The 57671-nt window shown below is 66.5% G+C and carries 54 protein-coding genes (2 of these 54 running past the window's edge); 37 read left to right on the forward strand and 17 right to left on the reverse strand.

Annotated elements, in window-relative coordinates; translation table 11 throughout:
- A protein-coding gene (locus C454_RS18605; RefSeq protein WP_049905297.1) for a hypothetical protein crosses the window boundary here: on the reverse strand, window positions 1-1124 show its start. Its footprint begins 1636 nt before the window's first position; the window shows 1124 of its 2760 coding nt (coding positions 1-1124); the start codon lies at window positions 1122-1124; its stop codon lies beyond the left edge, outside the window.
- Between the two features lie 456 nt (window positions 1125-1580).
- Entirely contained in the window at window positions 1581-3101 is a 1521-nt protein-coding gene (locus C454_RS18610) for a lipopolysaccharide biosynthesis protein (RefSeq protein ID WP_004978016.1), read from the reverse strand.
- 450 nt (window positions 3102-3551) lie between these two features.
- On the opposite strand from C454_RS18610, the gene C454_RS18615 reads away from it, so the two are divergent.
- A complete protein-coding gene (locus C454_RS18615) occupies window positions 3552-3878 on the forward strand; it encodes a NifU family protein (protein WP_004978017.1) in 327 nt (108 codons plus the stop codon).
- A 204-nt stretch (window positions 3879-4082) separates the two neighbouring features.
- On the opposite strand, the gene C454_RS18620 is transcribed toward C454_RS18615, so the two are convergent.
- Window positions 4083-5885 (reverse strand): hypothetical protein, encoded by a 1803-nt coding sequence (locus C454_RS18620; protein WP_004978018.1) that lies wholly within the window; start codon window positions 5883-5885, stop codon window positions 4083-4085.
- A gap of 302 nt (window positions 5886-6187) precedes the next feature.
- Here C454_RS18620 and C454_RS18625 point away from each other — a divergent pair, with 302 nt between their 5' ends.
- A complete protein-coding gene (locus C454_RS18625) occupies window positions 6188-8038 on the forward strand; it encodes an asparagine synthase-related protein (protein WP_004978019.1) in 1851 nt (616 codons plus the stop codon).
- A gap of 356 nt (window positions 8039-8394) precedes the next feature.
- Here C454_RS18625 and C454_RS18630 read toward each other — a convergent pair whose 3' ends face one another.
- Window positions 8395-9453, reverse strand: coding sequence for a glycosyltransferase family 4 protein (locus tag C454_RS18630; RefSeq protein ID WP_004978020.1), 1059 nt, complete (start codon window positions 9451-9453; stop codon window positions 8395-8397).
- Between the two features lie 226 nt (window positions 9454-9679).
- Complete coding sequence (locus C454_RS18635) at window positions 9680-10759, reverse strand: DUF354 domain-containing protein (protein WP_004978021.1); 1080 nt, start codon at window positions 10757-10759, stop codon at window positions 9680-9682.
- A gap of 365 nt (window positions 10760-11124) precedes the next feature.
- Here C454_RS18635 and C454_RS18640 point away from each other — a divergent pair, with 365 nt between their 5' ends.
- The 10 genes from C454_RS18640 to C454_RS18685 all read left to right on the forward strand — a co-directional run bounded on the left by C454_RS18640 (window position 11125) and on the right by C454_RS18685 (window position 21966).
- A complete protein-coding gene (locus C454_RS18640) occupies window positions 11125-11712 on the forward strand; it encodes a metal-dependent hydrolase (protein ID WP_004978022.1) in 588 nt (195 codons plus the stop codon).
- A gap of 182 nt (window positions 11713-11894) precedes the next feature.
- Window positions 11895-12470: an N-acetyltransferase gene (locus C454_RS18645; RefSeq protein WP_004978023.1), complete on the forward strand. Its 576-nt coding sequence runs from the start codon at window positions 11895-11897 to the stop codon at window positions 12468-12470.
- Complete coding sequence (locus C454_RS18650) at window positions 12467-13570, forward strand: DegT/DnrJ/EryC1/StrS family aminotransferase (protein WP_004978024.1); 1104 nt, start codon at window positions 12467-12469, stop codon at window positions 13568-13570. Before C454_RS18645 ends, C454_RS18650 begins: the two co-directional genes overlap by 4 nt.
- Window positions 13567-14607 carry a Gfo/Idh/MocA family protein gene (locus C454_RS18655; RefSeq protein WP_239639956.1) on the forward strand — a complete coding sequence of 347 codons (1041 nt, stop codon included), beginning with the start codon at window positions 13567-13569 and terminating at the stop codon, window positions 14605-14607. The genes C454_RS18650 and C454_RS18655 overlap by 4 nt, the downstream gene beginning before the upstream one ends.
- Window positions 14604-16031 (forward strand): nucleotide sugar dehydrogenase, encoded by a 1428-nt coding sequence (locus C454_RS18660; RefSeq protein ID WP_004978042.1) that lies wholly within the window; start codon window positions 14604-14606, stop codon window positions 16029-16031. The genes C454_RS18655 and C454_RS18660 overlap by 4 nt, the downstream gene beginning before the upstream one ends.
- On the forward strand, window positions 16028-17113 hold the full coding sequence (wecB, locus tag C454_RS18665) for a non-hydrolyzing UDP-N-acetylglucosamine 2-epimerase (RefSeq protein WP_004978045.1): 1086 nt from the start codon (window positions 16028-16030) through the stop codon (window positions 17111-17113). The genes C454_RS18660 and wecB overlap by 4 nt, the downstream gene beginning before the upstream one ends.
- Window positions 17106-18101 (forward strand): polysaccharide deacetylase family protein, encoded by a 996-nt coding sequence (locus C454_RS18670; RefSeq protein WP_049905299.1) that lies wholly within the window; start codon window positions 17106-17108, stop codon window positions 18099-18101. The genes wecB and C454_RS18670 overlap by 8 nt, the downstream gene beginning before the upstream one ends.
- A gap of 96 nt (window positions 18102-18197) precedes the next feature.
- A complete protein-coding gene (locus tag C454_RS18675) occupies window positions 18198-19520 on the forward strand; it encodes a hypothetical protein (RefSeq protein WP_004978049.1) in 1323 nt (440 codons plus the stop codon).
- Between the two features lie 267 nt (window positions 19521-19787).
- On the forward strand, window positions 19788-20876 hold the full coding sequence (locus C454_RS18680; RefSeq protein WP_004978054.1) for a lipid II:glycine glycyltransferase FemX: 1089 nt from the start codon (window positions 19788-19790) through the stop codon (window positions 20874-20876).
- A gap of 52 nt (window positions 20877-20928) precedes the next feature.
- Window positions 20929-21966: a lipid II:glycine glycyltransferase FemX gene (locus C454_RS18685; protein ID WP_004978056.1), complete on the forward strand. Its 1038-nt coding sequence runs from the start codon at window positions 20929-20931 to the stop codon at window positions 21964-21966.
- 57 nt (window positions 21967-22023) lie between these two features.
- On the opposite strand, the gene C454_RS18690 is transcribed toward C454_RS18685, so the two are convergent.
- Window positions 22024-22320, reverse strand: coding sequence for a winged helix-turn-helix domain-containing protein (locus tag C454_RS18690; protein WP_049905314.1), 297 nt, complete (start codon window positions 22318-22320; stop codon window positions 22024-22026).
- A 469-nt stretch (window positions 22321-22789) separates the two neighbouring features.
- On the opposite strand from C454_RS18690, the gene C454_RS18695 reads away from it, so the two are divergent.
- Both C454_RS18695 and surE read left to right on the forward strand, forming a co-directional pair.
- Window positions 22790-23722, forward strand: coding sequence for a DUF6544 family protein (locus C454_RS18695; protein WP_004978061.1), 933 nt, complete (start codon window positions 22790-22792; stop codon window positions 23720-23722).
- A 30-nt stretch (window positions 23723-23752) separates the two neighbouring features.
- Window positions 23753-24628, forward strand: a complete 876-nt coding sequence (gene surE / locus C454_RS18700; protein WP_004978064.1) for a 5'/3'-nucleotidase SurE — start codon at window positions 23753-23755, stop codon at window positions 24626-24628.
- Window positions 24629-24658: 30 nt separating this feature from the next.
- On the opposite strand, the gene C454_RS18705 is transcribed toward surE, so the two are convergent.
- Window positions 24659-25063 carry a CBS domain-containing protein gene (locus tag C454_RS18705; protein ID WP_042665409.1) on the reverse strand — a complete coding sequence of 135 codons (405 nt, stop codon included), beginning with the start codon at window positions 25061-25063 and terminating at the stop codon, window positions 24659-24661.
- 189 nt (window positions 25064-25252) lie between these two features.
- Between C454_RS18705 and msrA the strand changes: the two genes are divergently transcribed.
- The 3 genes from msrA to C454_RS18720 all read left to right on the forward strand — a co-directional run bounded on the left by msrA (window position 25253) and on the right by C454_RS18720 (window position 27913).
- The gene (gene msrA / locus C454_RS18710; protein ID WP_004978068.1) at window positions 25253-25786 is read left to right on the forward strand and encodes a peptide-methionine (S)-S-oxide reductase MsrA; all 534 of its coding nucleotides are present in this window, start codon (window positions 25253-25255) and stop codon (window positions 25784-25786) included.
- Window positions 25787-26523: 737 nt separating this feature from the next.
- Window positions 26524-27348 carry a ParA family protein gene (locus tag C454_RS18715; protein ID WP_004978071.1) on the forward strand — a complete coding sequence of 275 codons (825 nt, stop codon included), beginning with the start codon at window positions 26524-26526 and terminating at the stop codon, window positions 27346-27348.
- A complete protein-coding gene (locus C454_RS18720) occupies window positions 27341-27913 on the forward strand; it encodes a hypothetical protein (RefSeq protein ID WP_004978074.1) in 573 nt (190 codons plus the stop codon). The genes C454_RS18715 and C454_RS18720 overlap by 8 nt, the downstream gene beginning before the upstream one ends.
- 533 nt (window positions 27914-28446) lie before the next feature.
- Here C454_RS18720 and C454_RS18725 read toward each other — a convergent pair.
- Window positions 28447-29697 carry an orc1/cdc6 family replication initiation protein gene (locus C454_RS18725; protein WP_004978076.1) on the reverse strand — a complete coding sequence of 417 codons (1251 nt, stop codon included), beginning with the start codon at window positions 29695-29697 and terminating at the stop codon, window positions 28447-28449.
- Window positions 29698-30389: 692 nt separating this feature from the next.
- Here C454_RS18725 and C454_RS20475 point away from each other — a divergent pair.
- Together C454_RS20475 and eif1A are read left to right on the forward strand one after the other, a co-directional pair.
- Window positions 30390-30704 carry a hypothetical protein gene (locus tag C454_RS20475; RefSeq protein WP_147299501.1) on the forward strand — a complete coding sequence of 105 codons (315 nt, stop codon included), beginning with the start codon at window positions 30390-30392 and terminating at the stop codon, window positions 30702-30704.
- 147 nt (window positions 30705-30851) lie between these two features.
- Window positions 30852-31136, forward strand: a complete 285-nt coding sequence (gene eif1A, locus C454_RS18730; RefSeq protein WP_013035036.1) for a translation initiation factor eIF-1A — start codon at window positions 30852-30854, stop codon at window positions 31134-31136.
- Window positions 31137-31354: 218 nt separating this feature from the next.
- Here the strand turns inward: eif1A and C454_RS18735 are convergent, their stop codons facing one another.
- The 6 genes from C454_RS18735 to C454_RS18760 form a co-directional block, all read right to left on the reverse strand.
- Window positions 31355-31831, reverse strand: a complete 477-nt coding sequence (locus C454_RS18735; protein WP_004978079.1) for a YbaK/EbsC family protein — start codon at window positions 31829-31831, stop codon at window positions 31355-31357.
- A 112-nt stretch (window positions 31832-31943) separates the two neighbouring features.
- On the reverse strand, window positions 31944-33059 hold the full coding sequence (locus C454_RS18740) for an aminotransferase class V-fold PLP-dependent enzyme (protein ID WP_004978080.1): 1116 nt from the start codon (window positions 33057-33059) through the stop codon (window positions 31944-31946).
- A gap of 16 nt (window positions 33060-33075) precedes the next feature.
- Window positions 33076-34413: a M20 family metallopeptidase gene (locus tag C454_RS18745; protein ID WP_004978084.1), complete on the reverse strand. Its 1338-nt coding sequence runs from the start codon at window positions 34411-34413 to the stop codon at window positions 33076-33078.
- A 138-nt stretch (window positions 34414-34551) separates the two neighbouring features.
- On the reverse strand, window positions 34552-35034 hold the full coding sequence (locus C454_RS18750; protein WP_004978086.1) for a type IV pilin: 483 nt from the start codon (window positions 35032-35034) through the stop codon (window positions 34552-34554).
- A gap of 237 nt (window positions 35035-35271) precedes the next feature.
- Window positions 35272-35709 carry a type IV pilin gene (locus C454_RS18755; RefSeq protein WP_004978088.1) on the reverse strand — a complete coding sequence of 146 codons (438 nt, stop codon included), beginning with the start codon at window positions 35707-35709 and terminating at the stop codon, window positions 35272-35274.
- Between the two features lie 424 nt (window positions 35710-36133).
- A complete protein-coding gene (locus C454_RS18760) occupies window positions 36134-36502 on the reverse strand; it encodes a hypothetical protein (protein ID WP_049905315.1) in 369 nt (122 codons plus the stop codon).
- A 356-nt stretch (window positions 36503-36858) separates the two neighbouring features.
- Between C454_RS18760 and C454_RS18765 the strand changes: the two genes are divergently transcribed.
- The gene (locus C454_RS18765; RefSeq protein ID WP_004978093.1) at window positions 36859-37275 is read left to right on the forward strand and encodes a VOC family protein; all 417 of its coding nucleotides are present in this window, start codon (window positions 36859-36861) and stop codon (window positions 37273-37275) included.
- Between the two features lie 76 nt (window positions 37276-37351).
- Here C454_RS18765 and C454_RS18770 read toward each other — a convergent pair whose 3' ends face one another.
- On the reverse strand, window positions 37352-39007 hold the full coding sequence (locus tag C454_RS18770; RefSeq protein ID WP_004978094.1) for a PAS domain-containing protein: 1656 nt from the start codon (window positions 39005-39007) through the stop codon (window positions 37352-37354).
- A gap of 198 nt (window positions 39008-39205) precedes the next feature.
- Here C454_RS18770 and C454_RS18775 point away from each other — a divergent pair, with 198 nt between their 5' ends.
- From C454_RS18775 to C454_RS18795, 5 genes are all read left to right on the forward strand, one after another.
- A complete protein-coding gene (locus C454_RS18775) occupies window positions 39206-40270 on the forward strand; it encodes a DUF7350 domain-containing protein (protein WP_004978096.1) in 1065 nt (354 codons plus the stop codon).
- Window positions 40271-40414: 144 nt separating this feature from the next.
- Window positions 40415-40672, forward strand: a complete 258-nt coding sequence (locus tag C454_RS18780; protein WP_004978098.1) for a hypothetical protein — start codon at window positions 40415-40417, stop codon at window positions 40670-40672.
- Complete coding sequence (locus C454_RS18785) at window positions 40669-42078, forward strand: hypothetical protein (RefSeq protein WP_004978099.1); 1410 nt, start codon at window positions 40669-40671, stop codon at window positions 42076-42078. The genes C454_RS18780 and C454_RS18785 overlap by 4 nt, the downstream gene beginning before the upstream one ends.
- A 95-nt stretch (window positions 42079-42173) precedes the next feature.
- Entirely contained in the window at window positions 42174-44831 is a 2658-nt protein-coding gene (locus C454_RS18790) for a heavy metal translocating P-type ATPase (RefSeq protein WP_004978101.1), read from the forward strand.
- 165 nt (window positions 44832-44996) lie between these two features.
- Window positions 44997-45452, forward strand: a complete 456-nt coding sequence (locus tag C454_RS18795) for a high-potential iron-sulfur protein (protein WP_004978103.1) — start codon at window positions 44997-44999, stop codon at window positions 45450-45452.
- A 21-nt stretch (window positions 45453-45473) separates the two neighbouring features.
- On the opposite strand, the gene C454_RS18800 is transcribed toward C454_RS18795, so the two are convergent.
- Window positions 45474-45932, reverse strand: a complete 459-nt coding sequence (locus C454_RS18800) for a hypothetical protein (RefSeq protein WP_004978105.1) — start codon at window positions 45930-45932, stop codon at window positions 45474-45476.
- Window positions 45933-45970: 38 nt separating this feature from the next.
- Window positions 45971-46543, reverse strand: a complete 573-nt coding sequence (locus tag C454_RS18805; protein ID WP_004978107.1) for a hypothetical protein — start codon at window positions 46541-46543, stop codon at window positions 45971-45973.
- Window positions 46544-46652: 109 nt separating this feature from the next.
- On the opposite strand from C454_RS18805, the gene C454_RS18810 reads away from it, so the two are divergent.
- The 12 genes from C454_RS18810 to C454_RS18865 all read left to right on the forward strand — a co-directional run.
- Window positions 46653-47264 (forward strand): hypothetical protein, encoded by a 612-nt coding sequence (locus C454_RS18810; protein ID WP_004978110.1) that lies wholly within the window; start codon window positions 46653-46655, stop codon window positions 47262-47264.
- Between the two features lies 1 nt (window position 47265).
- Window positions 47266-48624: a hypothetical protein gene (locus C454_RS18815; protein ID WP_004978111.1), complete on the forward strand. Its 1359-nt coding sequence runs from the start codon at window positions 47266-47268 to the stop codon at window positions 48622-48624.
- A 352-nt stretch (window positions 48625-48976) separates the two neighbouring features.
- Window positions 48977-49405, forward strand: coding sequence for a CopG family ribbon-helix-helix protein (locus C454_RS18820; protein ID WP_004978112.1), 429 nt, complete (start codon window positions 48977-48979; stop codon window positions 49403-49405).
- A gap of 216 nt (window positions 49406-49621) precedes the next feature.
- Window positions 49622-51049 carry an FAD-dependent oxidoreductase gene (locus C454_RS18825; protein WP_004978115.1) on the forward strand — a complete coding sequence of 476 codons (1428 nt, stop codon included), beginning with the start codon at window positions 49622-49624 and terminating at the stop codon, window positions 51047-51049.
- Window positions 51050-51226: 177 nt separating this feature from the next.
- Window positions 51227-52144 carry a DMT family transporter gene (locus C454_RS18830; protein ID WP_049905316.1) on the forward strand — a complete coding sequence of 306 codons (918 nt, stop codon included), beginning with the start codon at window positions 51227-51229 and terminating at the stop codon, window positions 52142-52144.
- Between the two features lie 73 nt (window positions 52145-52217).
- A complete protein-coding gene (locus C454_RS18835) occupies window positions 52218-52811 on the forward strand; it encodes a TetR/AcrR family transcriptional regulator (protein WP_004978118.1) in 594 nt (197 codons plus the stop codon).
- A gap of 149 nt (window positions 52812-52960) precedes the next feature.
- Window positions 52961-53167 (forward strand): cold-shock protein, encoded by a 207-nt coding sequence (locus tag C454_RS18840; protein ID WP_004978121.1) that lies wholly within the window; start codon window positions 52961-52963, stop codon window positions 53165-53167.
- A 258-nt stretch (window positions 53168-53425) separates the two neighbouring features.
- A complete protein-coding gene (locus C454_RS18845) occupies window positions 53426-54103 on the forward strand; it encodes a DUF2306 domain-containing protein (protein WP_004978122.1) in 678 nt (225 codons plus the stop codon).
- Window positions 54104-54265: 162 nt separating this feature from the next.
- Window positions 54266-55408 (forward strand): metal ABC transporter substrate-binding protein, encoded by a 1143-nt coding sequence (locus tag C454_RS18850; protein WP_004978125.1) that lies wholly within the window; start codon window positions 54266-54268, stop codon window positions 55406-55408.
- Window positions 55405-56223 carry a metal ABC transporter ATP-binding protein gene (locus C454_RS18855; RefSeq protein ID WP_004978126.1) on the forward strand — a complete coding sequence of 273 codons (819 nt, stop codon included), beginning with the start codon at window positions 55405-55407 and terminating at the stop codon, window positions 56221-56223. Before C454_RS18850 ends, C454_RS18855 begins: the two co-directional genes overlap by 4 nt.
- On the forward strand, window positions 56220-57206 hold the full coding sequence (locus C454_RS18860) for a metal ABC transporter permease (RefSeq protein WP_004978128.1): 987 nt from the start codon (window positions 56220-56222) through the stop codon (window positions 57204-57206). Before C454_RS18855 ends, C454_RS18860 begins: the two co-directional genes overlap by 4 nt.
- Before the next feature lie 267 nt (window positions 57207-57473).
- A protein-coding gene (locus tag C454_RS18865) for a methyl-accepting chemotaxis protein (protein WP_004978129.1) crosses the window boundary here: on the forward strand, window positions 57474-57671 show its 5' portion. 867 nt of this gene lie beyond the right edge of the window; only the first 198 of its 1065 coding nucleotides appear in the window; the start codon lies at window positions 57474-57476; its stop codon lies beyond the right edge, outside the window.

Consider the following 57671-nt stretch of genomic DNA (forward strand, 5'->3'; position numbering starts at 1 on the left):
ATGCGGCAGTTACGCAGGGTGAAGCCGCCGTGGCCGGCCCACGTCGGCGACGAGACGATACCGCGCGAGGTGGGACAGGACTTGAAGATGAAGTCACAGTCCTCGATGAGGACGCCGGCGTAGCCGTTGCCGGTGGAGTCGATGCGGAGGCCCTCGGGGCTGTCGAGGCTGTCGCCGTCGCGGGCGTGCTCGTTGAGGTTGTCCGCGTCCATGATGACCGTCGCACCCTTGATCCACGAGGTCTTCTCGGGGTGGTCGCCCGCGGAGATGCGCATGTTGGTGTTGTCGTTGTTCTTGAATAGGCCGCCCTCGACGCGGAGGACACCGCGGGTGTGGGTCGCGCGGAACGACGACGACCCGCGCTGTTCGATGTGGCAGTCGACGAGGCGAATCTCGCCGACGGAACCGCCCTGCACGCGGATACCCGCGACGCCGTCGGGGTAGCCGGGGAGTTCGGCACCCTCGCGCATGTAGACGCGGCGGGCGACGTTGACGCCGTCGACGGAGGAACAGTCGTACGCGAGGAGCTGGCGGCGAGCGTTGTTGTCGGTGGGGGTGCGGCCGAGCCACTCGACGTCCTCGATGAGGCCGCCGTCGTCGTTTATCATCCAGATGTCAGCCGTGGTGGTGTCGTCGTCGGTCTGCTGGATGGAGAAGTTCTTCAGGACGTGGTGGTCCCCGCTCGTGATTTCGAGGAACCGGTACTTCTCGCCGTTGTTGCCCGACGGGAAGACGAACTGCACGTCCTTGTGGGAACTGCCGGTGCCGACCATCCCGAAGCGGGAGACGTCGTCGTTCCAGTACTGCGTCTCGGTGGCGAGATACTCACCCGGAGGGAATTCGATGAGCGTCCCGCTCCCGTACGCGGCGTCGAGTTGGTCGTCTATCGGTTCGTTTCCGTTGGGGTCCATTCCAAGGTCGTCCACCGCGTTGACGACGCGGTCCCATTGGATACCGAAGCGCTCCTCTGGTCCAGACGCAGCCGACGCGACGCCGGCAGAGAGGGCAGTCGATGCGGCCATCGCACCGAGTTTGAGGTAGTTCCGCCTGTTGAGTTGCGATTCGAGGATGGAGTCTGAATCCGCCGCAGATTCGTCGTCATCTCCATCGGTTAGTCGTACCATACCCGAGGAAAGCCCTCGTTAAGGTGATAATCATTATTGCGAGGTATAATCGGGTTGGCTACGATTACTTGCGGGATTGATTCGGATGGAGGCCAGTTAGTTACCAGTTGCATTCCAAAGACACACCTTATATTCTTGCGAAAAAATATCAACTAGATATGTATATTCGACCAGGTCGGCAGTCAAAAACGACCACTTAATCGGTACTATACGGGTCAAATCGGCATCCGGTGTCGAATCGGAATCGGACCGTGAAACGTCTCTCCTCGTCAGATAATCAATCTATGAACTGGTAATTACGCTCCCACCGAATCTTGCGAGGGCGTTCGTTTCACCGCACCCACATATTCTGACGGGGTTCTGATAGTTTTGATTCACGGTCGAGGTTCAGCTAGCAATGAGAGTCAGTCGAATCGACCACTCGCCGGGTTCCGGTGGGGCGGCCGAACGCCCGCCTCACTTCGACATCACCGAGACGAGTTCGCGGAGGTTCTGTTTGACCCGCCAGTCGAAGAGCGTCATGAGCGACGCCGCGCTGACGGCGTAGGCGACGACGCCGATGGCGACGAGGAGCGCGAACTCGACGAGGGGCGACCCGACGCGGTTCTGCGCCGCGAGGACCGCCAGCGCCATCGCGCCGCTGGCAGCGACGGGGTACGAGAGTTCCCGGAGGAACCGTCGGTACGTCGTGCCGAGCGTTCGTTTCATCTCGCGCGCGTAGAGCGGGACCATCGGGAACGCGAGGATGCCCGTGACCGCGAGGGCGGTCCCTTCGATGCCGTAAGCGCTCGTCGCGGGGACGATGGCTATCGCGAGCAGGGCGACGCGGAGGAAGCCGAGTTTGGTCTGGACGTCGGGGCGGCCGACGGCGCGCCAGACGGGGTTGAACGTCGCGAAGAGCGTCCGAAAGAGCCCGTAGGCGACGAGAATCTGCATGGCGAGCACCATCGGGAGCCAGTCCTCACCGAGGAACGCCCCGACGAAGGCGGGCGCGACGAGGTAGATGCCGACCGACATCGGCAGCGCGACGAAGGCGGTGAGCCGGAAGGTGCTGAAGAACGCCTCGCGGAGGGCGCGTTGGTCCTCCTGAAGCTTCGAGTAGGTCGAGAACATCACGCTGGAGACGACGACGGCGATTTCGGTCGCCGGCGCGTTGGAGATGCGGTAGGCGAGCTGGTAGTAGCCGAGCGAGGTCGCCGTCAGGAGCCAGCCGACGACCGCGTCGTCGCCCTGTCCGTAGAGGAACTCGACGATGGACGACCCCGTGACCCACTTCCCGTAGCCGATGAGTTCGGCGGCGTACGCGCGGTTCAGCGCGGGGCGCGGGCGGTACGGGTGCAGGAAGTAGGTCGCGACCGACCGGACGCTGGCGTCGGCGAGGTAGCCGAAGATGAGCGCCCAGACCGTCGGGCTGACCGCGGCGTAGCCGAGCGCGACAACGACGTAGGCCGTCGTGCCGCTGACCCGGTAGGCGAACTCCTTGTGGAACGCGAGGTCCTTCTTGAAGTAGACCATCGCGGGGTTCCGCAGCGCGAGGAAAATCGGGACCAGGGCGATGGCGCGGATGAGGTCCCGCGCGGCGGGCTCGCCGAACAGCGAGGCGAGCGACGGGGCGGCGAGGTAGAGAATCGAACTCATCAGCAGGCCGCGGAGGAGTTCGAGCGTGAACGTCGTGTTCAGGTACTCGTCCACGTCGTCGTCGACGCGCTGGATGAGCGCGGCGTCGATGCCGAGGTTCGTCAGACTCAGAAGCGCCGAGATGGTGAGGAGCGCGATTCCCATCAGCCCGATCGCCTCCGGGCCGAGCAGTCGCGCGAGGACGATGAACATGACGACCTTCAGCACCCGGTCGAGGACGTTCATCGCCGAGACCCACATCCCGCTTTTCACCGTCCGCTCCGTGAGGTCGCTGTCGTCGTCGCCGGGGACGAACCGGCGGCGAATCGTCCGGACGACCGAGCGAATCTTATCTCTCATCGAACGCACCTCGCGGGTCGCCGCTTCGGCGAGGACCCGGCGTATTCACGAACGGTAACACTCGGCTACACATCGGCTCAGGAGCCGATTAATTATTGACTCGCTACTGGATTCCGGCGGGGTCGCGGTTCCCGCAGGCGCGAGAATTAGGCGCCGTTTGACGGGGGAGGAAACGAGCGGTCGGGCGGTGGGGGGCGACGAGCGGCGAGACCGAGTCGGCGGCTCGAAGCCGTGCGGTGACATTCAGCACACACCGATGAGCGCGAGGAATATGCGTGCCGGCTCGGAAGTTGAAAATCGCGGTGTTTTAGGGTGCTCGAAAAGTGATAAGAATCCGAGTTCAGAAAGTTCGTGTGGCCTAAAACTACCACACAAGCCCTGAATCCCTCGTATTTAGGCACCCCTAATAACCCAGATTTATTACAAATGGGGCCGTATCGACGAACGCCTATGAGCGCGCAATCACTCGAACGGCAGACACGGAACTACCTGAGCAACAACGTCCCGCAGATTCAGGAACACGGCGGGCACTTCGAAATCGAGGACGTGAACGACGAGACCGGGGAGGTCACCATCGCCATCGGCGGCGCGTGCTCCGGATGCGGCATCGCGCCGATGACGATGAAGGCCATCAAGAGACGCATCGCCGACGAGGTCGACGACGTGTCCTCGGTGACCGTGCGGCGGGCGGGCGGCCCGCGGGCCGCCGTGATGCCGTCGAAGACGGACGAGATGGACCAGATGGAAGAGTACGAGGACTACAGCCCGCCGTTCTGAGCCGGTGGGCCGTCGACTTCCCTCACCGTTTTTCTGACCCGCCGCTCGGCGGTGGCCGCGACGCGACCGCGACGCACTCGGATCCGAGAGATGCGTCTCCGGTTCGAAGCGGAGGAACCGAGGGAGAGAAATAGCGGCAGCACCGGCAAATCGACGGTCCCAGAACCGGTGTCGTCGTGAAACGAAAAATCGGACTCCGTGCCGCTACCCGGACACGTAGTAGAGGTCGGCCGAGCCGTTCGACATGACGCGGTTCACGTTGGGCTGATTCTGAACGGCTGTGAGATTCGCCGCGGAGTACCGGAGTTCGCGGTACGCGACCACCTCGCGGTCGTAGTCGGTCTTCGAGACCATCAGATACCGCGGCCCGTCGTAGTAGCTCGGCAGGTCGGTGAGCGCCTCGTCGGGCGTCGTGAAACCGAGCGCCGGCGTGGTTCGCTCGGGAAGCGCCTCGGCGAAGCGGTCGGGGTTCCCGCGGATACCCACGTAGCGGATGTCCTCGTCGGACATCTCGAAGGCGGTGTCGTACGCCCCCATCTGCTGGGCGGGGACGTGGTTCGAGGGGAGGTAGATGTACGGCGACGGGAACATCACCATGAGCGTGAGCCCGATGACGAGCGCCGTCGCGACGGGCGCACCCGCCTTGACCGCCGTCCCGTACTTCGACCAGTAGCTCGTCCCCGCGAGCCACTCGAACGCGTAGAACAGCCCGACGCTCCCGACGATGGTCGCGATAATCATCGCGAAGCCGACGTGGCGGAAGAAGAAATTCGTCTCCGAGATGACGCCGAGGAGGTGCGCGAAGAAGTACGGCACCAACACGACGAGGCTGAACGTCAGCGTCCGCAGGACCGACCGGCCCTGACCCGACAGCTTCGGGAGCCGCCCGAACAGGACGCCGAGGAAGACGCCGAAGGTAATCAGGGCGTACACCGCGTTCACGAGGAACAGCTTCACGAACACGTCGAAGATGCCGCCGCCGACGGCGGTCACGGAGCCGGTGCGCTGGGAGATTGCCGTTCCGGCCTCGGAGCTTCCCGAGAGAATCCCGAGCACGCCCTCGACGAACAGGCCGCCCGTCGAGAAGCCGACCGTGTACTGGGTCAGCCAGTAGACGAACGCCGCGGCGAAGACGAGCGTCAGACCGTAGACCGGTCGCTGCTCGGCCACGGCGTCCGGGGTCCGCCAGCGCTGGACGAGTTGGATGGCCGCGGCGACGGCGAACAACACGAGGTAGTTGACGGCGACCTGCAGGTGGTACGACACCAGCGCGACCGTCCCGATGGCGAACAGGACGGAGACGGGCGTGACGTGGCCGCGCCACCGGCCCTCGACGGCGTCGGTGCCGGAGAACTGGTGTTTGAAGAAGAGGTACAGAAGCACCAGTCCGAGGAACGACGCCAGCGAGTAGGGGAAGAACATGAGCTTGAACCCGTTGAGGTTCACCGGCAGGAACAACAGCGCCGAGAACACCGCGATGAGGACCGCCCGGCGGTCGGGGACGACGAGCGAGACGATGAGCGGGACGAACACGAGGTAGACGACCGAGACGAAAAACACCACGAGCATCATCGCGGTGGTGATTTCGACGCCGAGGGCGGCGCTGAACATCCCAGCGGAGACGTGACCGCTCGGGTAGACGATTTCGAGCGGCGTCAGCGTCTCCGAGACGAGCGACTTCGCCCAGCCGAGGTGCGTCAACGAGTCGTTGAACCCGTAGAAGTAGTACTCCCGGACGAGCGGAAGCGCTGAGACCGCGGCTATCGCGAGGGCCGCCAGCCCCACCCCACCGACCGCGAACCGACTGTTCGGGGCGCGAACGACCACGACCAACGCGGTCAGCACCGCCACCGCCACGCCGACCCAGAAGACCACCGGAGTCGACTGGTAAATCGAGACCTCGTACGCGCGCGCCGGCGACGCGCGAGCGACGAGGATACCGACGGCTATCGCGAGAAATCCGACGAGGAGGAGTGTTCTCGTGAGCCGCGAATCACGTTGCTTCATCCCGTGAGAGAAGGCGAGTAGCGTAGTTTGTTATTGAGAATGTAATCGGTGTCTGCGGACGGTATGGGCGTTCTTCCCCGCGTCTCGCGCGGTCAGCAACCGAAGCGTCGGGCGTCGAGGGGGCCGTCCGAGACAGAGACCCGTTCGAGCCTCGGTTCCGGTCGGTTCGACGGCGCTCGACGCCGCCGCGCGACGTATAGGCGCGTGATAACAAAACCCGACGCACGCGGATATCGGGCAACGATGTCACTCACAGTAGTCACGCCACAGACCGCCGAGCGAACCGGACGCGAGGGTCTTCGATGACCGGCTTCGTCGGCGGCGCGCTCGACGCGGCGACGCTCGACGCCTGCGCGGCCGAACTCCACCACGAAGACTGGTACGAGTCGGCGACGCGGTCGACCGGCCGCTTCGGCGTCTCGGTCCTCCACCACGGCGCGAGAGACCCCAAGGGCTGTACCGTCTGGGAGGACGGCTCGCGCGTGGGAGCCATATACGGCGCGGTGACGAACCTCGACGAACTCGCCCTCGACGCCGACGGGCTGTTCGACCGACTGTTCGAGGACCCGCACGCGCTCCTCCCCGAGCTCGACGGCTCGTTCCTCGTCGTCGGCGTCGACGGCGACGACGAGCGCGTCGTGCTCGCCAGCGACAAACTCGGGACGCGACAGTGCTTCTACGTCGCGGGCGAGCCGTTCGCCTTCGGGACGGAAGTCGGGGCGCTGACGACCCTCTTGGACGACCCGCAGGTCGACGAGCGCGCCATCAGCGACCTCCTCATGATCGGGCACGTCTGGGGCGACAAGACGCTCGTGCGGGGCGTGAAGTTCCTCCCCTCGGGGTCCGTCCTCGACTACCGGGCCGACACGGGCCCCGAAATCGAGTCGTACTGGCACCACACGTTCGAACAGAGCCCCGACGACTCCTACCTCGACGACCTCACCGCGGCCTATCAGGACGTCATCGCCGACATGGCCGACACGATAGACGGCGACATCGGCCTGTGGCTCTCCGGCGGCCTCGACAGCCGCTCGATGGCGGGCGAACTCAGCCGCTACCACGACCTCACGACCTACACCTACGACTCGAACCCCGCGAACGGGAGCAACCTCGAACTCGCCGCGAAGGTCTCGGAGGTGCTCGGCCTCGAAAACAGGCGCGTGCCCGTCGAGTCGAACGCGCTCGTCGACTCGCTCGACAAGTCGGTCCAGCTGACGAGCGGGATGGTCGGCCTCTCGACGTTCGTCAACCTCGCGAACGTGTTCAACATCGAGGACATGCCCGACGTGCTCATCGAGGGCTGCGGACAGGGCGGAATGATGGGCGACGGCATCGGCCGGGCCGCCGTCGAGGGAAGCAAATCCCCCGAAGCGGCGCTCTACCGCGCGAAACACCGCATCGACGTGGACGACGCCCGCCGGCTCCTGCGGACCGAGTTCGACCCGATGACGACCTACCGCGAAGAGGTGCGCAAGAGCGACCAGCCGGACCTCTACAGCACCGCGATGGACTGCTACTACCGCAACTACTTCCCGCGGTGCGACTTCGCCAGCAACCCCATCGCCGAGAGCCAGGCCGGCACGCGGGTCCCGTTCAGCGACACCGAGTTCCTCCGAGCCGTGACGCGGATGCCGCTGTCGCACCGCGTCGGCTCGATTCCGTTCACCAACGGGAAGATTCCCGCCGGGACGGCCTACCCGAAGGTCGAACTGGTCCGCCGCCTCGACGGCCGGCTCGCGGACATCCCCTACGAGCGGACGAAGGTCCCGCCGGCGCGCCCGATGTGGCAACACGCCGCCGGCTTCGTCGTCGGCACCTCCGTCGACCGCATCCGCGAGCGACTCGTCGGCGACGTGCACACCTACGGCGGCCGCTCGACCATCGGCGACTGGTACCGGACGAACCGCGCGCTCCGCGAGCGCATCGACGACCTGCTCGACTCCGCCTGCGAGCGCCCGTACTTCGACGCCGACGAGATTCGACGCCTCCAGCGCGAGGAACTCACGGGCGAGGCCGAACACATGAGCGCCATCTCCGGCATCATCACCGGCGAACTCTGGGTTCGCAAGTACATCGACCGCAAGGGCCGCGGCGTCGGAGAAGGTGCCGCGAGCGCGACGGAAGCCGAAGACGCGCCGCAGCCGGCCGACTGAGGCCGGGCGGGCCTCTCAGAACTCTTTTTAGTCTGTCTTCGGTCGTGAAGAAAGATGATCCGTGTCTGTCGACGGCATCAACGCCCTCGGACGTAGGCAGTAGACGCCGACGCCGAAAGCGAGATGAGGCTTGCCCCAAGAGAAACAGTTGCTCATCGGGTAAACTCCCGAGGGGAACTCCTGACATCTGAGCGACGGTTTCAGCAGAAACCTTGTTGACTGAAGCCATCAGTCGCCGAACTCCTCGCGTGCGCCGTCAGCCGCGTGTCGCGGAGCCCGCGTGTCGTCCACGAACCGAGCCCGGAGAGAACTATCTACGGCGGGAAACGGTACCGACGCAAAAACAGACTCCGACGCTACGCCGCCTCGGCGTACATCGCCACCAACTCGTCCGCGTTCGACTGCCACGAGTAGCGCTCTTCGATGACCGCCCGATTCGTCCGGCCCATGCGGACGGCCTCCTCGGGGTTGGAGACGAGTCGCGCGAGCGCCCGCGCCAGCTCTTCGGCGTCGCCGGGTGCGACGAGAATCCCGCGGTCGTCGGTGATGACCTCGGGGATGCTACCGACGGGCGTGGTCACGATGGCGTTGCCGCCGGCCATCCCTTCGAGCATGGCGATGGGGAGCCCCTCCGCGTAGGTCGGGAGGACGAACACCGTCCCGCGGCTGATGAGGTCGCGCTTGTCTTCCTCGGAGAGGAAGCCGAGGTACGAGACGTTGTCGTGGGCGGCGGCGACCGCCTCGGCGCGGTCGGCGTGGGGGCCGCGACCGCCGATGCTCACCTCGAAGTCGAGGCCGGGCGTCGATTCGAGTATCTCGATGGCGTCGAGGAACTCGCGGATACCCTTGCGCTCGATGAGGTTCGAGACGAAGACGAGGTGGACGGGGTCGGTCGGGTAGGTCGGGTCGTACTCCGCGGGCTCGACCGCGTTGGCCATGACGTGGACTTTCTCCTCGCCGGCGAGCCGGGAGACGAGGCCGCGCCAGTACTCCGAGAGGACGACCACGTCGTCGACGGCGTCGAAGACGAGCGATTGGAGTCGGCGGACGGCCCGCGAATCGGTCGCGAGGAAGTCGTCGAACGACGAGCCGTGGATGTGGAGGACGACCGGAACCCGCCAGACGTACTTCGAAAACAGCGTGAAGAACGCCGCGCGGTAGAACGAGTAGGTGTGCGACGAGTGGACGTGAACGATGTCCGGGCGTCGCTGGAAGGGAAAGAGAACGACGGCGATGAGCGACGAGAGGAGCATCCGTGCCGCGAGTTCGAGTCCCTCGCCCTTCGGCGCGGTGTAGCGCGTGTAGACGCGAACGTCCATCCGGTCTTCGAGGTAGCGACGCTGTTCGGTGATGTATCGGTCGATGCCGCCGGTTCCTTTCGGACCGACGATGAGGAGTGTTTGCTTGGGCTTCATGGATTGGTTCTGGTTGGTTCCGCGGGTCGTGGTCGGGGTATCCCGAGTCCGAGTCACGAGACGCGTCGAGGCGGGCGCGGGCGCGCGCCGGCCGATGCGCGAAAATTGGGCGGTTCGGCGGTTAGTTATGGGTCGATTGACCGCCTCCGAGGGCGTGGGGGAATCAGAGGCGGTTTCGATTACGCCGGACGCCGGCGGCGTGAAGTCGGCGATGGCGCGACGGCGACTACGCCGGGACTGTGTGTCGCGTCAGCGAGTCGACCGTCTCGACGGAGCCGTAGTTCAGCGCCACCTGGACGATGACGTCGGTGAGATTGACCTTGTCCGCGAGGAACGCGTCGCGCTTTTCGGCCCAGCGGGTCTTCGCGCCGTCGTCGTCGAGGAGTGCTTCGGCGCGGGCCATCACGTCGTCGAACGACTTGAGGTTGGAGATGAGCCCCTGTCGTTCGAGTTCGACGAAGTTGCCCATGTCGTCGTCTCCGACGAAGGAGTTCGACCGGATGGCGGGCGTCCCGAGCAGCGCCGCCTCGGTGACCATGGTCTGAGTGTCGGCGACGAGCAGGTTCGCCTCGGCGAGCACGTCGTGGACGAGCGCGGGGTGGAAGTCGAACGGCCGGGTGTCGAGGTCGCCGTCGCGGCGCTCCTCGCTCTCGTCGAGGACGAAGACGGTCGCGCGCTCCCCCAGCATCTCGATGAGTTCGCGGCGGCGCTCGGGGGTAAAGCCGCCGTGGCCCACGTCGTGGTGCGAGCCGAACGCGTTGAACCGGACGACGACGAACTTCTCGTCGGGGTCGAGACCGAGTTCGGCGCGGATGTCCACCGAGGGCTCGTACACGTCGGGGTGGAGGTAGGCCGTCTCTTTGAACCCGCGGAACTGGTAGTGGTTGTCCGCGAGGTCCTTCCCGAAGGTGTGGGGCGTCAGAATCGCCTTGGCGAACGGCCGGGAGACGACGTGGTCCAACGAGGTCGGCTCGGAGTCGAGGACGAGGACCACGGGCGTCCGCGAGACGGCCCCGGCGTGGGCCGCGTAGCCGCCCATCCCGAAGATGAGGTCGGGCTTGAACCGCCGCACGGCGCGGAAGATGTTGACGTAGTGGAACGGGAGCGACTTGAAAAGCGAGTACTTCGTCGTCCCGCAGGAGCCGTACATCTCGTGCGGGAGGTCGTAGTACTCGAGCAAGTCCTTGGTACAGCCGTAGTCGCGGCCGAGGACGAGCACGTCGTGACCCATCGCCTGAAGCTCTCTGACGGCGTACTTGTAGAGGTGAACGTGCGCGGGCGTGTTGGTGAAGAACAGGTATCGCATACTCTCTGGAGATGCCACGCGCCCCGCGGGAGTAGTTATACGGCGTCTACCCGCCGCCGCCGCTCGAATCGACGCCGACTTCCGGCGGCGAAAACCGCCCCGAGGCGGTTACAGTCGCCATAACAAAACCCGGACGAGCACACGGGTCCCCTGACCGGGCGCTCGCGCGCCGTTTCGCCCAACACCGCGTCCGACGCGGACGGAAACCACGTCCTCCACAGCCGACCCGACGCGCCCGACACACACCAGATGTTTCAGACACGTACCCCCACTATCACCCCGCGACGACGAACCGCCGACAGAGAACCGCCGACGCGGACGCAATCGACCGAGACCACGGGCCAACCGACCGGGAGCGACCGCTGATGTTCCCGTGGGAGCACGCCGCCGTCGGCTACATCCTCGTCTCGCTGTGGGCTCGGGCGACCGGCCGAAAGCTCGACGGCTGGGCCGCGCTGGCGGTGCTCGTCGGGACGCAGTTCCCCGACCTCGTCGACAAGCCGCTTGCGTGGTCGTTCGGCATCCTGCCGAGCGGTATCTCGGTTGCGCACTCGATTCTCGTCTCGGTGCCGGTCTCGATACTCGTCGTGGCCGTCGCGCGGCGCTACGGGGCGGCCACGGTCGGCGTCGCTTTCGCCCTCGGCTACCTCTCGCACATCCCCGCGGACCTGCTGTACAACGGCTTTTTCTTCGGGAACTACGACGTGATTCGGGCGTTCCTGTGGCCGCTGTCCCACGGGAGCGAGTCGTCGATGGGCGGCTTCCTCGCCCAGACGTGGTTCTACCTGCGCCGCTTCGTCGTCTTCCTCGGCCGACCCGAGGCGTGGGTGCTGGTCGCGTTCGAGCTCGCGTTGCTCGGGAGCGCCGTCTGGCTCTGGCTCGGCGACGGCGCGCCCGGCGTGGAGCTTCTCAAGCGCTCCGTGACCGGAATCCGCCGCGGCGTTACGAAGTGACTGCGACCGGATTTCGGGCGGCAATCACTCCATAACAAAGCCCTCACCGAGACTGAATTTCGCTAAGGCAGGCAGACTCCCCGCCGACATGATATGAAATTCCAGATTTTCCAGTCGATTCGGCCGTTCGCCGAGTCGACACAGACAGTCGATGGAGCGCGACCGACGCGAGGTGGACGACGATGAGCGCCGAGATGGGCGTCGAATCCCACGTCGACGACGGCGTCACCATCGGCTACGGCGACGGCGACGACCCGGTCATCGGCGACCGGGCGCGAATCCGCGCCGGAACCATCGTCTACCACGACGTGAGCATCGGCGACGACTTCGTCACCGGCCACAACGTCCTCGTCCGCGAGCACACGACCATCGGCGACCAGGTGCTTCTCGGGACCGAGACGGTCGTCGACGGCACCACGACCATCGGGTCGCGCGTGAGCATCCAGACGAACGTCTACATCCCCACCAACACCCGCATCGGCGACGACGTGTTCGTCGGCCCGGGCGTGGTGATGACGAACGACCCCTACCCGGTCCGCGCCGACGCGGAACTGGTCGGCCCGACAATCGAGAACCACGCCTCTATCGGCGCGAACGCGACGCTCCTCCCCGGCGTGACCGTCGGCGAGGGCGCGTTCGTCGCCGCCGGCGCGCTCGTCGTGAACGACGTGCCGCCGCGAACCCTCGCCGTGGGCGTCCCCGCCGTCCACCGCGAACTGCCGGAGCAACTGCGGGGAGAAAACAGGATACGACGATGAGTTCAGACCACATTGCCATCGCCGCGCCCCAGCTCGGCGCGGCGGAACGGGACCGAATCGCGGCCGTCCTCGAAAGCGGCATGATAGCCGACGGCCCCGAGGTTCGGGGCTTCGAGCGGGAGTTCGCCGACTACTGCGGCGCCGACCACGGCGTCGCCACCTCGAACGGGACGACGGCGCTCCACGCCGCGCTCCACGCGCTCGGCGTCGGCCCCGGCGACCGCGTCCTGACGACGCCCTTCACGTTCATCGCGACGGCCAACGCCGTCGCGTTCACGGGGGCCGAGGTGGGCTTCGTCGACATCGACCCGCGGACGTACAACATCGACCCCGACGCGCTCGAAGCGCGGCTCAGGGCCGGCGAACAGGTGGACGCGGTCATCGCGGTCCACCTCTACGGTCTCCCGGCGGACATGACGCGCCTCACGGAACTCGCCGAGGAGTACGACTTCCTGCTCGTCGAGGACGCCGCGCAGGCCCACGGCGCGGAAGTCGAGGGACGGCGCGTCGGCTCCTTCGGCGACGCCGCGTGCTTCTCGTTCTACCCGACGAAGAACATGACCACGAGCGAGGGCGGGATGATCACCACCAACCACGCGGACGTCGCCGAGCGCGCCGCCCGATTCGTGGACCACGGCCGCGTCTCCGGCTACGAACACGCCGAGGTCGGCCACAACTTCCGCATGACGAGCATCGCCGCGGCCATCGGCCGGGTCCAGCTCGAACGCCTCCCCGAGTTCACCCGCGCGCGACAGGCCAACGCCGCCGCGCTCACGGAGTACCTCGAAGACTCGCCGGTCACGACGCCACACACGCCGTCGGACCGAACCCACGTCTTCCACCAGTACACCGTCGCCTGCGACGGCATCGAGCGCGACGCCCTCAAGTCGTACCTCGACGCGAAGGGAATCTCCACGGGCGTCTACTACCCGAAGCCCGTCCACAAGCAACCCGCGTACGAACACCTCGCGGTGTCGGCCCCCGTCGCGGAAGAGGCCGCGGAACGGGTCCTCTCGCTGCCGGTCCACCCCGGACTCAGCGAGGCCGACGTAGAGCGCGTCGGGACTGCGGTCGCCAACTACGCGGAGGTGGCGAGGTGAGCCGAGAAACCACCGGATTGCGAACAGACGGCGGCCGGGAGCGCCCGGTCCGCGCGGGCGTCGTCGGCGTCGGGTCGATGGGAACCAACCACGCGCGGGTCTACGCGGAGCTTCGCGGCGTCGAACTGGTCGGCGTCGCCGACGCGGACGCGGACCGCGCCGCCGAGGTCGCCGCCGACTTCGGCACCGACGCGTACGGAATCGAGGAACTCCTCGACCGCGTCGACGTGGTGACGGTCGCGGTGCCGACGCCCTACCACGAGTCGGTCGCCCGGCAGTGCATCGACGCCGGCGTCCACGCGCTCGTCGAGAAACCCTTCGTCGACGACCTCGACGCGGGCGCGGAGTTAGCCGCGCTCGCCGAGGAACGCGGCGTCGTGCTGCAGGTCGGCCACATCGAGCGGTTCAACCCGGCCGTCCGCGCCCTCCCCGACCTCCTCGACGGCGTCGAACCCATCGCCATCACCGCGAACCGGCTCGGCCCGCCGCTGAACCGCGAGATGGGCGACGGCGTCGTCATGGACCTCATGATTCACGACATCGACGTGGTGCTCTCGCTCGTCGACGCCGCGGTCGACCGCGTGGCCGCGACCGCCACGCCCGACGAGCAGTACGCGACGGCGCAGGTGACCTTCGAGAACGGCGTCATCGCCTCGCTCACCGCGAGTCGGCTCACCCAGCAGAAGACGCGGACCCTCGACATCACCGCGCGCGACCGGCTCATCCGGGTCGACTACCTGAACCAGTCGGTCCAGATATTCCGCCAGTCGCGGCCGGACTACCTCCGTGACAACGGGAGCGTGCGCTACCGCCACGAGGTGGTCATGGAACAGCCGATGATTAACACCGGCGAGCCGCTGAAACGCGAGCTACAGGCGTTCGTGGACGCCGCGACCGACGGCGGCCCGGTCCTCGTCACCCCGGCCGACGGCCTGCGCGCAATCGAACTCGCCCGGCGCATCGAGGCCGACGCCGAGTCGGCGATTCGGAGCGTCGAGACCGCGGAGACCACGGAAACCCCGGAGGGCCGGCAATGAGCCGCGAACGACCCGGACTGTACGGCTCCGACCGCTCGCCCGAAGAACAGACGCGGGCCCTGCGCGCCGGCGAGGTCCCCGTCGCGGTGTACGGCCTCGGAAAGATGGGCCTCCCGCTGGCGGCCGTCTACGCCCGCGCGACGGGCAACGTCACCGGCGTCGACATCAGCGAGGACGTGGTCCGCGGCGTCAACGACGGCGAGTGCCACGTAGCGAAGGAGCCGGGACTCCCCGAGTTAGTCGCCGAGCAGGCCGAACGCGGCGCGCTTCGGGCGACCACCGACGGCGTCGCCGCGGCCGAGGGAGCCGCGATTCACGTCATCATCGTCCCGACCCCGCTGACCGACGACCGCGAACCCGACCTCGCGGCGTTCGAGGCCGTCCTCGACAGCATCGCGCGGGGCCTCGCGCCCGGCGACCTCGTCGTCGTCGAGTGCACCGTCCCGCCGGGGACGAGCAAGGACCTCGTCGTGCCGTACCTCGCGGAGCGAAGCGGCCTCTCGGCCGGCGAGTTCGGCGTGGCGTTCTGCCCCGAGCGGACCTCGTCGGGCCGGGCGCTCCGCGACATCACCGAGTCGCACCCGAAAATCGTCGGCGGCGTCGACGCCGAGAGCACCCGCGTCGCGGCGCTCGTCTACGGCGAACTGACCTCGAACGAGGTGATTCCCGTGCGCGACGCGACGACCGCGGAGGCCGTGAAGCTGTTCGAGGGCGTCTACCGCGACGTGAACATCGCGCTCGCGAACGAACTCGCGCGGCTCCGCGACGACCTCGGCATCGACGTGACCGAGGCCATCGACGCGGCCAACACCCAACCGTACTGCGACATCCACGCGCCCGGCCCGGGCGTCGGCGGCCACTGCATCCCGTGGTACCCGTACTTCATCACGAGCCGAGTCGAGGCCGAGACGCCGCTGCTCCTGACCGCCCGCGAGGTCAACGACAGCATGCCGGCGTTCACCGCCGACAAGCTCCGCGACGAGTTGGCCGCGACGGGACGCGACGTCGAAGGCGCGACCGTCGCCGTCCTCGGCGTCACCTACCGCCCCGGCGTCGCCGAGACCCGCGCGACGCCCGCCGCGGGCGTCATCGACCGACTGAACGAACTCGGCGCGACCGTCCTCGCGGTCGACCCGATGCTCTCCGACGAGGTCGTCGCGTCCTTCGGCGCGACCCCCGTCTCGCTCGCCGACCTACCGGCTCGCGCGCTCGACGCGGCCGTGGTCGTCACGCCGCACGAGGAGTTCGACGAAATCGACTGGGCCGCCTTCGACGACCTCGTCGTCGTCGACGGCCGCGGCACCCTCGGCGACATCGGCCACCGCGTGTACGAAATCGGCGGCGGACCGCGAGGCGAGTCGTCCGAGGCCGACGCCGACACCGAGATTGCGGCCGACGCGCCGCACGGAGGACCGGGCCGATGAGCCGTCTCAAGGTGCTCTCGGTCGTCGGCGCGCGCCCGCAGTTCATCAAGGCGTTCCCCGTCTCCGACGCGCTCAGACGCGACCACGACGAGGTGCTCGTCCACACCGGCCAGCACTACGACGAGTCGATGTCGGGCGTGTTCTTCGACGAACTCGACATCCCGGAACCCGACTACAACCTCGGCGTCGGCTCGGGCGGCCACGCCGCCCAGACCGCCGAGATGATGACCCGGCTCGACGCCGTCGTCGCCGACGAGGAGCCCGACGTGGTGCTCGTCTACGGCGACACCAACTCCACGCTCGCGGCGGCGCTCGTGGCTTCGAAGCGCGAGCCCGCGCTGGCGCACGTCGAGGCCGGCCTGCGGAGCCACAACTGGGAGATGCCCGAGGAGGTCAACCGCGTGCTCACCGACCACTGTTCGGACCTGCTGTTCGCGCCCTCCGAGTCGGCCGCCGAGACGCTGGCGGCCGAGGGCATCCGCGACGGCGTCTCCGTGACCGGCGACGTGCAGTACGACGCGGTCCTCCGGGTCCGCGAGGCCGCCCGCGAGCGGTCGTCGATACTCGCCGACCTCGACCTCCGAGACGGCGAGTACGTCCTCGCGACGGTCCACCGCGCCGCCAACACCGACGACTACGACCGCCTCGAAGGCATCGTGGAGGGGCTCGCGTCGTCGGAACTCCCGGTCGTCTTCCCCGTCCACCCGCGGACCGAGGGGGCGCTCGAAGCCAGCGGCCTCTGGTCGCGGCTCGCCGACGCCGAGAACGTCGTCCTCGTGGAACCGGTCGGATACCTCGACTTCGTCCGCCTGCTCGACGGCGCGGAGCGCGTCGCCACCGACTCCGGCGGCGTCCAGAAGGAGGCGTTCTACCTCGACACCCGGTGTCTCACGCTCCGCGACGAGACCGAGTGGACCGAAACCGTCGACGCCGGCTGGAACGCCCTCGTCGGCGCGGACGCGACCGCGATTCGGGCGGCGCTGGCCGACGACGACCCGCTTCCGGAAAAGCCCTCGCTGTACGGCGACGGGAGCGCCGCCGAGCGAATCGTCGCCGCGCTCTCGGAGTACGAGTATGCGTGAGACGAAGGGAGATTCAGATGCGCGAGCTGACCACCGCGTGACCGCCACGGAACCGAGCGAACCGGGGTTCGCCGTCTGTCTGACCCACGACGTGGACCGCCCGTACAAGACGTATCAGGGGCTGTACTACGCGGCGAAGTCGAACCCCGGCTACCACCTCCGGACGCTCCTCCGGCGGGAGAACCCCTACTGGCAGTTCGAGGAGGTCATGGCGCTCGAACGCGACCTCGGCGTCCGCTCGTCGTTCTACTTCCTCAACGAGCCGAGCCTCCTCGAGACGGGGTCGCTTTCGGACTGGCTCGAACCGAAGAACTGGGTCGAACACCTCGGCCGGTACGACCTCGACTCGGCGTCGGTCGCCGCCGCCGTCCGCGCCCTCGACGACGGCGGCTGGGAGGTCGGCATCCACGGCTCGTTCCGGTCGTGCGACGACTTCGACCGCCTCCGGACCGAAAAGCGCGAACTCGAAGCGGTCCTCGGCCACGAAATCGTCGGCGGCCGCCAGCACCACCTCAAACTCGGGCCGAACACGTGGCGCTACCACCGCGAACTCGGCTTGAAGTACGACGCCAGCCCCGGGTCGAGTTCGGAAAACGGCTTCCAGCACGGCTACCAGCCGTTCCGCCCCTTCGACGACGACTTCGTCGTCTTCCCGCTGACGCTGATGGAGGTGTCGCTTCCCGACCCCGGGTCGGCGTTCGACGAGGCGTGGGCCGAGTGCGAGCGCCTCCTCGACGAGGCCGAGGCGAACGACGCCGTGATGACGGTGCTGTGGCACCCGCGGTACTTCAACGAGGACGAGTTCCCCGGCTACCGCCGGCTCTACCGCCGCATCATCGAACGGGCGCTCGACCGCGGCGCGTGGGTCGGCCCCCTCGGCGACTACTATCGCGAGTTCCTCGCCGAGCGCGATTCCGGCGACGATTCGGAACAGCGGGCGACCGACAGCGCGACCACCGCCGGCGCGAATCACTCGTTCTCCCGGTAGAATACGGCGGCGTCGGCCGGTATCGGCCCCATAACAAAGCCGCCAGCGGGCTACCTCTCGGACAGCCAATACCCCTCAGAGAGGCTATTCTATATCATGAATCCACCATCGAAGACACAGTATCGCCGCGACGGCGACACCGACGCCGACACGGAGCGACTCCAGCGGTACGTCGACGTGCTCGACGACGTGCTCGACTACGCCCGCGAACGCGACTACAAGGGCTGGGACTACGGCGACGGCATGAGCAGCAGGCTCCTGCTGTCGGTCCCCATCGACAACCGCTGGTTCAACCTCGCGGTCCAGGAGTTCATCAAGCGCTCGCCCGTCAACGTCCGCCCGCTGTTCCTCGTCGAACAGCGACGGAACTTCAAGGGCATCACGCTGTTCGCCATGGCGAACCGGACCCGCGCCCAGTTGGCCGAGTGGTTCGACGGGGACCGCCCGGCGGAGACGTACCGCGACGACGCGGAATCGCTGACCGAGTGGCTCGTCGAAAACCAGGCCAAGGGCTACAGCGGTTTCGCCGGCAGCCACCGCCACGTCATCCAGCACATCTCCGGTCGCAACGGCCCGCGGTCGGGGATTCCCCACTCGCCGAACATCGTCTCCACGTCCTACGGCGTCAAGGCGCTCCTCGCGGGACGGGAGTTCGACCCGGACTACCCGGACATCGCTAAGACCGCCGTCGACGTGATGCTCGACGACCTCAACTACCGGCCGAAGGACGACGGTGCGGTCATGGACTACTACCTCTCGCACCCGAAGGACAGCTACACCCTCAACGCGCTTGCCATCGGGGCGCGGCTGTTCGTCGAGCTGTACGACCACTTCGGCGACGAGGAACTGCTCGAACGCGCCGAGAAGGTGTACGACTTCGTCGCGTCGAAGCAGACCGACCGCGGCGGGTGGTACTACCGCGAGCCCGCGAGCGCCTCGCACCTCTCGATGGACAACCACCACAACGGCTTCATCGTCGAGTGCTTCCAGCGCTACGAGCAGCTCGTCGGCAGCGGTCGGTACGACGAGACGCTCGAACGCGGCCTCGACTTCTACGCCCGCGAGCTGTTCGACGAGGACGGCGCGCCCAACTTCGACGAGGAGCACCCCTACCCGCGGGACATCCACGCGACGGCGCAGGGCATCCTCGTGTTCACCTACGCCGGGCAGTACGACCGCGCCGAGCGCGCCATCGACTGGGCGCTCGCGAACATGTACGTCCCGTCGGAAGGTCGGTTCTACTTCCGCAAACACCGCTTTTACACCAAGCGCATGACGCTCATGCGGTGGTGCCAAGCGTGGATGGCCTACGCCATCGCCGAGTACGTCGCCACCAGAATCACCGGCGAACCGACGCACGGCTACGGCATCGACGCCGACGGTATCGAGCGCCTACGAGCGGCGGCAGAGCGCCCCTGACGGGGAGCAGGCCGGCGCGAACGCCGGCTAGTCGCTTCATAACAAATCCCCATCCTACCGTCACAGTAGTTCGAGAATGTCTTTTCGAATGATACACGCCGACGCGGCCCGACCGAATCGCGGGTCGATTTACGGGGCTGCCGCGTCGGCCGGCGATTCGGCTGATTTCGGTCGGTACGGTCGGGCCGAGCGGACCGGATGCGTCGACCGCAGCCGGCGTTGTCGGTGGCAACGGGCGCAGTACGAACTCCCTTCACCCCTCAGCCCATGACCATCGAGATTACCGAGTTCGACCACCGCGACCGCGACGAGTGGGACACGTACGTCGAGCGGTCGAGTCAAGCGAGCCTCTTTCACCAGTACGAGGCGCTGCGGCTCCAGGCGAAGTACTCGAACTCGAAGCTCCACCTGCTCGTCGGCTTCAAAACCGAGGAACCGGTCGGCCTGTTCCCCGTCTTCGAGATTCGGAAGGGACTGGTCAAGACGGCGTTCTCGCCGCCGCCGCACATCGGCGTCCCCTATCTCGGGCCCGTGATGCTCGACGCCGGCAACATCAAGAGCCGGAAGTTCGAGCGCCGTCGCAACCAGTTCATCGACGGCTGCACCGAGTGGATAGGTGAACACATCGGCCCGAACTACACGCACGTCCGCGTCGGTGACTACTACACCGACATGCGGACGTTCCTGTGGGGCGGCTGCGACGTGTCGCCGAAGTACACCTACAACGTCGACCTGACCCGGGGCGAAGAGGACCTCCTCATGTCGTTCAGCCGGAGCGCCCGACGGAACATCCGCGACGGTCGAAAGCTCGTCTCGGGTATCGAGGAGGGCGACCGCGACGACATCTGTTCGATTCTCAGGCTGGTCAAAGACCGCTACGAGGAACAGGACCTGTCGTTCGACGTGCCGCCGCAGTTCGTCATGGACCTGTACGACTCGCTCCCGGCGGGGCAGGTCCGGCCCTACGTCTTCCGGTACGACGGGACGTTCGTGAGCGGGATTCTCGTCCTCCAGTACGGGGACACGCTCTACCGCTGGCTCGGCGGCGTCCGGCCCCAGCGGGACTTCGGCATCGACGTGAACGACCTGCTGGACTGGCGCATCATGCGCGACGGCATGGCCGCCGGGATGCGCCGATACGACCTCGTCGGCGCGAACAACCGCCGGCTCAACCGCTACAAGAGCAAGTACAACCCCGAACTCGTCACGTTCTACCAAATCGAGCACGGCGCGCTCCCGGTCAGAACCATCGCGCACCTGTACAAGAGCCGCCTCGGACCCGGCATCGAGATGCTGTCCCGGGGAAACGGGACGAGCCTCCCGTCGCGACTCGTCTCGGGGTTCCTCCACCGGTGACGACCCGCCCGACGTACCGCCCGACGACCATCCAATCACACGACCACGACACATGTCACAACTCCGTATCGAAACCCTGAGCCTCGACGAGTGGGGCGACGCGCTCCCCTCGTCCGGCACCGAAGTCTTCCACACCCCCGCGGTGCTCGCCGCCATCGACGAGCACTTCGACGGCGAAATGCACCTGTTCGGCGTCTTCAAGGGCCAAGAACCGGTCGCGCTGTTCCCGACGTTCGTCCGCCGCAACCCCCTCGGGCGGGTCGTCGTCTCGCCGCCGCCGTCGATGGCGATTCCCTACATCGGCCCCGTGATGATGCCGAACAGCCCGAAACAGAGCGCCTACGAGTCGGTGAACCGCGAGTTCGCCGACCTCGTGGTCGAGGAGCTCGGCATCCGCTCGAACCGGACGTTCGTCCGCCTGCTCTGTTCGCCGGCGTACCTCGACCCCCGCCCGTTCGAATGGACCGGCTTCGCGGTCAAGCCCTCCTTTACCTACCGGCTCGACCTCGGCGGGCGCTCGCTCGACGAGATACAGGCCCAGTTCAGCAGCAGCCTCCGCCGGGAGATTCGGCAGGCGCGCGAACTCGACATCACCATCGCGGACGAGGGGCTCGACGGCGCTCGCGTCGTCTACGACGACGTGGTCTCTCGGTACGACGAACAGGACGAACCGTTCGGAATGCCGTGGGAGTTCGTCGAGTCGCTGGTCGAGAACCTCGGCGACCGGTGTCGCGTGTACGTCGCCCGCGGCCCCGACGGCGAGTACCTCAGCGGGATGATCGTCCCCTTCTCGGACGAGGTGGGCTACTTCTGGCTCGGCGGCGCACGCGGCGAGTACGACGGCGTCAGCATCAACAGCCTGCTCCACTGGACCATCATCGAGGACATCGTCGAGGACGAGGCGCTCGCGTCGGTCACGAAGTACGACCTCGTCGGCGCGAACACGGAGCGGCTCTGCAACTACAAATCGAAGTTCGGCGGCGAACTCGTCCCGTACTACGTCGTCGAGTCGACCGGCGTCGGGATGAACCTCGCCAAGCGGACCTACCAGCTCCTGAACAAGGGGACGGAGCGAATCGCGACGAAGTAGTTACCGGGTCGCACGACGCGCCGCACCGTCCGTGAGAAAACTGCGAGACGGCCGCGCTCACGTCATCTGCTGTGTCTGGATGACGTCCCAGATGTTCTCGGCGTCGTCGGTGATGCCGTACACACGCCCTTTTCGACGCTGTTCCGGGACGAGCAGTTCCACGAGCGAGCGGTCTCTGAGTTCCTGCAGCGCCCGCGAGACGTGAGCGACCGCGCTCTCGGAGTCGGTGGCGATTTGCGTCGGCGTCGCCGGCCCCTCGGAGAGCCGATCGAGGACCGAGACCCGGTAGCGAGAGCTGATGACGAAGCCCACGTCGTCCCACGGCACGTCGTCGGTCTCACCGACGTGGCTCACGCAACGCCCACCTCGCTTGGGGAGACGGGTCGGTCGGCGTGACAGTCGGGGCGCGCTCTCGAGGACGTACGACGGCGAGTAGAGAAGGCGGACCGGCGGAGGCGACAACCCGAATCGCTCGCGGCCGTCGTGGCGGTCGAAGACCGAGGAGCCGTCGACCACGACGGAGTCGAATCTGCCGAAAACAGACGAATTAACGGGAGATTAACCGCGATGTCGGCGGGTGCCCGGCGTGCCGGCCGCATCGGTTCGGTGCGCATTCGTTCGTTAGTACGAACTTAATTACATAAAGTCATCGTTTGAATTATATTCACGCGTTCGTGAGTATCTCGATTTTGTGGACGAACCGTTGACAGAAGTCCGGTGGGAGGCGCCGTTAGCGACGGTTCGCCCGCGGCCCGAAGGCGGTCAGTGTCAGTCCGTGAGAGTCACGACGAGACTCATATCCGTCTCTCGCGTATCGTCCGGTATGTCACGGACGCGAACCTTCGGACAACTCGGCATCGCGCTTGTCGTCGGTGTTCTTGCCGTCGGCGCTCTCCTCGCCGCGGTTCGGGCGCGAGCCGACGATACGGCCGCGCGACTGCTCGACGTACTCCAGCGAGAACACGCCGAAACGACCACGGACGACAGCGGGAACGGCGAGGCGCTCGACGAGGCCGACCTCAGCGACCTGCCCGCCCCAGTTCGCCGGTATCTCGAACGCGTGCTACCGGACGAGTCCCGCCGGGTTCAGTCGGTCCGGCTCCGCCAGACGGGGGCGTTCAGGCTCGGCGACGCGGACTCGCCGTGGAAATCGATGACCGCGACCCAACACTACACCGTCGACCCGCCGGGGTTCGTCTGGGACGCCCGAATCGACCTCGCGCCGTTCCTTCCGATTCGAGTCGTCGACGCCTTCGTCGGCGGTTCGGGGTCGCTGGAGGCGAAACTACTTTCGGTGGTCACCGTCGCGGACGCCCCGCGGTCGCCGGAGTTGGACGAGGGCGAACTCGCCCGCTACCTCTCCGAGATGGTCTGGTTCCCGACCGCGTTCCTCCCCGGCCACGGCGTCAGGTGGGAGCCGAGAAACGACCGCTCGGCTCGGGCGACGCTCGCCCACCGCGGCTCGACCACGACCGTCGTGTTCCACTTCGACGAGAACGACGAGGTAGCGCGCGTCACCGCGGACCGGTGGCGCGACACGGGAGACGGCGAGTACGAACGGTGCCCGTGGACGGGACAGTTCAGCGACTACCGCGAAGTGAACGGGGTTCGCGTGCCCGCGGCGGCCGAGGTTGCGTGGAACCTCCCGTGGGTCGACCTGCCGTACTGGCGGGCGACTATCGACGACGTGGAGTACGACCCGCTGCCGACGGCGACGCGGCGGTCGAATACGCCTCCGGGTCCGAATCCGGAATAGCTACGGCGACCGACAGAAATTCCCGAGTAGATGACCGATTCCTCGTCTCCGCTCCGAATCCTCCTCACCAACGACGACGGCATCGACGCGCCCGGCATCGCCGCCATGCGCGAGGAACTCACCGCCGTCGGCGACGTGACCGTCGTCGCGCCCGCCGAGAATCAAAGCGGCGTCGGCCGCGCCCGCAACGAACACGCGGTCCGCCGCGACCACCCGTGGGGGTACGCCCTCGAAGGGACCCCCGCGGACTGCGTCGCCTACGGGCTCCGCGGCCTCGACGCCGACTTCGATATCGTCGTCTCCGGTATCAACGACGGTCCGAACGCGGGCAACTACGTCGTCGGCCGGTCGGGGACCGTCGGCGCGGGCGTCGAGGCCGCGTTCCTCGGGACGCCCGCCATCGCCGTCTCCGGCTACCACGCGCGGGACTTCTTCTGCCACCCGCCCGAGGAGTACGACTTCTCCCGCCCCGCCCGGGTCGCCCGCGCGCTGACCGAGCGCGTCTTCGGAACCGACGTGTTCGACGAGGTCGACCTCCTGAACGTCAACGCTCCCGCCGACGTTCCGAGTCCACGGATGCGCGTGACCCGCCCCTTCGCGGACTACGACCAGCAGGTCGACCACCACGCCGACGCCGGCGCGCTCCCGGACGGCGACCGCGAAGGCGGCCTCGACGACGACGAGGTCTACGTCCGGCTCCAAGACGTTTCGTGGCCCGACGCCGTCGGCTTCGAGAACCCGTTCCCGCTCGGCGACGAACACCGCGACCGCTATCCGGTCGGGAGCGACCGCCGCGCGATGGTCGACGGCGAGGTGAGCGTCTCGCCCCTGGCGGTCCACCACGGCCACGCGACGGACCCGCGGCTGGCGAGTGTCGTCGAGAGCCTCTCCGAACAGGTGGAGTAACGCGGAGTTACCGGCAGGGAAAAGACCGCGTTACGACCGCGCCAGCTGTCCGGTCTGCGAGAGGTAGGCCGCGAGGTCCGAGGTAGTGATCATCCCGATGACGCCCTCCTCGTCGTCGACGACGGGCATGTGGTGAAAGCCGTGTTCGGTCATCGACTCCGCGACGGTGACGATGGAGTCCTGCGCTCCCGCGGTAATCACGTCGGTGGTCATGTAGCGCTCGACGGTCGTCTGCGCTTTCGGCTGGCTCTTCGCGACGATGTCGACGAAGTCGGTCGTCGTCAGGATGCCTTCGAGTCGGTTGTCCTCGTCGACGACGATGACCGAGCTGATGTTGTTGTCCAGTATCAACTGCGCCGCGTCTTCGACGAGCGTGTCTGGGGTGACCGTGTGGAGGGTCGTGGACATGAGCCTCGCGACGAATACATCTTCCATAGTAATTGCTGACAGACGGGGCGGTTAAATGTTGGCTTCGGGTACACTCCGGCCGGGAAAACCAACGGACGCGTCCGGGGCTCGCTCGCCGGAGCGCCGGCGTGGGTCGGCGGTCGTCGGCGAGCGCCAGCCCTCGGCCGCGACTGCCCCCGCCGCGGGGCTTAATTCCTCGGCGACGTAACCGGGCCTATGGGAAGCACACAGACTGCGACGTTCGGCGGCGGCTGTTTCTGGTGCGTCGAAGCCGCGTTCAAGGAACTCGACGGAATCAGCGAAGTCACGTCGGGTTACGCCGGCGGGAAGACGGAGAATCCGAGCTACGAGCAGGTCTGTTCGGGGAACACCGGCCACGCCGAGGTCGTGCAGGTGGAGTACGACCCCGCGGCCGTCGGCTACGACGAACTGCTCGAGGTGTTCTTCGCGGTCCACGACCCGACACAGCTCAACCGACAGGGCCCCGACGTGGGAACGCAGTACCGCTCTATCGTCCTCTATCACGACGACGAACAGGAGCGACAGGCGTCCGCCTACGTCGAAGCCCTCGACGAGGAGTACGACGACAAGGTCGTCACGGAGTTGGCCCCGTTAGAGACGTTCTACGAGGCCGAGGAGTACCACCAGGACTACTTCGAAAAGAACCCCAACGACGCGTACTGCCAGTTCCACGCGAGCCCGAAAATCGAGAAGGTCCGCGAGAAGTTCGCCGACAAACTCGCCAACTGAACCGAGACGGCGGACAACACCACTGTGTCCGCAGTATCTGCGGACGAGAGACGCTGAATGTCGCTTTCTTCGGTTCGGTTCGAATCGCGCGACGGTCGGAACGGAGTTCGCACAGTCGACACCGGGCGGACTGCGAGGAGGGTGTAAACCGCGGTGACAGTGCGGACTGCGAGGAGAGCGTGAACTTCGAGCGCAGTGGAGACAGCGAAGAGAGTGCGAACTTCCGAAGCAGCCCAAACGGTTCGAACGGTGGACGAATCTGAAACCGTCTGGGAAGTCTGCACCGCTTACGAGTCTCGAACCGTGCAGAAATTGTACAAATTGTGGAATTTGTACGGATTGTAACGGTTGTAGAGTGTTGAAGGAGTCTACACCGCGAAAGATTCGCACAGTGTGAAAGCTTCGCAGAACGCGAGCGATGTTCGGAAACCGAACGCCTCGGACGAAGCTGAAACCGTTCACAAACCGAGAGCGCGGACGAATCACCGGTCACCGACAGGCGACAGTTCACAATTTTTAAAATTTGTAGACATTGTGGAAATTATAGAATGTAGAAGCAGTCCCAACGGTTCAAAAGTCGTGGATAAAATTATGTGGTACGCCGCGGAAGGTCCGGTCAAGTCCCTCAAATGTCCGCACAGTCCACAGTTCAAACGGAGTTTGCACCGCTCAAACAGCAGACACAGCGTAGACTGTGTACAATTTGTGAACATCGCGCTCCGCAGGAGGCCCGATAGATGTCGCGAGCCGTGAGCGTCTCCCTCCAGAAAGGCGGCGTCGGAAAGACGACGATTGCCATCAACCTCGCCGACGCGCTCGCCGCGCGGGGGAACGACGTGCTCTTAGTCGACCTCGACCAGCAGGGGAACGCGACCGAGGGCGTCGGGATGAAAGACGCCTACGAGTCGTCGGAGCCGAACGTCGGCGACGTGCTGACCGACGACGAGCCCGTGGACGTGCGCGAAGTGATACGCGGCCGCGAGGGCTTCGACGTGCTTCCCGCCCACGTCGACCTCGACGACATCGAAGACCGAGTCCGGAACTCGACGTTCGGCGTGCTCTGGGTCCGCCGCCGAATCGTCGACCCGCTGTTGGACGACGACTACGACTACATCGTCATCGACTCGCCGCCGAGCCTCGGCCCGCTGTCCGACGCGGCGCTCATCGGAACCGGGAACGTCGTCGTTCCGCTCCTCATGAGCGAGCCGAGCGTGAGCGGCTTCGAGCGGATGTTCGAACAACAGATCGGGCCGATTCGCCGCGAGGTCGACCTCGACATTCTCGCTATCGTCCCCAACGACCTCACCGGAAACAACGAGGAAAAGCGCATCATCCGCGACCTCGAAGATTCCCCCTTCGAGCAGTTTATCCCCCCGTTCGCCCGCTCGGAGCTGTTCGACGACCCCGACTCCAAGGGGCCGGGAATCAGACACCGAATCGCGTTCAGTCGCGCCTGGCGCGACGGGAAAACCCTCCGGGAGTACGACCCGTCGAACGACATGCTCGACCGACTCGACCAACTCGCGGAAATCGTCGAGCGCGGAGGGACCGACGATGCCTAAGGAAAACCGGTTCGCCGGCCTCGGCGAGGCGATGGAATCCGAATCCGAATCGGAACCAGAGACGGAACTCGACGACGAGCAGACCCCCGACGAAGAAGCTTCCGACGGGTCCGAGAAGTCAGCCCCCGAACCAGCGGTCGAAGCCGAGTCCGAGGGCGACGCTGCGCCCGACTCGAACCCCGAAACCGCCTCGGAGTCGGAGTCAGGCGAAGCGAGCGAGAGCGACGACGCGGGCGAGAGCAGCGAACGCGACGAGCCCGGAGAGCCGGCCGAGTCGACCGCGGAGGAAGACGGCGCGGAAAGCGCCGGCGAGACGGAGCAGGCGACGGAGGCAGCGGGCGGTCCGGCGTTCGAGTTCGAGGCGACGACCGCGAAGAGCATCTACGTCCGGACCGCGACGCTCGACCGACTGGACGACGCCGAGTTCGAAGTCGAATCGCACCTCCGCCGAGAATACGACGTGCGCGACCTGACCGGCCGGGAGTTCCACGACGCGCTCGTCCGCGTCGCCGCCGAGTACCCCGAGGAAATCGCCGACGCCGTCCTCGAAACTCGCGAGGAGTGAGAAGCCGAAGAGTCGAACAAAACCGGCTCGAACGTCCGGAGAACAGCGGACAGTGTGGTGTTCGAGACCGACAGTCCGCGGCCCGGTTATCGAAACGCACGGTGACAATCGACAGCGGAGCGGAGAAAACGACGGCTGAGCACCGCGGCGTCCGCTGTTGTCGCAGACGCGGAGTGAACGTCGCGTTCGAACGTGGAAAGACGCGACACCGAACACCGGTATGTCCGCTGTTGTACCGCTGGCGAGCCACGGAGATGGCCGCTACCTGGTGAATAGCCGGTCGCGTAAGTTGGGAACACCACACTGTCCGCTGTTCGAACAAGCGGCGAAAATAGCCGATTTACTGCGGACATCGTGGTGTTCCGAACGGCCGGAAACCGGTAACGAAATCGGCCGGCGAATCCGAACGAACGCATGCTTTTGAGGAACGAGTCGAAGTCACAACCGCCTCCAAAACACGGCAGAGAGCCGTTCTGACGGGGGTTGGTTCGAGACTAACACCATCATGTCCGCAGTAATCTCAGTCGGGTCACCTACTGCTGGATGAAATCGTCGAGCGTGCTCGTCTTCTCGCCGTCGAGGAAGGGTTCGACCGTCTCGTGGACGCCCACGAGTTCGATGGTGTCGCGCATGGCCGAGACGATGAGCCCGACGTCCATATCGAGGGCGTACTCGCGGTACGTCCCGCCGCGTCGACCCTCGTTTCGCTCGGTGACGGAGACGATTCCGAGCATCGCGAGCTCGCTGAGGTGGTCGCGCATCCGTCGCGGGACGAGCGGGTCGCGGTTGGCGAGTTCGGTAAAGCGGGTGTAGCGGGGGCGGACGTCCCGAGAGCGAATCGGCGTCTCGTCTTCCAGTTCGAGCGTCAGAAGCGAATAGAGGACGAGGTGACCGTGTTCGGTCAGCCCGTTGATTCCCTCTTTGATGCGGCCGCGCTCGAGGGCGCGCCGACCGCGTTTCACGTGCTCTTCCTCGATGCGGTCGGTGTCGTCGTCGCGGGCTAAGTCGCCGGCTTTCATCAACAGGTCGATCGACTGGCGGGCGTCGCCGGCGTCTTTCGCGCCGTAGGCGGCACAGAGCGGAATCACCTCGTCGGCGAGGACGCCCTCGCGGAACGCAACCTTGGCGCGCTGTTCGAGGATGGCGCGGAGGTTCTTCGCGTTGTACGCGGGGAAGTGAATCTCCTGTTCGCACAGGGAGCTTTTGACCTTCGGCGAGAGGTCGTCACGGAACGAGAAGTCGTTGGAGATGCCGATGAGCCCGACTTTGGCCGCGTCGAGGTTCCCGTTGGCCCGCGCTCGCGGGAGTTGATAGAGGATGCTGTCGTCGTTGACGTGGTCGATCTCGTCGAGAACGATGATTATCGTCCCACCGCAGTCGTCGAGCTCCTGCCAGAGCATCTCGTAGACGGACCCGAGCGGGTAGCCCGTCGTGCTAATCTGGTTCGACTCCGACCGGAACTCGTTGACGAGTCGGGTCGCGATCTGATACGAACTCGTGAGTCCGTCGCAGTTCAGGAAGACGACCCTGAGGTCGATGTCGTCGTAGTGGCTCGCGTCCTCGCGGAGGTGCCCGAGTAAGTACCGCGACGCGGCGGTCTTGCCGACGCCGGTCTTCCCGTAGAGGAAGATATTGTTGGGCTGTTCGCCGTTGATAACCGGTTGCAGCGCAGCCTGAAAGGTACGGAGTTCCTCGTCGCGCCCCACGAGTTCCTCGGGTTGGTAATCCTCGCGGAGGGCGTCCCGGTCCCGATAAATCTCGGTGTCCCGCTCGAATAGGGGCATACTACCACGGTTCGACCACTTCGTTGATAAAACCACCGCGTCCGGAGTGTCCGCTGTTCTCGTGTTTTATATACTCGGGCGGGGACACACCCCCTCCACTTTGTCCGCTGTTCTGGGAAACGAAGGTAACCGGTGGAACAACTGGACGGAGCCGCGTGTTCTGATATAGAGAAAGATTTAATACACAATAGTTTAAACTAAGTCCGTAATACAGTCAATTATAATGGTTGAATGACTGCTGTATGAGTACTAGATGAATGCTGTACGAGGACACTTATTTTATTCACCCTTCTACACCACTAAACTAAATCGGTCGGCACGGAACCGACAGTAAAGGACCGGTTCACGGCGACGGGGGGTTCCGTCTCACACCGAGAACAGCGGACAAAGTGGTGTGAGTGTTCCCCGTTTCGCACCGCCTCGTCCCTACCGTTCACACGCCCCAAGAACAGCGGACAAAGTGGTGTCCGTGTCAACCACTAACCATCGAACGTCAATCCAATTCCGATCAACCACTCCCAGGTCATACCCACGGAACGCGTACTGAAGCGATTACCACACGCGTCGTCGGTTCTCACACGACCGGGCCGACCCGACTGCTTCGCTCGCCTGCTCACCCGAACACCCGTACTCTCGACTTTCGACTCTCGTTTCCCGCTCCGCTTGACTATGAACGCTCTGAGAGAGGACACGTGACCGAGAAGGACGTGGGCAACCGCGGCGGTGATAGCAGTGATACTGTGGCGGTGACTCAGTCTCCCGACACCTCGTCTCCCAACGCCTCGTCCCCCGACGATATCTGTCCTCCGTGGCTCGGAGGAACCTCACGACTCGAAGAAAGCGTCTTTGCAGGGGCTGAGACGACGAACAACTGCGGACATAGTGGTGTTCCCGGGGAATCCTCGAACCCTCGCGACGCGTCCGACCGCTTCAGCGACGACTCGGTGATGACCGACTGCGACCGGTATCCCAAGATGAAGCCTCGGGCGAAACTATGTCGTGTGTGACCGCGAACCACTCCCTACTCGTGGTCAGTCTGTCAAAAACAGCGGACAACGTGGTGTTCGAACCCGTCGCCACCGCGATTTCAACGTCATGACATTTGGTATCACGAGTATCCGATAAGTTATCCGTCTCCGTCCCCGAGCAAGAATGTGAGTGAAAATCAAGGGCGTCGAAACCTTCGAATGCCCAACGACAACGAGCTGTTCGCAGTCGTCACAGAGCACAACGGTGGCAATCACGTCCGAATCCGCTGTGAAGACGGAAAGAACCGCATGGGCCGCATCCCCGGCCGCATGAAGTACCGCACGTGGATCAACGAGGGCGACGTCGTGCTCGTCGAACCGTGGGACTGGCAGGACGAGAAAGCCAACATCGAATGGCGATACACCGGCGAGGACGCGGACCAGCTCCGGCGCGAAGGCCACATCCAGTAATCATTTTCTCCGAAAGGAGAGTTTATCTCGCCTGACGAACCAGCCGTGGCTCCCCGATAGCCCCGTGTTTTCTCTCCAGCGATTCCCGATTAGTACCGACGGAACGGAACAGAACAGAACAGCGGACATAGTGGTGTTGCTCTCGTCGCGCCCGGCAAAATAGAACGAGGGCGCGAGCGCGAACCGCCTCCCGGAGGTCCGCTCGTTTCGCCCCCGTCTCACTCGAACACGTCGACGAATCGCGGCGCCGACAGTGTCTGCAGGTCCTCCGGCGTGAGTCGGAACACCGCCTCGGGCGTTCCCGCGGCGGCCCAAATCCGGTCGAACGACTCGAACGTCGGGTCCGCGAGGACGGGACAGTCGGTCGCGTGGCAGGTCGGCGGCACGCCGCCGATGCTCCAGCCGGTCGCCTCCTTCACCTCGCCGGGGTTGGCGCTTCGAACCGAGCCTCGTTCGACGTCGAACTCGGAGGCGAGCGTGGCTTCGTCGACGCGGTTCGCGCCGCTCGTGAGGACGACAACCGTCTCGTCGCCGACGCGCATCACGATGCTCTTGACGATTTGGGCGACGTCGCAGCCGACGGCCGCGGCCGCGTCGTCGGCCGTCTTGGTTCCCTCCGGAAACTCCTCGATAGTCACTTCGAACCCGTGAGAATCGCGTACTTGGTCGGCGAAGTTGCGTGCCGTGGGATGCATACTCAGGGGTACCCCCTCGCCGGATATGAACGTTCGCTGACGAGGCAGATTCTGCGAGGGAGTCAACGACCGCACGCGAATCGCGTTCTCGACACCCCCGCGAGCTACGGAGCTACCACTCCCCGTCGAGTCCGTCGCGAAGCGCCGCCACGTCCGACTCGTCGTTGAAGTTGTGGAACGACGCGCGGACCGCTTTCGGCTCGGGGAGCGTCCGGACGACCACGCCCGCCGACTTGAGACGCTCGACCGTCCCCTCCGGGTCGGAGACTTCGAACGAGACGAGCCCCGATTCCGGGTCGTGGGGGCTCAACAGCCGCCCCTCTGGGACGGTCTCGATGAACCGGCTCGCGAGATTGCGAATGTGCGCTTCGGTCCGGTCGAGACCGACGCGCTCGGCGATGTCGATAGCCTCTCGGAGCGCGACGTGCGGGGCGGGATTGGTCGTTCCGACCTCGAAGCGCTTGGCTCCCGGCGCGAAGTCGAGCCCGTCGGCGTTCGGCTCCGTGACGCCGCGGTAGCCGACGGCGTGTGGCTCGATTTCCTCCGCGATTTCGCGCCGGACGTAGAGGAACCCCGCGCCCCACGGCCCGAGCAGCCACTTGTGGCCCGCGCCGGCGACGATATCTGCTCCCCAGTCTTCCACGTCGACGGGATACTGGCCGAACGACTGGACCGCGTCGACGACCGACAGCGCGCCGGCGTCGCGGGCGATATCGGCGAGTTCGCGCACGGGGAGCCGCGTCCCGTAGTTCCACGTCAGGGCGCTGAAACAGACGAGGTCGGCGTCGGCGACGGCCTCGGCGTACTGGTCCATATCGAGTCGCCCCGCGTCGCTCTCGACGACGCGGACCTCGACGCCCTCCTGTTCGAGTCGTCGCCACGGGAGGATGCCCGCCGGGTGCTCGAGATCGGTTCGGACGACCACGTCGCCCGGTTCCCAGTCGAGTGCGGTGGCGATTCGGTTGATACCGTCGGTAGTGCTCTGGGTCAGCGCCACCTCCTCGGTCTCGGCACCGATAAACGCGGCCACGTCCTCGCGGACGGCCTCGTAGGCGTCGAACGCGGTCGGATAGGGGCCGTCGTCGCCCGGCGAGTCGTACTCGTGGTATTCGAGGAACTCGGTCGCCCGCTCCACGATGGGGCGCGGACTCGGGCCGTGCGCGCCGGTGTTGAGATACGTGACGTCGTCGAGGGCCGGAATCGTCGTTCGGAGTTCGTCTGGTGTCATAGTTCGTTATCGGGTGTCATCGTGAGTTGTTCTCTCGCCGTCCGCGTCGCGAAGGAGTCGTGCCTGCTGGTGACACGTCCGTCGAATCAAACGTTCTGGTACCACTATCGAATTGCCGCAACAGCTCGTCGGGGAGTCGGGCGTACACCTCGGCGTTGCCGGCGAGCGCCCCGGCCGTGGTGAACTCGTCAGCCGCGTGAGCCGTCTCGGTCCCCAGACCGAACTCGACGGTCGGGACGCCCGCGTTCCGCATCCGTTTCGCGTCGCCGCCGCCGGTCGCGCTCCGGCGGTACACGCGCCCGCCGGTGACGCCCTCGGCGACCGAGCCCACGGCGTTCGCCAGCGGGCCGTCGGGGTCCTCGAACGTCCCGACCGACCAGTCCGCGTCGACAATCTCGACCCCTTCGTGACCGGCGACCACCTCCCGAACACCGTCGAGTATCGTTTCCGTGTCGACGCCAGCGGTCACGCGAATATCGAGTTTCGCCCGCGCCGCGGCGGGGACGACGTTCACTCGGTCGCCGCCCGACAGGACGCCCAGATTGACCGACGGCCGCTCGAACAGCTCTCGCGCCGCGTCCGCGCCGAACCGCGGCGCGTAGTACTCCGCGGACTCCTCGACGAGCGCCCGGACCGCGGGGTCGAACTCGAACCGCCTGTCACCGAGTGCGGATTCGATGTCGCTTACTGCGCGGTAGAGGCGGTGAATCGCGTTTTCGCCCAGCATCGGCCGGGAGCCGTGGGCGGCGGTCCCCGTCGCTTCGAGCTCCAGCCAGATGCTCCCGCGGTCGGCGACGGTCACCGAGTGTCGGTGGCCCTCGCAGGTCGTCTCGCCGATGACGCAGGCGTCGGCCGAGAGCCCGCGCCGGTCCAGCAGCGTCGGCAACCCCGCCTCGCCGGCGATTTCCTCGTCGCTGACGAACGCGAACACGAGGTTCGTCGCCGGCACCGTCCCGGTTTCGACGTACGCCTTCGCCACCGCGAGCATCGCGGCGATTTCCCCCTTCATGTCGGTCGCGCCGCGCCCGTAGAGCCGGTTTCCCTCCCGCTCGCCGAGCGGGTCGCGCGTCCACTCGCCGGGCTCGAACGGGACCGTATCGAGGTGCCCCAACAGGACGAGCGTCCGGTCTGTCGCACCCGGGAGCGTCGCCACGATGTTCGGCTTCGTCGGGTTCGAGGCGACGCGCTCGGTATCGATACCGAGTTCGGAAAAGAACGATTCGACCCACGACGCGAGCTCCCGCGTGTCTCCCGGCGGGTTCTGCGTGTCGTGGCCGACGAGCGCCGCCGCGAGGTCGACGATATCCTCGCGGTGCTCGCGGAGGTAGACGACGGCGGGCGGGTCGCTGGGCATGGGGTCTCTGTCCGAGCGTACGCTCCGCGGACGGATAAGTTTGTGCTAAAAATACAATACTGGGTGCACAGAACAACTGCGTGTCATTAATTCCTGAAAAATGCTGATTTCGGTCAGTCGCGGTGGAAGACCGCTCGGTTAGTTCGGCGCGGTGGACTTCTGCAGGGTCGCGGAGTTGGAACCCGATTCGGAGGTCCAGACGACGCGGATGACTTCACCGGCCCAGTCGCTGTTATCTGCCGTCTTTTCGATAGTTACGCTTGTCCCTGCGGAGACCGTTCCACTAAACCCATCAGTTGCCGCAGGTCTGAACTCGAAGGCATCACCTGAATCTGCAGTATCGACTTCAGTCCCGTCAACAGTCACTTTGAGACGTGCGGCGTCAATCGCGCTACCGGATTCGTGAGTGATCGTCACTTGGGCTTCATTGACTGTACCACCGTCGTTGTCATAGTCGAACGCGAAACTCGCCTGCGGGGCGGTATCGCCGACTTGGTCGCCGAGACCGAGGACGAAGGTACCGATGACGGCCGCGAGGATGACGGTAATCGCGACCATGAGGATGACGCCGATGACCGGCGAGACTGCGCGGGACTCTGTGAAGATTCTCTTGATTTGCATAGTTGTTTCTCCTAGGTGTGCCGGACGAGAGGCGACCGTTGAGAAAAATTCGAATCGGTCCTCGAACGCTTGCCTGCTAACCTAACAGATAGTCTGACGTTCTCCGAGGATATAAACTAGTACTGAGAAGACGTTTCACGTATCATGCGTGTTCCGTACCAGAACCGGAGCGCACCGTCGCTCTCGGGGTAACATCCGAAAAAATTGAGGTTCGTTGGCTGTGACGCTGCGGACCGTTCAGGCGTTGTAGGTGTACTTCTGCAGGGTCGCAGAGTTGGAGCCCGATTCGGAGGTCCAGACGAGGCGCACTTCGTCGCCGCCACTGAGATCAGCGTCGAACTCGATGACGATAGTGTCTCCAGCGTTCATGTTACCGTCACTGTTGGCATCGCCGAGTGTTTCATCGCTCACGCCAGCAGCTGAAGTTTCGGACACGCTCAGGTCATCGAAGCTGATTGCGTCACCGCTTTCGTGCGTGATGGTCAGTTCGTCTGCAGAGTCATCGTATTCGAAGCTGAAGCTCGCCTGCGGGGCGGTGTCGCCGACCTGGTCGCCGAGACCGAGGACGAACGTCCCGATGACGGCCGCGAGGATGACTGTAATCGCGACCATGAGGATGACGCCGATGACCGGCGAGACTGCGCGTGATTCGCTAAGGAATTTCTTGATATCCATTGTTCTACCCAGGACCGGCCTCAGACCCACCTCGTGCCCACCTGCACGGGACCTCGAGCGGCCACATGTTCCGGTTCCTGTTGGCCTTTCGTATGTTCCGGATATATTTAATTTCGCAGCGACTTACCGGTCTATTCGGGGGGTTAGGGCGCTCCTAACGTCCGAATTCGGGATTTAAGCCGTTCAATCCCACCTGCATACCACCGGCGGGTATCTTCGGTGGTAAACCGCCGCGCTGACGCTCTACCCCTCGGATTCGCTCCGCGACCCGCACGGCGCGTCCGTCCCAACCGTGTCGCACTCGAATTTCTGCGGACACGGTGGTGTGGGTTCGGCCGGGTCGTCGCTGCGGCGCGCGCGCGTTCGCACGCGCCGCTGACGGTCGTGAGAGCGCTGAAAACGCAGAAAAACGTCGCTGAACGACCTACTGCGGGGCGTTCCAGAATCGCGGCGTCGACTCGAAGTCTATCTCAGCGTCGGAAGGCGCGCGCTCGTAGAGCGCGTCGTGGACGGCCTCGTAAGCCGCGCGCGGGCCCTCCTGTGCGAGTTTCGGGTGGTCGCGGGTGTCGAAGACGACGCGCCACGTCCCGTTCGTGAGGTGAAGCCCGAGGATGTACTTCCCGCGGACGTTCACGACCAGTTGGTAGGCGTGCTGAATCGTCTCGCCGTCGCGTTCGAGGTTGTAACCGCGGACGGCGACGGCCTGCTGAATCGCCTCTTTCGTCTCGAGTTCGGCGACGAACGACTTGGGGACGGCCCGTCCGGGGAGCGATTCGACGAACGGTTCGCTCACGGCCGCACCACCTCGCATCGCGTGCCTGTCGGTTCCATCGTACCCTATCTGGGCGGCCCAGCGGGTATATGCGACACGGTCTCTGCTGGGCGACGGGGCCCCGACCCGCGTCGCGCCTCGCGGGCGCGCACGAGAAGCACTAACCCAGCGAACCAAGGTGGAGGCATATCCAACGAACCGAGACGGAGGCTCATCCAACGAACCGAGAGGGAGCGCACCCAGCGAACCAAGGTGGAGGCATATCCAACGAACCGAGACGGAGGCGCGGCGAACGCGGGTCGGAATCGGTCGGCCGCCGTCTGCCGACCCGCGTTTCGAGCGAAGCACCTTTGACGCTCTGCGCGCGCAGACGAACCGTGAACACCAACGCGCACCACGTCGGTATCACCGTTCGCGACCTCGATTCGACGCTCGAATTCTATCGCGATGCGCTCGACCTTCCGGTCGTCTCCCGTTTCGAAGTCGCGGGCGACGAGTTCGCCACCGCCGTCTCCGTCGACGGCGCCTCGGCGCGGTTCGCCCACCTCGACGGCGGCGACGTACGCATCGAACTCGTCGAGTACGACCCGGTCGGAGCCGACACCGACGAACCGACGCTCAACCGCCCCGGCGCGACCCACCTCGGACTCTCTGTCGACGACGTCGACGCCGCGGTGGCGGAACTCCCGCGCGATACCGAGACGCTCAGCGAGCCGCAGACGACCGAAAGCGGTACGCGAATCGCGTTCGTCCGCGACCCGGAGGGGAACCTCGTCGAACTCCTCGAGGCCTGAATCGGACGCTCGACTCGACGGGCGTCACCTCTCGGCTGGTCGGACTTGTGGTGTGTGAACAATCACGGGTGCGCGGTCACTCCCCGCTCGGGAACCACGTTCGCGGTCGCTCCGCTCCGACCGGGAGTTTCAGCGTCACGGCCGTCCCCCCGAGGGGAGACGGTTCCAACTCCATGCTTCCGCCCGCCTTCTTGACGACCCAGTGGACCAGCCACAGCCCCATCCCGGTCCCGTGTTCGAGCGGCGTCTCCTCGCCGCGCTTGATGACTCGCCACTCCTCGTCGGGGATGCCGGGCCCGTCGTCGGCGACCCGGACGACGAGCTTCGAGTCGTCGTCTTCCGTTCGGTACACGTCGACGTGGACCGTCTCGCCGCCGTGTTTGAGCGCGTTCGCGATCAACTCGTCGAGCGCCGCGCCGACGCGGCTGTCGACCCGTGCGAAGACCCCCGTCTCGATGTCCGTTCGTATCGTCGCCTCGGGATACGTCGATTCGGCTCGCGACACGGCGGACTCGACGAGCGCCGAGACGCGCCGCGGGGTCGCCTCGGATTCGAGGGCGTCCGAGACGGTCTGGGCCTTCTCCGAGAGCGCCACGAGTTCGCTCGCCGCTTCGACGATGGTCTCGGCGGCGTCGGTGAGGTCCTCGTCGGCGACGCCGGCCGCGCCGGTCGCGTCCTGGCGAATCATCTCCGCGTAGCCCTCGATGACGTTCATCCGGTTTCGGAGGTTGTGCCTGAACATCCGGTTGAGGACGCCGAGACGCTGTCTGGTCAGCTCCGACTCGGTGATGTCCGACTGGATGGCGACGTAGCCGTGGATGTCGCCGTCGCTCGCGATGGGTGCGATAGTCTGTATCGCGGTGTAGAGCTCGCCGCCCTTCCGCCGGTCGATGATTCGCTCCTGCCACGTCTCGCCGGACTGGACGGCCCGCCACAGTCGCTCGTAGTACGCCTCCGGCATCTCGCCGGAACTGAGCAGCGCGGCCGACTCACCGACCGCCTCCGCGGCGTCGTAGCCGGTAATCTCTTCGAACGCCGGATTGACGTACGTGATCTCACCCTCCGGCGTAGTGAGGTAAATTGCGTGCCCCGCCTGTTCGACGGCCAGTTCGAACTCGCGGAGGCGACGCTCCCGGCGCTGTTGTTCGGTCACGTCGACGAACGCGCCGACGATTTCGGCGGGTTCGTCGTCGGCGTCGCGGACGACCGCTGTCGAAAGTCGGAACTCACGGAGGTCGCCGTCCGCCCGTCGTCGCTCGACCGAAACGTCCGAGAGGCCGTCTTCGTCGATGGTCCGCCGGATAATCTCCTCGCTGTTTTCGCTGTTCTCGCCCGCGCTGTAGGGGAGTGGCTCGCCGAGCACCTCGTCGCGCTTCCAGCCGAACGCCTCCGTGGCGGCGTCGTTCCACCTCGTTACGCGCCCCTCGGGCGTGACCGCGATAATCGGAACCGGGGAGGCGGCGACCACGGTTCGAAGCTGGTCCAGCGACGACCGAATCGACGTCTGTTGGCGCTCGATTCGTCGGTCTTTCCGGGAGGCGAGCGCCCAGACGAACGCGGTAGAGACGGCGACGAAGGAGAACCCCTTGATAAGCTCGGCCTCCGGGGCCGGGGGCGCACCCAGCGCGGCCGACAGGAGCAACTCGCCGCCGAGGATGCCTGCGGTCCCGAAGCCGAGGTACGCCAGCGCCATCGTGCGGGCGTCGAGACCGTCGAGCGGCGAGTCGTTCATCGTCCGAACGGAGCGCGAGCGGAGATATAAACGTGGTGCGGGAAACCGGCAGTTGATAACGAAATCACCACCCCTCGAAACCCGACGCGGAAGCGCAACCGACATTGGCACCGGGCCGCTAGCTGCGGTAACTCGACCGCTTCGCGGAGACGCGCGGCGGTCTCTCACCATGAGCCGACGAGACGCTATCGAGACACCATGAAACGACGCGACGCCATCAAGACGCTCGGAATCGGTGCTATCGCCGCCACCGCGGGGTGTCTCGGCGGGTTCGAACGGCAGTCGGCGTGGCGCGACCCGCCGCTCGTCGAGGACCGTCCGGCCGCGGTCTACCTGCCCGCCATCACCGAGGGGATGAAGATGTACGGGAAGACGACGGCCGGCCCGTACGGCGTCGCGCTCACCTACTCGTACCCCCACCGCTTCTGGACCGCCGCCGGTTCGGAACTCGGGAAGACCGTCGTCGAGGCCGACGACTCGATTCACCTCATGGCGTCGCTGTGGGACGCCGAGACGGGGACCGTCCTCCCGCTGGACGCCGGCGTCTCCATCGAAATTCTCCGCGACGGCGACCTCGTGAGCGAGGAGGTCGCCTACCCGATGCTCTCCCAGCAGATGGGGATGCACTACGGCTCGAACTACGTCCTCGACGGCGAGGGCGACTACGAGGCCCGCGTGCACGTCGGCGGCACCTCGCTTTCCCGAACCGGCTCGTTCGCCGGGCGGTTCGACGCGGCCGAGACGGCGACGTTCGAGTTCGCCTTCGAGACGGACGACCTCTACGACGTGGAACTGCGTCGGCTCGGCGACGAGGCCGGGTCGCGCGGCGCGGTCCCCGCGATGGAGATGATGGGCGTCCCGACCGGGAAAGCGCCCGCCGTCGACGACCTCCCCGGTCGCCACCTCGGCCGACGGACGAGCGCCGACGCCCTGTTCGACGCCCTCGTCGTCGACGACGGTTCCCGGTTCGGCGTCGACGGCTCGTACCTCTACGTCTCGGCGCGGACCCCGTACAACGAGTTCGTCCTGCCGATGATGGGCGTCAGAGCCACGCTCGAACGCGGCGGAACCGCGGTGCTCGACGGGGCGCGACTCGACCGGACGCTCGACCCCGACCTCAGTTACCACTACGGCGCGGGGGTCGAGGGCGTCGAATCCGGCGACGCGCTGACGCTCTCGGTGGACGTGCCGCCGCAGGTCGCTCGCCACGACGGCTACGAGACGGCGTTCATGGAGTTCGAATCGATGCGGTTCGACGTCTGAGGCGTCGCCCCGCCGCCGTCGTGCGTCTCGCGCCTCGCACTCGCGACCCGCCGCCGGCTCCGTCCCCGTTCGATGCCAACGGCGCGAACACCCGCGATAGAAACGTTCAGAAGCCACCCTCCCCGAACTTCGAGTGACTATCGGATGACCACGGACACCGACGCGACGCGCGACCGCCACACCTGCACAGCGTGCGGCGAGGCGTATCCGACCGAGCGACTGCTGGTCCTCCACCGGGGCGCGAGACACCCCGACGACCTCGACGCCGAGGAGGTCGAGGCGTACCGCGAGGCGTACTACGAGGAGGAAGACGAACTCAAGTCGTTCCGCATCCGCGCGCTCGGCGTCCTCGTCCTGCTGTACTTCGGCTTCCTCATGCTGTTTATCGTCTTCGCATCATGACCCGACTCCGACACCTCTCCCTCAGACGATTCGGTCTCGGTCTCCTACTGGCGAGCCTCCTGTCGCTTCTCTCCGACCCGGCGGCCGCGAGCAACGCCGCGGTCGGCCTCGCGGGCGCGTCGGAGGACAACCTCGCGGTCCCGCAGTGGCTCTATCTCGCCACCGGCGGCGCGACCGTCGGGGCCTCCGCGCTCCTCGCCAGCTTCGTCACCGACCGCCGGTTCATCGAGCGCGTCCACCTGTGGCAGACCGGGTCCGAAGCGGGCGTCTCAGACAGCGTCCTGCGCGCCCTCCGGGTCGCGGGTGGCGTCCTCGGCCTCGCGCTCCTCGCGCTCGTGGTCTATCTCGGCTACACCGGCCCGCAGGTTCCGACCGTCAGCTTCGCCGTTATCGTCGTCTTCGCGGGGCTCCGGGCCGGATACACGATGTTCTCGTACCTCGTGACAGACACGTGGCGCGCGCTGAACCCGTGGCGAACCGTCGTCTCGGCGGTTCCGAACGGGTTCGTCTCGTATCCCGAGCGACTCGGTCGCTGGCCGGCGGTGGCTGGGATTCTCGCGCTCGTCTGGGTCGAGACCGCGACCGACGTCACGACCCGTCCGTCGGTTCTCGCGACCGCGCTCGTCGCCTACTCGGTCGTCACGCTCGCCGGCGCGGTCGCCGTCGGCGCGGACGCGTGGTTCGACAAGGTCGACCCCGTCTCCGTCTTCCTGCACTTCTACGGCCGCGTCGCACCGATTCGCCTCGACGACGACGGACTCTCTTTCCGCCTCCCGGGGATGCGACTCGTCACCGACGACGACCTGACGGACCTCGGCGACGTGGCCGTCGCGGTCGTCCTCGTCTGGGAACTCACGTTCAGCGGCTTCGTCACGACCGAGCAGGGCGCGGCGGCCGTTCGGGCGCTCGCGGGCGTCGGGCTTCCGCCGCTTGTCGTCTACGGACTGCTCTACCTCGGCGGCTTCGCGGTCTTCCTCGGCCTTTACGTCCTCGCGGCGCGGGTGACCGCCCGCCGCATCGACACCTTCGAGACGCCGCTCGACCTCGCGGTCAAATTCGCGCCCTCGCTGCTCGCTATCGCCGCCGGCTATCACCTCGCGCACTACGTCGGCTTCTTCGTCTCGCTGTCGCCGATGTTGGTGGCGGCGTTGTCGTCGCCGCTGTCGTCGCCGGCGAACCCGGTCGTCCTCACGCTCCCCGCGTGGTTCGGCGGGCTGAACGTCGCGTTCGTCCTCGTCGGCCACCTGCTCGCGGTGTGGGTGGCGCACTCGCAGGCCTATCGGACGTTTCCCAGCCGACTGCAGGCCGTCCGAAGCCAGTTTCCCTTCGTCGCCGTGATGATTCTCTACACGGTTCTCAGCCTGTGGCTCATCTCGCTGCCGACCGCGAGCCCGCCGTTCCTCTAATTATTAACTCAAACCGATTGAGTTATGAAATCACAACAGTAGAACCCCGATTTCTAACAGGTGAATTATTAACCTGTCCCTGACTACTGCCGAGTATGAGCGAACACGACGGACGCGAGCCCGCCCCCGACGAGGCGGACGCGTCCACTACCCCGCCAGACGGCGACGGATGCGGGTGCGACGACGCCTGCGGGGTCGAGGGTGCGTCGGAGTCGAGCGCGGCCGGCGAGACCGGGGGCGACGACTCCGCCGGTGGGCCCGCCGATTCGACCCGCGCGGAGTTCGGCGTCCCGGACATGGACTGCGCCTCCTGTGCGAACAAGGTCGAATCGAGCGTCCGGAAAATCGACGGCGTCGGCGACATCGACCCGCGGGTGACGACCGGCCGACTCGTCGTCGAGTACGACCCCGACCGGACTACGCCCGACGACATCCGGGGCAACATCGAGGGCGCGGGGTACGCCGTCGAGGACGCCCCGTCGACCCGCGAGGTCTCGTTCACCGTTCCGGACATGGACTGCGCCTCCTGCGCCGGAAAGGTCGAAAACGCCCTCCGCGGCGCGCCGGGCGTGCTGTCGTACGAGACGCGCCCGACGACCGGGACCGCCGTCGTCACGCTCGCGGCCGACGCGGACCTCGATTCGGTCGTCTCGGCCATCGAAGCCGCCGGCTACGAGGTCACCGGAACCGACGCCGACGGGGCGGACACCGACGCCGACGCTGACGCCGGCGGGGACCGCGAGAGCGTCTGGCGTAGCACGCGCGCGGTGAAAACGTGGATAAGCGGCGGCTTCCTCGCGGCGGGCATCGCCGCCGAGTACCTGCTCGGGCTGGAACTCGTCGTCGCGAGCGTCCTCGGCGTCTCGTTCACGGTCGCCGAACTGCTCTACATTCTCGGGGCCGCGCTCGGCGGGCAGGCCATTCTCCGCAACGGCTACTACTCGGCGAAGAACCGCAGTCTCGACATCGACTTCCTGATGTCGGCGGCGATTCTCAGCGCCGTGACCGCGAGTCTCATCTCCGGGCCGACGAGCCTCTACTTCGAGGCCGCGACGCTCGCGTTCCTCTTCAGCGTCTCCGAACTGCTCGAACGCTACTCGATGGACCGCACGCGCGACTCCCTCCGAGAGCTGATGGACCTCTCGCCCGACGAGGCGACGGTCCTCCGAGACGGCGTGGAGACGGTCGTTCCCGTCGAAGAACTCGACATCGGCGACGTGGTCGCCGTCAAGCCCGGCGAGAAGATTCCCGTCGACGGGACGGTCGTCGCGGGCGACAGCGCGGTCAATCAGGCTCCCATCACCGGCGAGTCCGTCCCGGTCGACAAGGCCGAGGGCGACGAGGTGTTCGCGGGCACCGTCAACGAGGCGGGCTACCTCGAAGTCCGCGTCGAGTCCGCCGCGGGCGACGACACCCTCTCGCGCATCGTCTCGATGGTCGAGGACGCGCAGGCCAACAAGACCGAACGCGAGCAGTTCGTCGAGCGCTTCTCGTCGTACTACACTCCCGTCATGGTCGTCGTCGCGGTCGCGGTCGCGGCGATACCGCCCCTCGCGTTCGGCCTCGACTGGGTGACGTGGTTCGTCTACGGCATCACGATGCTCGTGCTCGCCTGTCCCTGCGCGTTCGTCATCTCGACGCCCGTCTCGGTCGTCTCGGGCATCACGTCGGCCGCGAAAAACGGCGTGCTCATCAAGGGCGGCACGCACCTCGAAGCGATGGGCTCGGTCGAGGCCATCGCCGTGGACAAGACGGGCACGCTCACGAAGGGCGAACTCACCGTCACCGACGTGGTCCCGCTCGACGGGAACTCCGAAGAGGACGTGCTGCGGTGCGCGCGCGGCCTCGAATCCCGGAGCGAACACCCCATCGGCGAGGCCATCGTCTCCCACGCCGAAGGCACGGGCGTCGCCGCCCGCGAGGTCGACGACTTCGAGAGCGTCACCGGCAAGGGCGTCCGCGCCGACCTCGACGGCGTCCCGCACTTCGCCGGCAAGCCCGGCTTCTTCGAGGAGCTCGGATTCGACCTCGAACACGTCCACGTCACCGGCCCCGGCGAGGAGCTTTCGGCGGAGGTCCGACAGCTCTGTGACCGCCACGGCTGTCTCAACCTCGTCGAGGACACGATTCCGCGACTCCAGTCGGAGGGCAAGACGGTCGTCCTCGTCGGGACCGAAGACGCCCTCGAAGGCGTCGTCGCCGTCGCCGACGAGGTCCGCCCGGACGCCCGCGAGACGGTCGCGAAGCTCCGCGAGGCCGGCCTCTCGGTCGTCATGCTCACCGGCGACAACGAGGGGACCGCCCGCGCCATCGCCGAGCAGGTCGGCGTCGACGACTTCCGCGCGGGGCTCCTCCCGGAGGACAAGGTCGCGGCCGTCGAGGGCCTCCTCGACGAGTACGGCTCGGTCGCCATGGTCGGCGACGGCATCAACGACGCCCCGGCGCTCGCCACGGCCACCGTCGGCGTCGCCATGGGCGCGGCCGGCACCGACACCGCCCTCGAAACGGCCGACATCGCCCTCATGGCCGACGACCTCTCGAAGCTCCCGTACCTCTACGAACTCTCCCACCGCGCGAACGGCGTCATCCGGCAGAACATCTGGGCGTCGCTCGCCATCAAGGCCGTCCTCGCGGTCGGCGTGCCCTTCGGCTACGTCTCGGTCGCGCTCGCGGTCCTCGCGGGCGACGCCGGGATGACCATGGGCGTGACGGGCAACGCGATGCGGCTCGCCCGGATTCGCCCGAACGAGTGAGGTTCACGGGGCTCGTCACCTCTCACTTCCAGACTTTCGCTCTCTCGCGGCCCGATTCGCGCATCCGTGTTACTTAGTGGCGTGACACCATCAACGCGTCCGCAATTCTTGCCGCATGGGAACCGGCTGGCTCGGTTTTACCGACGCCGCGCGTCATAAGTTGGCATGGGAGACGACGAGCGGACGCCACGCCGAGACGCGACCGACCGACCGACGCGGAGTCGGGATACCCGCGACACCGGCCGCACACGGAGACGGTTCATCTGGCTCACCGGGACCGCCGCGATGGCCGGATTGGCCGGTTGTTCCGGCGGCGGTGGCGGCGCGACCGAGACGACGACGGCGACCGCGACCACGACGCAGTCGTCGGGGTCGACCGGGGGCGTTCCCGAGGCGTACGCGACCGCCACGTCCCTCGACGGCACCCAGCGCAACCCCGACAGCCTCTCGTCGCAGGAGGCCGTCTCGTACCAAGACGAGCCGAAAGACGGCAAGCAGTGTTCGACCTGCCGGTACTACATCGAGGACAAAAACGGGGACGGCGTGGGCGCGTGCGCCATCGTCGCGGGCGAAGTCGCTCCCGAGGGGTACTGCGTCTCCTACGTCGAATACGAGGGGTAACGCTCCGAACCGCGGTCGCGGTCAGGAGTCGTCGCCCGTCGGCCCGACGGCGCTCTGAATCCGACAGCGGATGGACTCCTCGACGCCGTCGCGCTCGACCGGAATCACCCACTTCTCGCCGCAGCCGAGGACGGTCACCATCTCGCCGTCCTGTCGGTGTTTCACCGAGACGAACACCTCGCCGCGCTCGGGGTCGTAGTCGACGAGTTCGACGAGCACGTCCTCGCCGGCGATGAGGAGGTTCTTCGCGCCGTCCAACTCGGTGACGTAGGACTCGGTGTTTCCGGCCGGGTCGGTGACGAACAGTTCGACGACCGGCACGTCCTCCCCGTCGGGGTAGCTCGCGTCGACTTCGAGCGCCCCGTCTTCGAGCCGGATGCCGTGTATCTCGACGAGCGACGCCGCGACGCCGAAGGTGTCAGCGACCTGCTGACGGAGGTCCCCCAACGGGATTCGAACCGACTCTCGAATCGTTCCCATGCCCGCCCCTACGAACGGGGGGTGTATGAGCGTGTCCGCTAGTCGTCGCCCCAGAGGGCGTCCGCGAGGCGCGACCCCGACGGAACGGCCTCGCGGAAGGGGACCGAGTCGAACGCGAGCGGCCCGTTGAGCGAGAGAAAGCCGAGTTCGCCCTCGGACGCGCGGTCGAGGTTGGTCAGGAAGGCCACCTTTCGGACCGCCTCGACGCCCTCGACGGTCGCGTCGGGGTCGACCGACTCGTACAGGGCGGCGTGTTCCCGGACGTGTTCGACGCAGCGTCTCGTCGGCGCGAACAGCAACAGCGCGTGGACGCCCGGCCCCTCGCGGCCGAGTTTCGTCCGGATGGCGTGCTCGTCGTCCTTGTAGAAGTAGCGCTCCATGCGGCGGTACTGGCGGAGTATCTCGTTCGCGCCGGTGGCGTGGCGGACGGCGGCGTCGGCCTTGAGTTCGATGAGGTAGTCGACCGGTTCGGGCGTCCGAACCCGGACGTACACGTCGGCGACGCCGCGGTTCCCGTAGTGGTCGTACGGCTCTTCGAGGTGAATCTCCACGTCGTCGAAGGCCGCCCGGAAGTGCTCGACCACCCGCGTCGCCAACTCGTCCTCGCGCATCTGTCGGTCGAGACGAGGCGGCCGTCGGGGAAATGTCCCGCGGTTCGCCCGGCGCGACTCGGCACATCGGAAAACACATACCGTCGGCGTTCGGTTGGGAAATCGACATATGTCCCTGCCGACCCGCAGACAGGTCCTCCAGGCTGGCGGCGCGTCCCTTGTCGCCGCGCTCGCCGGGTGTTCCGGCGAGGGGTCCAGTTCCAGTTTAGACGAGCCACGCGGTCCCTCCCCGGACGCGCTCGTCACCGACTACGACGCCCTGACAGTTCGCAACGACGCCGAGACCGGCATCTTCCGGGACGCCGCCCGGGAAGACGAGGACACGGGGTCGTCGTATCTCGACGATTTCCTCGTCACCACCGACGAGGAGCGCGAGAACGTCGCCGTCGCAGCCGAACCCGACGGCATCGACGAGGCCCGCGCGTTCATCGACGAGACGGAGTTCGACGCGCAGACGCTCGTCATCACCCAGCACCGGACGGACGCCTGCCACCGCGTGAAACTGCTGTACGTCACGCACCCTCCGGACAGCGCCGTCCACCTCGACTTCTGTCACCCGCTCCGCCCGGCCTCGGTCGAGTGTTCCGTCGACGACCGCCACGTCGTCGCCTCGCTGGTGCGACTGCCCTACTCGTCGAAGGGCGAGTCGAGTTGGGGACACGGCGGCGGAAGCAGTTGTCGCCTCCCACCGTCGCTCCGAACCGAGACGGAGGACGCCTGAGATGCCCCGGACGCGACGCGACGTGCTCGCCTCGCTCGCCGGGGTCGGCGTCGCCGGACTCGCGGGGTGTACCGCGCTCGACGCTGGCGGCTCCGAAACCGAGGACCCGTCTCTCGACGCGGCGACCCTCCGCGAGGTCAGAGAACTCGGGTCGCCGGCGTTCCCGGCCCGCGTTCCGGCCCCGATTGCCGATTCGTTCCTCGAACGGGGCCGCGCTCGCGCCCGCGAACTCCTCGATTCCTGTCCCGAGAGGATGTCCCCGGAAGAAGTCCCGAACGAGGCGGTCCGGGAAATCTACGCCGAGGCGTACGCGGACGCCGCCGAGGACCTCGAACGGACGGCGGCTGACGAGTCGCCCTTCGAGGCGCTTCGGGGACTGCGCTACGCCCGCGGGGCCGCGGCGATGGCGAAGGGGACCTACGAGGCCGCAGTCGGCGGCTTCACCGAGTCTGACGTGCGTGACGAGGCCGAGGCGGTCCGCGCCGACATCGAGTCGTTCCGGCTCGGCACGCGTTATCTCGGCGACGAACCCGACCGGGCGCTCGTGGTGTACGAGGCCGTCGAGAACCTCGTCGCGGCCGCGGTCAGGTATCTCGACAACGCCGGCGAGTACGGGCGCTACGCCGACAGCGCCCCGCGGGTCGGCGAACTCTTCGACGCGGTCGAGTCGGCGCGGGCGTCGCTCGACGGCGCGCGCCACGTCCGCGACCGCTATCTCGCGACGATTCCAGACCCGGTGGACTTCACCGGCCCGTTCGAGGCGACGGCCTCCTCGCTCGCCGAGATTATCGCGGACCGCCTGTCCGAGTATCCCGAGGAGGAAAGGCTCGAACCCGTCGTCGAGGCCGAGGGATTCGACACGGAGGAACTCGAATCCATGCCGGCCAAAGACCTGCTGGTGGAGACGTTCGTCGAAGTCGAACGCGGGCTTCAGGACGCCCGTGACGGCCTCCGAAGCGACCGCTTCGCCACCGCACTCGTGGGCGCACACACCGCCGAGACGCACCGCCGCGCGTTCGAGGACGCAGTCACGGCGGTCAAGCGAGGCCGCTACGAGTCCGTCGAGTCCGCAACCGCGGTCAGAGACGCGAAACTCGGCGCGCTCGAAGCCCTCGAAGCCGCCCGGTCGGACGGGTCGAACCCGCACCTGACGCGGCGCGCGCTGGTCGATATCGCCCACATGGTCGGCCGCGGGGACCGTTCTCTCGGCGACGACTACTATTCGGACGACGACCCTCGGGCCGCGCGAAACGCACTCGCGCAGTACGCGACCACCGAGTTCGCCGCGCGCGAGACGCCTGATGTGAGCGCGTGGGTGCTCGGGACGCTCGCGGCCGAGCGCGGCGGCGTCCGCCGCTGACGGGCCGTTTCCTTCGTTTTGGGCGCGTTCCCGCGAACTGTTTGGACGGTATCGACCGGTCCGACTGCCGCGTCTCTGCATCGACTCTCGGAAACTCTCGAGACGACCGCTTCGATAACTCGCGGGCGGCGAGTCATGGGGGCGCCCACAGGTGGTTCATGCAATCCACGCACCACCATCGCGCTCGACCGAGTCGAACGCTCGATGGACGAACTCCGGGTGAGGTGCTCCTTAGATAGCACCACCTCGCCTCGGTGAAACGCGGGAGATTGGCAACGTTTGGGTGTCCTCCGTCGCAACGCTACCCCACCCGATAATAAGGTTTAATATTTGATGGCGGTTTGATTGTTATATGGCCGTCGTTAGCGTCTCGATGCCGGAGGAACTACTCGAGCGAATCGACCAGTTTTCCGAGGACCACGGATATACTGGCCGGAGCGAAGTGCTCCGAGAGGCGAGTCGGAACCTCCTCGGTGAGTTCGAGGACAAGAAACTCGAAGACCGCGAACTGATGGGCGTCGTAACTGTCGTCTTCGATTACGAGACGACGAGCGTCGAAGAGAAGATGATGCGACTCCGCCACGAGTACGAGGACATCGTTGCGTCGAACTTCCACAGCCACGTCGGCGGGCACCACTGTATGGAACTGTTCGTTCTCGAGGGGTCGCTCGAAGACATCTCGACGTTCGTCGGAAAAATCAGAGCGACGAAAGACACGCTCACGATCGATTATTCGGTGCTTCCGGTCGACGACTTCGGTCCGCTCGCGGATATGAGCTGAATTCGCTGTCCCACGTTCGGACCCCACGCTGTCGACTCACCCGAACAGATTGGTCGTAGCGCTGGGGTAGTCTGTTATCGGAACTCTCTCTATCAGTGGACCGCTGTAGCGGACGCTGAACGAGTAGATGCTCTGTTCGACCGGCGAGAGGCGTCGCCGTCGGTGTATCGTTCAGCCGAGGAAGTTAGGTGTTGGCGGGCGTACCACTCTCACATAATGTCTGACGAACCATTCGTCGTCATCGGCGGCGACGCCGCCGGACTTTCCGCCGCGAGCAAGTTCGCCCGCGCCGACGCCGACCGCGAGGTCGTCGTCTTCGAGAAGGGCCGCTGGGTCTCCTACGCCCACTGCGGCACGCCCTACTTCGTCAAAGGCGAGGTCGACAAGCTCACCGACATGCTCTCGCTGTCGCCCGAGGCGGCCGCCGACCGCGGCATCGACCTCCGGCGCGAACACGAGGTCGTCGCCGTCGACACCGACGAGCGGGTCGTCACGGTCGACGGCCCCGACGGAGCGTTCGAACAGCCCTACGGCGACCTCCTCGTCGCCACCGGCGCGCGGGCGCTCCGCGACCCGATAGACGGCATCGACCTCGACGGCGCGTTCACGCTCCACGGGCTGGACGACGCGGCAGCGATTCGGTCGTTCCTCACCGACCCGGACGAGGCCTCGGTCGCCGACCTCGGCGGCGGCGGCTTCGTCGACGAGGCGCGAGCGGCCCGTTTCGGCGCGATGGAACCGCCCGAGTCGGTCGCCATCGTCGGCGGCGGGTTCGTCGGCGTCGAGATGGCTGAGGCCTTCACCGCCCACGACCTCGACGTCCATCTGTTCCAGCGCTCCGGGCACGTCCTCAGCACCTTCGGCGACGCCGTCGGCGAGCGAGTCGAAGAACACCTCGAAGATAACGGCGTCACGCTCCACCTCGGCGCGTCGGTGGAGCGACTCCGCGGCGACGACGCGGGCCGGGTCGAGGCCGTCGTCTGCGAGGGCGACGAACTCGCGGTCGATGCGGCGATGGTCGGCATCGGCCTCCGTCCCAACTCGGACCTCGTCGCCGACGCGGTCGACCTCGGCGAGACGGGCGCTATCGCGGTCGACGACTACGGGCGGACGAGCGCGGAGCGCGTCTACGCCGCGGGCGACTGCGCCGAAATCGACCACGTCGTCACCGGCGAGCCGACGTGGAACACGCTCGGCCTGCCCGCGAACCGCGCCGGGCGAGCCATCGGCCAGACCGTCGCCGGCGACCCCGAACCCATCGGGACCGTCGCGAACACCTCGGTCGTGAAGGCGTTCGACCTCGAGTGCGGCCGCGCCGGCGTGACCGACCTCGACGAGGCGCGCGACGCCGGCTTCGACCCCGTCTCGGAGACCATCACCGCCGGCTCGCGGTCGGGCTACTACCCCGGGTCCGCCGAGACGACCGTCACGCTCGTCGCCGACCGCGACACGGGGCGACTGCTCGGCGGCACCATCGTCGGAGCCGACCGCGCCGCCGTCAGAATCGACACCGTGGCGACCGCGCTCGCCTCCGAGTTGACCGTCGCCGAGGTGGAGCGTCTCGACCTCGGCTACGCGCCGCCCTTTAGCCCCGTCTGGGACCCGATTTTGACCGCGGCGAAGGTGCTCCGCGGCTCGCTGTAAGCCGCGAGCGGTTCGAAATTCGAACCGAACAAAACGACTATTATCGATTGTGTGGTAACGATACGCCCACGTGCTGAATATAACTCCAACAGAGCGCGGGTGTGTCGAAACGAAACCGACGCGGCCGACGAGTCCGGCGGAGTCGCATCGGCGTCCGCCGAGCGGAGCGTGGTGTCGGTGAACGGCCGGGTCGCCGCCGGACTGTTCGTCCTTCTGGGACTCCTCTGGGGGAGTTCGTTCGTCGCCATCGAAGTCGGTCTCGCGTACTTCCCGCCGCTGCACTTCGCGGCGCTTCGGTTCTTCCTCGCGGGGCTCATCGTCCTCGGCTACGCCGCCGTCTCGACCGACTACTGGCGGCCGCACAGCCGGACCGACTGGACGCTCGTCGGCGTCTCCGGCGGCCTCCTCATCGGCGCGCACCACGCGTTTCTCTACCTCGGACAGGAGCACGTCCCCGGCGCGGTGGCGGCCATCGTCATCAGTCTCGGCCCGGTCCTGACCGCGCTGTTCGCGACGGGCATCCTCGGCGACCGCATCTCGCCGCTCGGGGTCATCGGGTTCGGTTTCGGCTTTCTCGGCGTCGGCCTCGTCGCCCAACCGGACCCGAACGCGCTCCTCTCCAGCGACGTGGTCGGCGTCGCCATCGTCTTCGTTGCCTCGGCGTGTTTCGCCCTCGGTGCCGTCCTGACGCGCCCCTTCTCGTCGGACATCCCGGCGCGGACGCTCCAGGCGTGGGCGATGCTGTTCGGGGCCGCGCTCCTGTCCGTCGCGGGCGTCGCCACCGGCGAGTCGCTCGCGGCTATCGAGTGGTCCGGCGTCGCCGTCGGCTCGCTGCTCTATCTCGCCGTCGTCAGCGGCGCGGGCGCGTTCCTCATCTACTTCGAACTGCTCGGCCGGTTCGGCCCGACGCAGATAAACCTCATCGGCTACGTCGAACCGGTCTCCGCGACGCTCCTCAGTTGGGCCTTCCTCGGTCAACTCATCGACTCCGTGACCGCGCTCGGCTTCCTCTCCATCTTCGCCGGCTTCGCGCTCATCAAGCGCCGGGCGCTCGGCGAGTTGGTCGCGGGAGCGCGCGGTCGGTCTGCGGAGTGACCGTCGTCGAGTCCCGCGTTTCGCCCGCGGAGCAACGGACACAAGTAGTCGAGCGAGCGAACACTCACTCACCATGCCCGCCGACTCCGTGCCGCCCGAGCAGAAAGCACAGATTGCGAACGCGGTCCGCGCGGCGCTCGCCACGCACGGCTACGCTCGGCTGACGACGAAGAAGGTGGCCGCGGAGAGCGAAAAGAGCGAGGCGGGGCTGTACTACTACTACGACTCGAAAGACGAGATGATCGTCGCGTTCCTCGAAACGTCGGAGGACTACCTCGCGCGGAGCCTCGACGAAATCGACGCCGAGGGCCCCGAAGAACGGCTTCGGGCGGTCTGCGACATCCTCATCGTCGACGAAGACGACGCGGCCGCCGCCGGCGTCAACATCGCCGTCATGGAACTCCTCTCGCACGCGCCACACAACGAGACGCTCCGCGAACCGCTGCTCCGGATGGAGCGCCACACCCTCGACGTTATCGCCGACATCGTCCGCGACGGCGTCGAGCGGGGCGTCTTCCGCGAGGTCGACCCCGAGGGAACGGCCGCGTTCGTCCTCTCGGCGACCGACGGCTACACCGGCTTTGCCCTCGCGCTCGGGATGGAGGGCGTCGGCGACGACCTCCGGGAGTCGCTGTCGGCGTACATCGACTCGTTGTTGGTCGAGTGAGGCCCGCCCGTCTGTTTCCGTCGTCCCCGCTCGGTCCGGCACTTATCTACCGAAACGGCCGTAAGCGGGCGGACGAATGTCTTTCGAAGGGTCGTGGTACCTTGACCCTCGGAAGGGTTATCCGTCGCCCGACCTTCGATTTGTTCGTAATGGCACACGGCAAAGTTGATTTCTTCAACGACACTGGCGGCTACGGTTTCATCTCTACTGACGACGGCGACCTCGACGACGACGAAGACGTGTTCTTCCACATGGAAGACGTCGGCGGCGAAGACCTCACGGAAGGTACCGAAGTCGAGTTCGACATCGAGTCCTCGCCCAAGGGCCCCCGCGCGGCGAACGTCGTTCGGCAGTAACACCGAGACGCGACTGCTGTTTGTAGCGGCAGACGACACCTCGACTTTTCAGACGATTACACGGCGAGCCGAGGCTCTCGACGGAACCGAGCCTCTCGGCCGTGGTTCGCTCCTCCCGTTTCTAAGTAAGTACTCACTCAGTAGATTTATATCGCTCCTCGAACGACTCGATTCCATGCCGAGCCTACACAGCGTCCACGCCCCGCCGAATCACGCCGAGCGTCCACGCCTGCCAACCGCCTCAATCGAGGTCTCGCGATGACGCTCGTCGAGGACGCGACGCTCGGCGTCCACATCCTCGCCGGGTTCGCGGCGCTGTTCGCCGGCTTCGGCGCGATAGCCACGAAGAAAGGCGGCCGTCGCCACCGTCGGGCGGGCCGGGTCTACGTCGCGGGGATGACCGTCGTCGCGGTCACGTCGCTCGTGCTGTTCGCCCTCGCGCCGACCCGCGGGCGGACGTTCCTCGCGCTCGTCGCGGTGTTCAGCTACTACTTCGTCTTCTCGGGCGACCGCGTCCTCTCGCGGAAGCGCCCGACCGACAGGCCGGAACTCGTCGACTGGGTCGCGGTCGGTCTGCTCGCCACCGCCGGAGTCGGTCTCCTCGCCATGGGCGCGCTCCGGTTCCTCGCCGGCGACAGTTTCGCCACCGTGATGCTCGTCTTCGGCGCTGCCGGCGCCGGCTTCGGCGTCCGCGACCTCGCCGCCTTCCGCCGGAAGCGCGCGGAGTCTCGGGAGTGGTTCTTCGAACACATCGGCCGCATGGGCGGCGGCTACATCGCCACCGTCACCGCCTTCTCGTCTGTCAACTTCGACTTCCTCCCGACCGTCGCCGCGTGGCTCTGGCCCACCGTCGTCGGCACACCACTCATCTTCCTCGCCATCCGGAAGTACAAACGCGGGTCGCCCGGCGCGGCCGCCTCGACCGCGACTGATTAGGAACCGCGGGCGACCGCTCTTTTCCCCACCTTCCGACCGCTATCTCGACGGCCTCTCGCCGCGGAGTGTGACGGCGCTCGACGAATTCCGGGCCGACATTGAATAACAACGGTGAACGATAGAATAACAGCACTTATTATATCGAATGAGTTTTCTAATAACATGCGAACGAAAACCCGACGCAGGTTCCTCGCGACAGTCGCCGGAAGCGCCGCCGTCGGCCTCGCGGGCTGTCTCGGTGACGGCTCGTCCGATTCGACCGACTCGTCAGCCGAATCGGAGACGACGGCCGCGGCCTCGTTCTTCGTCTTCGGCGACGTGGCCCGACGCGTCGCTGGCGACGTCGCGTCCGTCGACACGCTCGTCCCCATCGGTCAGCACGGCCACGGCTGGGAGCCCGGCCCGGACGTGCAGGGCCGGGTACTCGAGTCCGACCTGTTCGTCCACGGAATGCCCGGCTTTCAGCCGTGGGCCGACGACATTCGGTCGTCGCTCGAAGCCGACGGGTCGGATGTCACCGCGGTCGACGCCTCCGCCGACGTGGAACTCCACGAAATCGGACCCGACGGCCACGTCCACGACGACGAGTCCCACGACGAGGCGGAACAGCACGACGAAGAGGCGCACGCGAACGAGACGCACGAGGAGACGCACGCAAACGAGACACACAGCGAAGAGACCGAACACCACGAAGAGACCGAACACCACGAAGAGACCGAACACCACGACGACGAGCACGCCGAGGAGTCGGAGAGCCACGACCACGGCGAGCTCGACCCGCACTTCTGGCTGGACCCGACGCGGGTCGCCACCGCGACCGAGACGCTCCGCGACGCCTTCCAGTCGGTCGATTCCGCGAACGCCGACGCCTACGCCGCGAACGCCGAGTCCTACCGCGAGACGCTCTCGGAACTCGACGCGGCGTTCGAGGACGGCCTCGCCGCCCGCGACCGCGACGTGATTCTCGTCGCCGGCCACGACGCCTACGGCTATCTCTCCGACCGCTACGACCTCGAAATCGTCGCGCTCACCGGTATCTCGCCGGACGAGGAGCCGTCGCCACGGGACATCGAGCGGGCGCAGGCGACCATCGAGGAACACGGCATCCGACACGTCCTCGCCGACCCGCTGGAGTCCGACCGCGCCGCACAGCAACTCGTCTCCGAGACGGACGCCGAGGACGTGCTCCCGCTCACGCCGCTTCCCGGCGTAATGACTGAGTGGGAGGAAAACGACTGGGGGTACGTGGATATCATGCGAGAGGTGAACCTCCCGTCGCTCCGGACGGCGCTCGGCGCGCAATGACGGCCGTCTCGCTCAGCGACGTGTCCTTTTCGTACGGCGACGTCCCGGTCGTCGACGGGGTTTCGCTCGACGTGGCCGAAGGCGAGTTCCTCGGCCTCGTCGGCCCGAACGGCTCGGGCAAGAGCACGCTCCTGACGCTGATGCTCGGGCTCCGCCGTCCGACCCGCGGCGAGGTGCGACTGTTCGACCGCCCCGCCCACGACTTCGCCGACGGCGAGCGCGTCGCCTACGTCGCACAGGACGCGACGGACGCGGCCCGGGACATGCCGGTCACCGTCCGCGAGGTCGTCCGGATGGGTCGTTACCCGCGGAACCTGTTCGGCCGCTTCTCGGCCGACGACCGCGAGGCGGTGGCCTCGGCGCTCGACCGCGTCGGTATCGCGGACCTCGCCGACCGCCGGGTCGGGGCGCTCTCCGGCGGCCAGCGCCAGCGAGTGTTCGTCGCCCGCGCGCTCGCCGCGGAGGCCGACCTGCTCGCCCTCGACGAGCCGACGGTCGCCCTCGACGCCGAGTCCCGCGAGGCGTTCTACGACCTCCTCGGCGAACTGAACCAACAGGGGATGACGGTCGTCCTCGTCGAACACGACATCGGCGTCGTCACGGCCCGCGCGTCCCGAATCGCCTGTCTCAACAAGCGGCTGTACTTCCACGGCGACACCGACGACTTCGCCGAGAGCGACGCGCTCGCCGCGGCCTACGGCGCGAACCAGCGCGTGCTCGACCACGACCACGGCCATCACCACGGCAACTCTCACGACCACCAGCGGGGTCACTCCCACGGCGACGCCCGCGCCGAACCGGAGGACGAGCAGTGAGCGGCCTCGTCGCACTCGCGGCGACCGACCTCCTCGCGGTCGATTTCTTCGCGGCCGACTCCCTCGCGCCGCTCCTCGTGGCCGACGCGTTCACGGGCGTTTTCGACTGGTTCTTGACGGCGGTCGTCGGCGGGGCGTTCTCGTGGCTCGCCGGCGTCACCGGTCTCGACTTCCTCGGCTACCCCTACATGCAGCGGGCGTACCTCTCGGTGCTCTGCATCGGCGTCGTCGGCCCGCTGGTCGGGTCGTTCCTCGTCTACCGCGACCTCTCGATGGTCGGGGACACGCTCGCCCACACCGCCTTCGCGGGGGTCGCGCTCGCGCTCTTCCTCGACGCGACGCTCGGCCTCGCGGTCCCGCCGCTCCTCGGCGCGCTCGTCGTCGCGGTCGTCGCGGCGCTCGTCGTGCAGGCGCTCATCGAGTACACCGACGCCCGGAGCGACGCCGCGCTGGCGATGGTCCTGACCGGCGGCTTCGCCCTCGGGAGCGTGCTCATCTCGCTCACCGGCGGCGGCATCTCGGTCGGTATCAACCAGTACCTGTTCGGCTCGCTGGCGACCGTCTCGCGGGCCGACGTGGGACTTCTCGTCTCGATGGGACTCGTCGTCGTCGGCTCGGTCGCGGTCGCCTACCGGCCGCTCGTGTACGTCACGTTCGACGAGACCGCCGCCCGCGCGTCGCGGCTCCACGTCCGCGCCGTCAACACGCTCCTGTCGATTCTCACCGCGTTCGTCGTCGTCAGCGCGATGCGAATCATGGGCGTCATCCTCGTCGCGGCGCTGCTCGTCATCCCCGTCGTCACCGCCTCGCGACTCGGGCGGAGCTTCAAGCAGTCGCTCCTCTACGGCGTTCTCGCGGGCGAACTCGCGGGCGTCGCCGGCGTCACGGTCGCGTACCTCTACGGGCTCGCCGCCGGCGGCTCCATCGTCCTCGTCGCGCTCGCGGGCTTCGTCGCCGTCGCCGCCGGACACCGACTGTCCTGAGCGGTTCGCGTTTCCGCCCGGCTTCCCCGCTTCGGCCGTAGTGGTTCGGCACCCCCGCGCCTGTCTCCGGCCTTGCCCGGACAAGTGATTTTTAAACCGGCCGACGATTTCTGGTTCTATCAGCCGCTGGTAGTGTGGTATCTATCCTGCAATATACCTCCCGAATCTGTTATTTTTGGCAGTTTCGAGCCGGTTAGCGGCAATGTGGGGTTATCCGATTTGATACTGTTCGCGAATACTTATCACATCACTCCCACACGTTTTCGTATGGCAATCGAGCGAAACAAACGCGAACCGGCCGCCGGTGACGGGGCCGCCTCCCGACAGCACGACGCGTATTCCGGTCGCGGTGCCGCCGGCGCGGCGACCGACGAGGTTCTCGACGACGTGGACGACGTGGACGACGCGACCGACGAAATCGGCACGGCCGTCGCCGAACTCTCCCGCGCCTCCGAGAGCGTGGCC

It is taken from the genome of Haloferax gibbonsii ATCC 33959 (genome assembly GCF_000336775.1).
Classification (GTDB): Archaea; Halobacteriota; Halobacteria; order Halobacteriales; family Haloferacaceae; genus Haloferax; species Haloferax gibbonsii.

Excerpts from the sequence above, each read along its gene's own strand:
- C454_RS18610 (WP_004978016.1), bottom strand. The coding sequence starts at position 3,101 with ATGAGAGATAAGATTCGCTCGGTCGTCCGGACGATTCGCCGCCGGTTC.
- C454_RS18615 (WP_004978017.1), top strand. The coding sequence starts at position 3,552 with ATGAGCGCGCAATCACTCGAACGGCAGACACGGAACTACCTGAGCAAC.
- C454_RS18620 (WP_004978018.1), bottom strand. The coding sequence starts at position 5,885 with ATGAAGCAACGTGATTCGCGGCTCACGAGAACACTCCTCCTCGTCGGA.
- C454_RS18625 (WP_004978019.1), top strand. The coding sequence starts at position 6,188 with ATGACCGGCTTCGTCGGCGGCGCGCTCGACGCGGCGACGCTCGACGCC.
- C454_RS18630 (WP_004978020.1), bottom strand. The coding sequence starts at position 9,453 with ATGAAGCCCAAGCAAACACTCCTCATCGTCGGTCCGAAAGGAACCGGC.
- C454_RS18635 (WP_004978021.1), bottom strand. The coding sequence starts at position 10,759 with ATGCGATACCTGTTCTTCACCAACACGCCCGCGCACGTTCACCTCTAC.
- C454_RS18640 (WP_004978022.1), top strand. The coding sequence starts at position 11,125 with ATGTTCCCGTGGGAGCACGCCGCCGTCGGCTACATCCTCGTCTCGCTG.
- C454_RS18645 (WP_004978023.1), top strand. The coding sequence starts at position 11,895 with ATGAGCGCCGAGATGGGCGTCGAATCCCACGTCGACGACGGCGTCACC.
- C454_RS18650 (WP_004978024.1), top strand. The coding sequence starts at position 12,467 with ATGAGTTCAGACCACATTGCCATCGCCGCGCCCCAGCTCGGCGCGGCG.
- C454_RS18660 (WP_004978042.1), top strand. The coding sequence starts at position 14,604 with ATGAGCCGCGAACGACCCGGACTGTACGGCTCCGACCGCTCGCCCGAA.
- wecB (WP_004978045.1), top strand. The coding sequence starts at position 16,028 with ATGAGCCGTCTCAAGGTGCTCTCGGTCGTCGGCGCGCGCCCGCAGTTC.
- C454_RS18670 (WP_049905299.1), top strand. The coding sequence starts at position 17,106 with ATGCGTGAGACGAAGGGAGATTCAGATGCGCGAGCTGACCACCGCGTG.
- C454_RS18675 (WP_004978049.1), top strand. The coding sequence starts at position 18,198 with ATGAATCCACCATCGAAGACACAGTATCGCCGCGACGGCGACACCGAC.
- C454_RS18680 (WP_004978054.1), top strand. The coding sequence starts at position 19,788 with ATGACCATCGAGATTACCGAGTTCGACCACCGCGACCGCGACGAGTGG.
- C454_RS18685 (WP_004978056.1), top strand. The coding sequence starts at position 20,929 with ATGTCACAACTCCGTATCGAAACCCTGAGCCTCGACGAGTGGGGCGAC.
- C454_RS18695 (WP_004978061.1), top strand. The coding sequence starts at position 22,790 with ATGTCACGGACGCGAACCTTCGGACAACTCGGCATCGCGCTTGTCGTC.
- surE (WP_004978064.1), top strand. The coding sequence starts at position 23,753 with ATGACCGATTCCTCGTCTCCGCTCCGAATCCTCCTCACCAACGACGAC.
- C454_RS18705 (WP_042665409.1), bottom strand. The coding sequence starts at position 25,063 with ATGGAAGATGTATTCGTCGCGAGGCTCATGTCCACGACCCTCCACACG.
- msrA (WP_004978068.1), top strand. The coding sequence starts at position 25,253 with ATGGGAAGCACACAGACTGCGACGTTCGGCGGCGGCTGTTTCTGGTGC.
- C454_RS18715 (WP_004978071.1), top strand. The coding sequence starts at position 26,524 with ATGTCGCGAGCCGTGAGCGTCTCCCTCCAGAAAGGCGGCGTCGGAAAG.
- C454_RS18720 (WP_004978074.1), top strand. The coding sequence starts at position 27,341 with ATGCCTAAGGAAAACCGGTTCGCCGGCCTCGGCGAGGCGATGGAATCC.
- C454_RS18725 (WP_004978076.1), bottom strand. The coding sequence starts at position 29,697 with ATGCCCCTATTCGAGCGGGACACCGAGATTTATCGGGACCGGGACGCC.
- C454_RS18735 (WP_004978079.1), bottom strand. The coding sequence starts at position 31,831 with ATGCATCCCACGGCACGCAACTTCGCCGACCAAGTACGCGATTCTCAC.
- C454_RS18740 (WP_004978080.1), bottom strand. The coding sequence starts at position 33,059 with ATGACACCAGACGAACTCCGAACGACGATTCCGGCCCTCGACGACGTC.
- C454_RS18745 (WP_004978084.1), bottom strand. The coding sequence starts at position 34,413 with ATGCCCAGCGACCCGCCCGCCGTCGTCTACCTCCGCGAGCACCGCGAG.
- C454_RS18750 (WP_004978086.1), bottom strand. The coding sequence starts at position 35,034 with ATGCAAATCAAGAGAATCTTCACAGAGTCCCGCGCAGTCTCGCCGGTC.
- C454_RS18755 (WP_004978088.1), bottom strand. The coding sequence starts at position 35,709 with ATGGATATCAAGAAATTCCTTAGCGAATCACGCGCAGTCTCGCCGGTC.
- C454_RS18770 (WP_004978094.1), bottom strand. The coding sequence starts at position 39,007 with ATGAACGACTCGCCGCTCGACGGTCTCGACGCCCGCACGATGGCGCTG.
- C454_RS18775 (WP_004978096.1), top strand. The coding sequence starts at position 39,206 with ATGAAACGACGCGACGCCATCAAGACGCTCGGAATCGGTGCTATCGCC.
- C454_RS18780 (WP_004978098.1), top strand. The coding sequence starts at position 40,415 with ATGACCACGGACACCGACGCGACGCGCGACCGCCACACCTGCACAGCG.
- C454_RS18785 (WP_004978099.1), top strand. The coding sequence starts at position 40,669 with ATGACCCGACTCCGACACCTCTCCCTCAGACGATTCGGTCTCGGTCTC.
- C454_RS18790 (WP_004978101.1), top strand. The coding sequence starts at position 42,174 with ATGAGCGAACACGACGGACGCGAGCCCGCCCCCGACGAGGCGGACGCG.
- C454_RS18795 (WP_004978103.1), top strand. The coding sequence starts at position 44,997 with ATGGGAGACGACGAGCGGACGCCACGCCGAGACGCGACCGACCGACCG.
- C454_RS18800 (WP_004978105.1), bottom strand. The coding sequence starts at position 45,932 with ATGGGAACGATTCGAGAGTCGGTTCGAATCCCGTTGGGGGACCTCCGT.
- C454_RS18805 (WP_004978107.1), bottom strand. The coding sequence starts at position 46,543 with ATGCGCGAGGACGAGTTGGCGACGCGGGTGGTCGAGCACTTCCGGGCG.
- C454_RS18810 (WP_004978110.1), top strand. The coding sequence starts at position 46,653 with ATGTCCCTGCCGACCCGCAGACAGGTCCTCCAGGCTGGCGGCGCGTCC.
- C454_RS18815 (WP_004978111.1), top strand. The coding sequence starts at position 47,266 with ATGCCCCGGACGCGACGCGACGTGCTCGCCTCGCTCGCCGGGGTCGGC.
- C454_RS18820 (WP_004978112.1), top strand. The coding sequence starts at position 48,977 with ATGGCCGTCGTTAGCGTCTCGATGCCGGAGGAACTACTCGAGCGAATC.
- C454_RS18825 (WP_004978115.1), top strand. The coding sequence starts at position 49,622 with ATGTCTGACGAACCATTCGTCGTCATCGGCGGCGACGCCGCCGGACTT.
- C454_RS18835 (WP_004978118.1), top strand. The coding sequence starts at position 52,218 with ATGCCCGCCGACTCCGTGCCGCCCGAGCAGAAAGCACAGATTGCGAAC.
- C454_RS18840 (WP_004978121.1), top strand. The coding sequence starts at position 52,961 with ATGGCACACGGCAAAGTTGATTTCTTCAACGACACTGGCGGCTACGGT.
- C454_RS18845 (WP_004978122.1), top strand. The coding sequence starts at position 53,426 with ATGACGCTCGTCGAGGACGCGACGCTCGGCGTCCACATCCTCGCCGGG.
- C454_RS18850 (WP_004978125.1), top strand. The coding sequence starts at position 54,266 with ATGCGAACGAAAACCCGACGCAGGTTCCTCGCGACAGTCGCCGGAAGC.
- C454_RS18855 (WP_004978126.1), top strand. The coding sequence starts at position 55,405 with ATGACGGCCGTCTCGCTCAGCGACGTGTCCTTTTCGTACGGCGACGTC.